The organism is Caulobacter sp. GW821-FHT12A07 (assembly GCF_058807655.1).
Genome location: NZ_JBXAQX010000008.1, coordinates 103,250 through 159,664 on the forward strand (window position 1 = coordinate 103,250; position 56,415 = coordinate 159,664).

General features: G+C 69.7%; 50 protein-coding genes and 1 tRNA gene (1 of these 51 running past the window's edge). 31 read left to right on the forward strand and 20 right to left on the reverse strand.

The window, feature by feature from the left end; all coding sequences use genetic code 11:
• Positions 1–261 precede the first annotated feature (261 nt).
• Both AC1RRS_RS17135 and AC1RRS_RS17140 read left to right on the forward strand, forming a co-directional pair.
• Positions 262–337, forward strand: a tRNA-Lys gene (locus AC1RRS_RS17135).
• 194 nt (positions 338–531) lie between these two features.
• Positions 532–1,860 (forward strand): MFS transporter, encoded by a 1,329-nt coding sequence (locus AC1RRS_RS17140; protein ID WP_492856162.1) that lies wholly within the window; start codon positions 532–534, stop codon positions 1,858–1,860.
• A 123-nt stretch (positions 1,861–1,983) separates the two neighbouring features.
• Here the strand turns inward: AC1RRS_RS17140 and AC1RRS_RS17145 are convergent, their stop codons facing one another.
• A complete protein-coding gene (locus AC1RRS_RS17145; protein ID WP_492856163.1) occupies positions 1,984–2,982 on the reverse strand; it encodes a zinc-binding dehydrogenase in 999 nt (332 codons plus the stop codon).
• A 113-nt stretch (positions 2,983–3,095) separates the two neighbouring features.
• Here AC1RRS_RS17145 and AC1RRS_RS17150 point away from each other — a divergent pair, with 113 nt between their 5' ends.
• The 3 genes from AC1RRS_RS17150 to AC1RRS_RS17160 are packed head-to-tail and all read left to right on the forward strand — an operon-like array spanning position 3,096 to position 6,409.
• Positions 3,096–4,706, forward strand: coding sequence for an FAD-binding oxidoreductase (locus tag AC1RRS_RS17150; protein WP_492856164.1), 1,611 nt, complete (start codon positions 3,096–3,098; stop codon positions 4,704–4,706).
• A complete protein-coding gene (locus tag AC1RRS_RS17155) occupies positions 4,703–5,701 on the forward strand; it encodes a zinc-binding dehydrogenase (RefSeq protein ID WP_492856165.1) in 999 nt (332 codons plus the stop codon). Before AC1RRS_RS17150 ends, AC1RRS_RS17155 begins: the two co-directional genes overlap by 4 nt.
• A 60-nt stretch (positions 5,702–5,761) precedes the next feature.
• Positions 5,762–6,409 (forward strand): glutathione S-transferase family protein, encoded by a 648-nt coding sequence (locus AC1RRS_RS17160; RefSeq protein ID WP_492856166.1) that lies wholly within the window; start codon positions 5,762–5,764, stop codon positions 6,407–6,409.
• A gap of 161 nt (positions 6,410–6,570) precedes the next feature.
• Here the strand turns inward: AC1RRS_RS17160 and AC1RRS_RS17165 are convergent, their stop codons facing one another.
• A complete protein-coding gene (locus AC1RRS_RS17165; protein ID WP_110120242.1) occupies positions 6,571–7,410 on the reverse strand; it encodes an SDR family NAD(P)-dependent oxidoreductase in 840 nt (279 codons plus the stop codon).
• A 2-nt stretch (positions 7,411–7,412) separates the two neighbouring features.
• Positions 7,413–7,727, reverse strand: coding sequence for a hypothetical protein (locus AC1RRS_RS17170; protein ID WP_492856167.1), 315 nt, complete (start codon positions 7,725–7,727; stop codon positions 7,413–7,415).
• 120 nt (positions 7,728–7,847) lie between these two features.
• Here AC1RRS_RS17170 and AC1RRS_RS17175 point away from each other — a divergent pair, with 120 nt between their 5' ends.
• The 10 genes from AC1RRS_RS17175 (at position 7,848) to AC1RRS_RS17220 (ending at position 18,962) form a co-directional block, all read left to right on the forward strand.
• Positions 7,848–8,732 carry a polysaccharide deacetylase family protein gene (locus tag AC1RRS_RS17175; RefSeq protein WP_492856168.1) on the forward strand — a complete coding sequence of 295 codons (885 nt, stop codon included), beginning with the start codon at positions 7,848–7,850 and terminating at the stop codon, positions 8,730–8,732.
• A 52-nt stretch (positions 8,733–8,784) separates the two neighbouring features.
• Entirely contained in the window at positions 8,785–9,588 is an 804-nt protein-coding gene (locus tag AC1RRS_RS17180) for an HpcH/HpaI aldolase/citrate lyase family protein (protein WP_492856169.1), read from the forward strand.
• Positions 9,589–9,686: 98 nt separating this feature from the next.
• The gene (locus AC1RRS_RS17185; protein WP_101715660.1) at positions 9,687–10,208 is read left to right on the forward strand and encodes a MaoC family dehydratase; all 522 of its coding nucleotides are present in this window, start codon (positions 9,687–9,689) and stop codon (positions 10,206–10,208) included.
• Position 10,209: 1 nt separating this feature from the next.
• The gene (locus AC1RRS_RS17190; RefSeq protein ID WP_492856170.1) at positions 10,210–11,391 is read left to right on the forward strand and encodes an acyl-CoA dehydrogenase family protein; all 1,182 of its coding nucleotides are present in this window, start codon (positions 10,210–10,212) and stop codon (positions 11,389–11,391) included.
• Positions 11,391–12,551 carry a CaiB/BaiF CoA transferase family protein gene (locus AC1RRS_RS17195; RefSeq protein WP_492856171.1) on the forward strand — a complete coding sequence of 387 codons (1,161 nt, stop codon included), beginning with the start codon at positions 11,391–11,393 and terminating at the stop codon, positions 12,549–12,551. The genes AC1RRS_RS17190 and AC1RRS_RS17195 overlap by 1 nt, the downstream gene beginning before the upstream one ends.
• Positions 12,548–13,657 (forward strand): CaiB/BaiF CoA transferase family protein, encoded by a 1,110-nt coding sequence (locus tag AC1RRS_RS17200; RefSeq protein WP_492856172.1) that lies wholly within the window; start codon positions 12,548–12,550, stop codon positions 13,655–13,657. Before AC1RRS_RS17195 ends, AC1RRS_RS17200 begins: the two co-directional genes overlap by 4 nt.
• 419 nt (positions 13,658–14,076) lie before the next feature.
• Positions 14,077–15,432 (forward strand): MmgE/PrpD family protein, encoded by a 1,356-nt coding sequence (locus AC1RRS_RS17205; RefSeq protein ID WP_492856173.1) that lies wholly within the window; start codon positions 14,077–14,079, stop codon positions 15,430–15,432.
• A gap of 20 nt (positions 15,433–15,452) precedes the next feature.
• Positions 15,453–16,850 carry a phenylacetate--CoA ligase family protein gene (locus tag AC1RRS_RS17210; RefSeq protein ID WP_492856174.1) on the forward strand — a complete coding sequence of 466 codons (1,398 nt, stop codon included), beginning with the start codon at positions 15,453–15,455 and terminating at the stop codon, positions 16,848–16,850.
• Position 16,851: 1 nt separating this feature from the next.
• Positions 16,852–18,183 carry an amidase gene (locus AC1RRS_RS17215; protein ID WP_492856175.1) on the forward strand — a complete coding sequence of 444 codons (1,332 nt, stop codon included), beginning with the start codon at positions 16,852–16,854 and terminating at the stop codon, positions 18,181–18,183.
• On the forward strand, positions 18,180–18,962 hold the full coding sequence (locus AC1RRS_RS17220; RefSeq protein WP_492856176.1) for an enoyl-CoA hydratase-related protein: 783 nt from the start codon (positions 18,180–18,182) through the stop codon (positions 18,960–18,962). Before AC1RRS_RS17215 ends, AC1RRS_RS17220 begins: the two co-directional genes overlap by 4 nt.
• 181 nt (positions 18,963–19,143) lie before the next feature.
• On the opposite strand, the gene AC1RRS_RS17225 is transcribed toward AC1RRS_RS17220, so the two are convergent.
• Positions 19,144–19,866 carry a hypothetical protein gene (locus AC1RRS_RS17225; protein WP_492856177.1) on the reverse strand — a complete coding sequence of 241 codons (723 nt, stop codon included), beginning with the start codon at positions 19,864–19,866 and terminating at the stop codon, positions 19,144–19,146.
• 11 nt (positions 19,867–19,877) lie between these two features.
• The gene (locus tag AC1RRS_RS17230) at positions 19,878–21,068 is read right to left on the reverse strand and encodes an acyl-CoA dehydrogenase (RefSeq protein WP_492856178.1); all 1,191 of its coding nucleotides are present in this window, start codon (positions 21,066–21,068) and stop codon (positions 19,878–19,880) included.
• Positions 21,069–21,186: 118 nt separating this feature from the next.
• Between AC1RRS_RS17230 and AC1RRS_RS17235 the strand changes: the two genes are divergently transcribed.
• From AC1RRS_RS17235 to AC1RRS_RS17255, 5 genes are read left to right on the forward strand one after another with little or no spacing between them, the layout of a single operon-like run.
• Positions 21,187–22,470: an aconitase/3-isopropylmalate dehydratase large subunit family protein gene (locus tag AC1RRS_RS17235; protein WP_492856179.1), complete on the forward strand. Its 1,284-nt coding sequence runs from the start codon at positions 21,187–21,189 to the stop codon at positions 22,468–22,470.
• On the forward strand, positions 22,470–22,958 hold the full coding sequence (locus tag AC1RRS_RS17240) for a LeuD/DmdB family oxidoreductase small subunit (protein WP_492856180.1): 489 nt from the start codon (positions 22,470–22,472) through the stop codon (positions 22,956–22,958). Before AC1RRS_RS17235 ends, AC1RRS_RS17240 begins: the two co-directional genes overlap by 1 nt.
• Positions 22,955–23,815, forward strand: a complete 861-nt coding sequence (locus tag AC1RRS_RS17245; protein WP_492856181.1) for an isocitrate lyase/PEP mutase family protein — start codon at positions 22,955–22,957, stop codon at positions 23,813–23,815. Before AC1RRS_RS17240 ends, AC1RRS_RS17245 begins: the two co-directional genes overlap by 4 nt.
• A 12-nt stretch (positions 23,816–23,827) precedes the next feature.
• Positions 23,828–24,772, forward strand: a complete 945-nt coding sequence (locus AC1RRS_RS17250) for a polysaccharide deacetylase family protein (protein WP_492856182.1) — start codon at positions 23,828–23,830, stop codon at positions 24,770–24,772.
• Entirely contained in the window at positions 24,759–25,661 is a 903-nt protein-coding gene (locus AC1RRS_RS17255; RefSeq protein ID WP_492856183.1) for a polysaccharide deacetylase family protein, read from the forward strand. The genes AC1RRS_RS17250 and AC1RRS_RS17255 overlap by 14 nt, the downstream gene beginning before the upstream one ends.
• 125 nt (positions 25,662–25,786) lie before the next feature.
• Here the strand turns inward: AC1RRS_RS17255 and AC1RRS_RS17260 are convergent, their stop codons facing one another.
• The 7 genes from AC1RRS_RS17260 to AC1RRS_RS17290 all read right to left on the reverse strand — a co-directional run bounded on the left by AC1RRS_RS17260 (position 25,787) and on the right by AC1RRS_RS17290 (position 37,387).
• A complete protein-coding gene (locus tag AC1RRS_RS17260) occupies positions 25,787–26,296 on the reverse strand; it encodes a GNAT family N-acetyltransferase (RefSeq protein ID WP_492856184.1) in 510 nt (169 codons plus the stop codon).
• Positions 26,293–27,630: an N-succinylarginine dihydrolase gene (locus tag AC1RRS_RS17265; protein ID WP_492856185.1), complete on the reverse strand. Its 1,338-nt coding sequence runs from the start codon at positions 27,628–27,630 to the stop codon at positions 26,293–26,295. Before AC1RRS_RS17265 ends, AC1RRS_RS17260 begins: the two co-directional genes overlap by 4 nt.
• Positions 27,627–29,075 carry a succinylglutamate-semialdehyde dehydrogenase gene (gene astD, locus AC1RRS_RS17270; protein WP_492856186.1) on the reverse strand — a complete coding sequence of 483 codons (1,449 nt, stop codon included), beginning with the start codon at positions 29,073–29,075 and terminating at the stop codon, positions 27,627–27,629. The genes AC1RRS_RS17265 and astD overlap by 4 nt, the downstream gene beginning before the upstream one ends.
• Positions 29,072–30,076 (reverse strand): arginine N-succinyltransferase, encoded by a 1,005-nt coding sequence (locus AC1RRS_RS17275; RefSeq protein ID WP_492856187.1) that lies wholly within the window; start codon positions 30,074–30,076, stop codon positions 29,072–29,074. The genes astD and AC1RRS_RS17275 overlap by 4 nt, the downstream gene beginning before the upstream one ends.
• Positions 30,077–31,336, reverse strand: coding sequence for a hydrolase (locus tag AC1RRS_RS17280; protein ID WP_492856188.1), 1,260 nt, complete (start codon positions 31,334–31,336; stop codon positions 30,077–30,079).
• A 100-nt stretch (positions 31,337–31,436) separates the two neighbouring features.
• Positions 31,437–35,609, reverse strand: a complete 4,173-nt coding sequence (locus AC1RRS_RS17285) for a translocation/assembly module TamB domain-containing protein (protein ID WP_492856189.1) — start codon at positions 35,607–35,609, stop codon at positions 31,437–31,439.
• Positions 35,606–37,387, reverse strand: a complete 1,782-nt coding sequence (locus AC1RRS_RS17290) for an autotransporter assembly complex protein TamA (RefSeq protein ID WP_492856190.1) — start codon at positions 37,385–37,387, stop codon at positions 35,606–35,608. Before AC1RRS_RS17290 ends, AC1RRS_RS17285 begins: the two co-directional genes overlap by 4 nt.
• Positions 37,388–37,648: 261 nt before the next feature.
• Here AC1RRS_RS17290 and AC1RRS_RS17295 point away from each other — a divergent pair, with 261 nt between their 5' ends.
• Genes AC1RRS_RS17295 through AC1RRS_RS17305 form a run of 3 tightly spaced genes read left to right on the forward strand, consistent with a single transcriptional unit; the run spans position 37,649 to position 41,119 of the window.
• Complete coding sequence (locus tag AC1RRS_RS17295) at positions 37,649–39,190, forward strand: circularly permuted type 2 ATP-grasp protein (protein WP_110122104.1); 1,542 nt, start codon at positions 37,649–37,651, stop codon at positions 39,188–39,190.
• Complete coding sequence (locus AC1RRS_RS17300; RefSeq protein ID WP_110122103.1) at positions 39,187–40,128, forward strand: alpha-E domain-containing protein; 942 nt, start codon at positions 39,187–39,189, stop codon at positions 40,126–40,128. The genes AC1RRS_RS17295 and AC1RRS_RS17300 overlap by 4 nt, the downstream gene beginning before the upstream one ends.
• A 4-nt stretch (positions 40,129–40,132) precedes the next feature.
• Complete coding sequence (locus AC1RRS_RS17305; protein WP_492856191.1) at positions 40,133–41,119, forward strand: transglutaminase family protein; 987 nt, start codon at positions 40,133–40,135, stop codon at positions 41,117–41,119.
• Positions 41,120–41,288: 169 nt separating this feature from the next.
• On the opposite strand, the gene AC1RRS_RS17310 is transcribed toward AC1RRS_RS17305, so the two are convergent.
• Genes AC1RRS_RS17310 through cysT form a run of 3 tightly spaced genes read right to left on the reverse strand, consistent with a single transcriptional unit; the run spans position 41,289 to position 44,032 of the window.
• Positions 41,289–42,308: a sulfate/molybdate ABC transporter ATP-binding protein gene (locus tag AC1RRS_RS17310; protein ID WP_492856192.1), complete on the reverse strand. Its 1,020-nt coding sequence runs from the start codon at positions 42,306–42,308 to the stop codon at positions 41,289–41,291.
• Positions 42,309–42,320: 12 nt separating this feature from the next.
• Positions 42,321–43,163 (reverse strand): sulfate ABC transporter permease subunit CysW, encoded by an 843-nt coding sequence (gene cysW, locus AC1RRS_RS17315; protein WP_487289560.1) that lies wholly within the window; start codon positions 43,161–43,163, stop codon positions 42,321–42,323.
• Entirely contained in the window at positions 43,163–44,032 is an 870-nt protein-coding gene (gene cysT / locus AC1RRS_RS17320) for a sulfate ABC transporter permease subunit CysT (protein WP_492856193.1), read from the reverse strand. Before cysT ends, cysW begins: the two co-directional genes overlap by 1 nt.
• Positions 44,033–44,380: 348 nt before the next feature.
• Between cysT and AC1RRS_RS17325 the strand changes: the two genes are divergently transcribed.
• Both AC1RRS_RS17325 and AC1RRS_RS17330 read left to right on the forward strand, forming a co-directional pair.
• On the forward strand, positions 44,381–46,345 hold the full coding sequence (locus AC1RRS_RS17325) for a rhamnogalacturonan lyase (protein WP_492856194.1): 1,965 nt from the start codon (positions 44,381–44,383) through the stop codon (positions 46,343–46,345).
• The gene (locus AC1RRS_RS17330; protein ID WP_492856195.1) at positions 46,342–47,664 is read left to right on the forward strand and encodes an oligogalacturonate lyase family protein; all 1,323 of its coding nucleotides are present in this window, start codon (positions 46,342–46,344) and stop codon (positions 47,662–47,664) included. The genes AC1RRS_RS17325 and AC1RRS_RS17330 overlap by 4 nt, the downstream gene beginning before the upstream one ends.
• 138 nt (positions 47,665–47,802) lie before the next feature.
• On the opposite strand, the gene AC1RRS_RS17335 is transcribed toward AC1RRS_RS17330, so the two are convergent.
• The gene (locus AC1RRS_RS17335; protein ID WP_492856196.1) at positions 47,803–48,732 is read right to left on the reverse strand and encodes a sterol desaturase family protein; all 930 of its coding nucleotides are present in this window, start codon (positions 48,730–48,732) and stop codon (positions 47,803–47,805) included.
• The gene (locus AC1RRS_RS17340; RefSeq protein WP_492856197.1) at positions 48,729–49,115 is read right to left on the reverse strand and encodes a hypothetical protein; all 387 of its coding nucleotides are present in this window, start codon (positions 49,113–49,115) and stop codon (positions 48,729–48,731) included. The genes AC1RRS_RS17335 and AC1RRS_RS17340 overlap by 4 nt, the downstream gene beginning before the upstream one ends.
• A gap of 160 nt (positions 49,116–49,275) precedes the next feature.
• Between AC1RRS_RS17340 and AC1RRS_RS17345 the strand changes: the two genes are divergently transcribed.
• The gene (locus AC1RRS_RS17345) at positions 49,276–49,758 is read left to right on the forward strand and encodes a DUF805 domain-containing protein (RefSeq protein ID WP_492856198.1); all 483 of its coding nucleotides are present in this window, start codon (positions 49,276–49,278) and stop codon (positions 49,756–49,758) included.
• 79 nt (positions 49,759–49,837) lie between these two features.
• Here the strand turns inward: AC1RRS_RS17345 and AC1RRS_RS17350 are convergent, their stop codons facing one another.
• Complete coding sequence (locus AC1RRS_RS17350) at positions 49,838–50,374, reverse strand: porin family protein (protein WP_487289568.1); 537 nt, start codon at positions 50,372–50,374, stop codon at positions 49,838–49,840.
• Positions 50,375–50,681: 307 nt separating this feature from the next.
• Here AC1RRS_RS17350 and AC1RRS_RS17355 point away from each other — a divergent pair, with 307 nt between their 5' ends.
• Complete coding sequence (locus AC1RRS_RS17355; RefSeq protein WP_492856199.1) at positions 50,682–51,797, forward strand: beta-ketoacyl-ACP synthase III; 1,116 nt, start codon at positions 50,682–50,684, stop codon at positions 51,795–51,797.
• Between the two features lie 19 nt (positions 51,798–51,816).
• On the opposite strand, the gene AC1RRS_RS17360 is transcribed toward AC1RRS_RS17355, so the two are convergent.
• On the reverse strand, positions 51,817–53,295 hold the full coding sequence (locus tag AC1RRS_RS17360) for a M48 family metallopeptidase (RefSeq protein WP_492856200.1): 1,479 nt from the start codon (positions 53,293–53,295) through the stop codon (positions 51,817–51,819).
• A gap of 169 nt (positions 53,296–53,464) precedes the next feature.
• Here AC1RRS_RS17360 and tcyJ point away from each other — a divergent pair, with 169 nt between their 5' ends.
• From tcyJ to AC1RRS_RS17380, 4 genes are read left to right on the forward strand one after another with little or no spacing between them, the layout of a single operon-like run.
• Complete coding sequence (gene tcyJ, locus AC1RRS_RS17365) at positions 53,465–54,262, forward strand: cystine ABC transporter substrate-binding protein (protein ID WP_492856201.1); 798 nt, start codon at positions 53,465–53,467, stop codon at positions 54,260–54,262.
• A gap of 3 nt (positions 54,263–54,265) precedes the next feature.
• On the forward strand, positions 54,266–54,919 hold the full coding sequence (tcyL, locus tag AC1RRS_RS17370; RefSeq protein WP_492856202.1) for a cystine ABC transporter permease: 654 nt from the start codon (positions 54,266–54,268) through the stop codon (positions 54,917–54,919).
• On the forward strand, positions 54,916–55,656 hold the full coding sequence (locus AC1RRS_RS17375; RefSeq protein ID WP_492856203.1) for an amino acid ABC transporter ATP-binding protein: 741 nt from the start codon (positions 54,916–54,918) through the stop codon (positions 55,654–55,656). Before tcyL ends, AC1RRS_RS17375 begins: the two co-directional genes overlap by 4 nt.
• A 60-nt stretch (positions 55,657–55,716) precedes the next feature.
• Entirely contained in the window at positions 55,717–56,040 is a 324-nt protein-coding gene (locus AC1RRS_RS17380; protein ID WP_492856204.1) for a hypothetical protein, read from the forward strand.
• Here the strand turns inward: AC1RRS_RS17380 and AC1RRS_RS17385 are convergent.
• Positions 56,037–56,415: the 3' portion of an alpha/beta fold hydrolase gene (locus AC1RRS_RS17385; RefSeq protein WP_492856205.1), read on the reverse strand. 356 nt of this gene lie beyond the right edge of the window; the window shows 379 of its 735 coding nt (coding positions 357–735); its start codon lies beyond the right edge, outside the window; the stop codon is at positions 56,037–56,039. The genes AC1RRS_RS17380 and AC1RRS_RS17385 overlap by 4 nt on opposite strands.

Sequence of the window (56,415 nt, forward strand, 5' to 3'; positions counted from 1 at the left end):
TGTATAGCTCAGTTGGTAGAGCAGCTGACTCTTAATCAGCGGGTCGTAGGTTCGAATCCTACTACACCCACCATTCTCCGCAAAACTTGATCCAGTAAAGAATTCCCCCTCCGGGGTTCCCTTGCTGCGCCCGTACGTCTGGCTTCAGATGCAACGAATATATCCACACCTAATGTTCTGAAGTGGATTGCACTTACCGCGCCTTGGCGTATGTATCGCGCCTCGCCGTCGGGGACGCGAAAGCGACTTCGAAACGCGAACGGGTGTATAGCTCAGTTGGTAGAGCAGCTGACTCTTAATCAGCGGGTCGTAGGTTCGAATCCTACTACACCCACCATTCTCTCTCAGAACTAATGATCTGAAACCGGATGGCCGCGCCAGACGGCCGCGAAAGCGGCTGGCGCCGAGCCTTCGCGCAGCCGCACGCTGTTTTGACCTGTCAGTGTCCGACAGTCGGGCGCCGGCTCTCGCGCCCCCTTGAACCTTCGTTTCGCGCCTAGCGTCGCCGATCCCTATCATCGGATCCGCGCCATGACCGCCGCCAAGCCGCCCTCGCCCCGCCTGCCCCTGCTCGTCCACGCCGGCTACGGCGCGGGCCAGATCGCCGGCCAGGTGTTCCGCGACGCTCCCTCGCTGCTGCTGCTGTTCTTCATGACCAACGCGCTGGGTGTCGAGCCGGCCCTGGCCGGGGCCGCGATCTTCTTTCCCAAGCTGTTCTGGGGCCTGATCTCGGACCTGACGGTGGGCCTGGTGTCGGACCGCTGGAAGGCCCGGGTTCCGCGCCGGCTGTGGCTGCTGGTCGGGGCGCTGCTGGCGCCGGCCGCGCTGATCCTGCTGTTCCACGTGCCGGAAGGGAGCCCCGCGTTGAAGGCCGGCTACGTGGCGGCCGCCTTCAGCGTCTACATGATCGTGTTCGGGGCCTTCTCGGTGCCCTACCTGGCGATCGGCACGGAACTGTCCGACGATCCCAAGGAACGCACCGTGGTCATGGCCTGGCGGATGGGCTTCTCGGCGATCGGCCTGCTGGTCGGCAACGCCCTGGCCCCCGTGCTGGTGCAGACCTGGGGCGGCGGACGGCCGGCCTATTCGCAGATGTCGCTGGTGCTGGCGGCGGTGTGCTCGGTCAGCCTGCTGATCGCCTTCCTGGCCTCGCCGCGCCCCGTGGTGCAGGCGGCCGGCGCCCCGGCCATGCGGCTGAAGGCGATTCTCAGCGCCGTGGCCGACCCGACCTTCCGCCCGCTGCTGGGCGCCTATGTGCTGCAACTGATCGGCTCGGGCCTGGGCTATGCGGCGATGGTCTACTTCCTCAGCTACAACATGGGCCGCGCGGACGCCCTGACTCAGATCGGCATGATCGTGCTGGTGATGAGCGCCGTGGTCATCGCCGCCCAGCCGCTGTGGATCAGGCTGTCGACCGCCTTCGGCCGCAAGCGCGTCTACATCGCCGCCGCTTTGGGCCATGCCGTGGTCCAGGCCGCCTGGGGCGTGATGGCCGGCGCGCCGCTGCCGGCGATCTACGCCGTGGTGGTGCTGTTCGCCCTGTTCAATTCGGGCTGGAGCCTGATGGGCTACAGCCTGCTGTCGGACGTCATCGCCAAGGACGAGGCCGAGCATGGCGAAAGCCGGGCCGGCGTGTTCTCGGCGCTGTGGACCGGGGCCGACAAGATCGGCTTCGCCTTGGGCGGCACCCTGCTGACGGGGCTCATCCTGTCGGCCTTCGGCTTCTCCAGCGCTCTCGCGGTGACCGGCGCGGCCCAGCCGGGCTCGGCGCTGATCGGCGTGGCCGTGGCCTTCGCCTATGCCCCGGCGGCGTTCAACCTGGCGGCGGCGGCGCTCTATGCGCGGTTCGGGAAGGCCTAATCCGACTAGCCTCGTCATCCCGGCCGGCAAACGAACAGGGGCCGACGCGGTGCGCCGGCCCCCAGGTCCCGGATAGCCGCTGCGCGGCTTCCGGGATGACGAGTTGTCTGGAAGGCGAGCGCCTCAGCCCACCTTCACCAGCGTCTTGCCGGCGTTGGCGCCCTTCATCAGGCGCTCGAACTGGGCCGGGGCGGACTCGATGCCCTCGCCCAGGTCTTCGACCTGCACCAGGCGGCCTTCCTTGAGCCAGGGCTCGGCGGTCTTCACCCACTCGTTCCAGCGCGGATAGAAGTCGTAGACCACCAGGCCCATGACGGCGGCGCGCTTGCCGACGATGGGGCCCAGGCCGAACTGCGGCGGCGGGCCGTCGGCGTGGTAGTGGGCCGACAGGCCGCAGATCACCACGCGGCCGTAGGTCTTCAGCAGACCGAACACCGGATTGAGGATCGGCAGGCCGACGTTCTCGAAGTGAACGGTGGGGCCGCCGTCGGTCAGGGCCTTCAGCTCGTCGACCCAGCCTTCGTTGCGATAGTCGACCGCGCCGTCGAAGCCGTAGCGCTCGACCACCTGGGCGACCTTGTCGGCCCCGCCGGCGATGCCGACGGCCTTGGCGCCGAGGATCCTGGCGATCTGGCCGGCGGTGCCGCCGACGCTGCCGGCGGCCGCATCGACCGTGAACACGTCGCCCGCGCCGACCTTGGCCAGCTGGGTGACGCCGGCCCAGGCGGTCAGGCCCGGCATGCCCAGCACGCCCAGGTGGTTGGAAACGCCCAGCGAGGCGTCGACCTTGCGGGCGAACTTGGCGTCCATCAGGCCGACCTGCGCCCAGCCGGCGTCGCCGACCACGTGGTCGCCCGGCGCGAAGTCCGGATGGCCCGAGGCGATGACCTGCGCGACCGACGAGCCCGGCAGGGTCTCGCCCGGGGCCGGACGCGGCTCGCCCATGTGCCGGCCGCGGAAGCGCGAGCCGAGATAGGGGTCGAGCGACAGGTAGAGCACCCGCACCAGCAGCTGGCCGGCCGGTGCCTCGGTCGGCGCGGCGCGCTCGATCACCTCGAAATCGGCGGCGACGGGCACGTCCTCGATCGTGCGCTTGAGGACGACTTCCAGGGTCTTGCTCATGGTCGGCTTTCGCTCCGGCGGGCGCCGCCTGTCGGAGAGAGCCTGCGCCCCCTGCCCGGCCGCCCCGCGGTTGGGACTATCGATGGGGCGACCCTAGCTTTCCGGACCTGCCCGTGGCCGCCGCCAAATCCGATCCATCCACCAGCCGAACTTCCGCGCTCGCCGCCCTGCGGGAGATCGTCGGCGAAACCGGCGTCCGCGACGACGAGGCCGTTCGCGTCCTCTACAGCCAGGACATCTTCGCCATCGCCGACGAGACCGTGCTGGCCGTGGTCGCCCCGACCAGCGTGGAGCAGTTGGCGGCCGTGGCCGCCCTGGCCGCGCGCGAAGGCCTGGCCCTGGCCCCGCGCGGCGGCGGCATGAGCTACACAAAGGGCTATATCCCCGCCCGCGCCGGCACGCTGAGCCTGGATCTCTCCAGGCTCGATCAGATCGTGCGCATCGACGCGGCCGACATGGCCGCAACCGTCCAGGCCGGCTGCACCTGGAAGACGCTGGACGACGCCCTGGCGCCGCTGGGCCTGCGCGCGCCGTTCTGGGGGCCGATGTCGGGCCTGACCTCGACTATCGGCGGGGGGCTGTCGCAGCAGAACGCCTTCTTCGGCGCCGGCCATTACGGCACGACCAGCGAGAGCGTCGTGGCCCTGACCGTAGTGACGGGCGAGGGCCGCATCCTGCGCACCGGCGCGCGCGGCAAGGACGGCGAGCATCCGTTCTGGCGCTTCTACGGGCCCGACCTGACGGGTCTGTTCGGCGGCGACTGCGGGGCGCTGGGCATCAAGGCCGAGGTCACGCTGCGCCTGATCCGCCGGCCGGCCAACGAGGCCTACGCCTCCTTCGCCTTCACCGACGCCGCCTCGATCATCGAGGCGATGGCCGAGATGACCCGGGCCGGGATCGCCAGCGAGCTGTGCGGCTTCGATCCGAACCTGACCAAGGTGCGCCTGCGCCGCTCGTCGCTGCTGAGCGACGTCAAGGTGCTGAAGGACGTGGCCGCCAAGCAAGGCTCGTTGCTGAAGGGCGCCGTCGCCGCCGCCAAGGTGGCCCTGGCCGGCCGCGATTTCGTCGGCGCCCACGACTATCCGCTGCACGTGATCTGCGAAGGCCGCAGCAAGGCCGGCGTCGAGGCCGATCTCGCGCAAGCCAAGGCCATCGCCGGGCGCTTCAATGGCCGCGAGATCGAGAACAGCATCCCGCGCATCATCCGCGCCCAGCCGTTCCCGGCCGCCAACTCCATCCTCGGTCCCGGCGGCGAGCGGTGGGCGACCCTGCAGTGCGTCGCGCCGCTGTCGCGCGCCGTCGCGATCCACGCGGCGATCGAGGCGGTCTATGCCGAGATGGCGCCCGCCTTCGCCGAGCATGGCATCGACACGGCCTTCATGTTCACGGCGCTGTCGACCAACGCCTTCGTCATCGAGCCTACCTTCTACTGGCCCGGCGCCCGCCACGCTCTGCACGAGGCGACGATCGAGCCGCACCTGCTGGCCAAGTTGCCGGCCCTGCCGCACGACCCGGCCGCCTTCGCCGTGGTCAGCCAGGCCCGCGCGCGGGTGATGGCGATCTTCCAGGCCGAAGGCGCCGGTCACCTGCAGATCGGCCGCGTCTATCCCTATGCCGACAGCCTCGACGAAGCCTCCCGGGCGCTGCTGGAGGCGGTGAAAGCCGCGCTGGATCCGCAGGGCCTGATCAATCCCGGCGTCCTCGGCCTCGGAGCCCCGCAATGACCTACCGCGCCCTCGAACTGCGCCGCTTCGCCCGCACCCTGCGCGAGGCCGCCGACGTGGTGGAGATCCCGATGCGCGCGCCCGGTCCCGGCGAGGTGGCGGTGCGCAACGCCTGGTGCGGGATCAACGGCCTGTTCGACGTGCAGATCGCCCGCAACGCCGTCAGCTACGTCAAGGTCTCCCCGCCGATGCCGATGGGCGTCGAGGCGGTCGGGATCGTCGAGGCGGTCGGCGATGGCGTGACCGAGCTGGCGGTCGGCGACGCGGTGGCCAGCGTGCGCTTCGGCGGCGGCTATCGCGAGATGAACATCGCGGCGGCCAGCACCTTCGTGAAGGTTCCGGCGGCCGACCAGGAGTCGCTGATCCTGGCCTCGACCGGCGCCTCGGCCCATGTCGCCTTCCACCAGATCGGCCAGGCCAGGCCCGGCGAGACCGTGGCGATCTCGGCGGCGGCCGGGGGCCTCGGCCACATCCTGGTGCAGATCGCCAAGGCCCACGGCTGCAAGGTCGTCGCCGTCTGCGGCGGGCCGAAGAAGGCGGCCTTCGTGCGGAGCCTGGGCGCCGACGCGGTGATCGACTACCGCGCCGAGCCGGTCGCCGCCGCCCTGGCCCGCGACTTCCCCGAGGCCCTGGACGTGGCCATCGACACCGTGGGCGGCGAGATCTTCGACGCCTTCGCCGACAACCTGGCCCGCCATGGCCGCCTTGTGGTGGCCGGCGTCGCCCAGGACATGGACGGCGGCGCCGAGATCGTCAGCGCCCCGCGCATCGCCCACAAGCTCTACTACAAGGCCGCCTCGATTCGCGGCTTCATGAACGGCCTGCTGACCGAGCACTGGCCGGCGGCCCGGGCCGACCTCGCGGCGCTGAAGGCGGCCGGCAAGCTGAAGGCCGTGGCCGACGACACGGCCTTCGAGGGCGTCGGCGCGATCTACGATGCGGTGGACTGGCTGAACTCGGGCAAGTCGATGGGCAAGGTGACGGTGAAGCTGTAGCGCGCCCGGCATTGCCAGCCCCGCGGTTCACACTCCTTGATGCTCGAGGGGGAGGACGACATGCTGACCATCTGGGGCCGCCGCAACTCGTTCAACGTGCAGAAGGTGCTGTGGCTGGCCGACGAGCTAGGGCTGACCTACGAGCACGTTCCGGCCGGCGGCGGCTTCGGCGGGCTGGACGATCCGGCCTTCCTGGCGCGCAATCCGCACGGCCGGGCGCCGGTGATCGACGACGGCGGCGTCGTGGTCTGGGAGTCGCACGCCATCCTGCGCTATCTCGCGGCCCGCCATGGCGGCGAGCGCTGGTGGCCGGACGATCCGGCGGCGCGGTCGCGGCAGGACCGCTGGATGGACTGGTCGCAGGCCAGCCTGCAGCCGGACTTCCTCAACGGCGTGTTCTGGGGCTTCTACCGCACGCCGCCGGCGCAGCGGGACCTGCCGCGCGTCGAGGCGGCGATCGCGCGGTGCGTGGGGTATTTCCGGCTGCTGGACCAGGTGTTGACCGAGCAGCCCTGGCTGGGTGGCGACGAGATCGGCCTGGCCGACATTCCGGCGGGCACGGCGCTCTATCGCTATTTCGGGCTGGAGATCGACCGGCCCGACGTGCCGAACGTCGTCGCCTGGTATGAGCGGCTACAGGCGCGGCTGGGGTTTCGGGCGAACGTGATGGTTCCGTTCGGGGAGTTGGAGGGGCGGCTGGCGTATTGAGAGACGTCACTCGGCGGCAGGGTCTCTGTTTGCTCGCGCCCCAAACCGTAACCCCCCCGCGAAAGCGGGGGCCCAGGTGTTTTATCGTCGAGCGCCCAGGGTTTCAGAAAAAGCCTGGGTCCCCGCTTTCGCGGGGATTTTACGGATGAGGGCAAAGCCCCTCAGTGCGGCTCCTCGCCCCCCGAGACGTTCAAACTCTCGGCGGTGATGTACTTGGCGTCGTCGGAGCAGAGGAAGGCCACCGCGTCGGCGGTGTCTTCCGCCTTGCCGGGGCGGCCGAGCGGGATGCGGGCGGCCATGGCGGCGAGGTAGGCCTCGACCGAGGCCGCGCCGGTGACCTTGGCGAAGTATTCGTTCTGCCAGGCGCCCAGCCCCGTGGTCACGTGGTTGGGGCAGACGTTGTTGACGGTGATCTGGTGCGCGCCCAGCTCGATGGCGGCCGAGCGGGTCAGGCCGACCAGGCCGTGCTTGGAGGCGGTGTAGGCCTGGGCGTGCGGGAAGCCCGACTTGGCCGCCTGGCTGGCGATGTTGACGATGCGCCCGCCCTTGCCCTGGCCGATCATCACCTCGGCGGCGGCCTTCAGGCCGAAGAAGGCGCCGGTCAGATTGACGTCGATGACCGCCGACCAGTCCTCGGGCCGCACGTCCATCAGCGGCTTCATGATGTAGCCGATGCCGGCGTTGTTGACCCATATGTCGAGCGAGCCGTGGGTTTCCTTGGCATGGTCGGCCAGCGCCCGGACCTCCTCCCAGCGACGCACGTCGCAGGGCTGGGTGCTGGCCGACCCGCCGTACTGGCGCAGATCGGCGGCGATCGCCTCCATCTCCTCGGTCCCGCCGATCATCCCGGCTGGCGTGGAAGGATCGACGGGGCGACCAAGATCGGAAACGACAACCGCCGCTCCCTCCTGCGCCAGGCGTCGTGCGATGGCCTCCCCCAGGCCTCCGCGCCGACCGGACCCGGTGACGACCGCCGTCTTGCCCGCGAAACGTCCCGTCATGCTCAGCCCACCTTGTCGGTGACGATGAAGATCGGGTCGGCCAGGGCCTGGAATTCGGCGGCGATCGCCTGCATCGTTTCGCTCGCCACGTCGCCTCCGAAGGCGTCCATGTCGGCGACGTCGATGATCTCGACATATTGGTAGGGCGGCGAGTCTTGCGTCCCCAGCAGGGCGGCCGAGCGGAAGACCTCGAACTTGTCGATCGAGGCCAGGCCGTTGACGGTGGGCAGGTCGCGTTCCTTGGCCCAGGCCTCGTAGTCGGCGGCGGTGACGCCGGGCTTCAGGTTGAACAGGGCGACAATCCGCGTGACGGCCATGAAGCGCTCCCTCCGTTGCGGCTCCAGCGCCGCCGTGAAGATTGAAGCCGCATGCTGGATCGCCGCCCCGATGGGCGCGAGCGCCGCGCTCAGACTGTTCGCCTCTTGGAGAAAGCCCCCATGCCCGCACCTGACGACTTCCGCTGGCCGGACGGTTCTCGCCTGGCCCTGTCGATCGTCGTCAATGTCGAGGAAGGCGCCGAGCACAACATCCGCGACGGCGACAAGGGCCCCGAGCCGGTCGACGAACTGGGCGCGGTACCCAAGAAGCCGATGCGCATGCACGGCAGCGAGAGCAACTATCTGTACGGCGTCAAGGCCGGCGCGCCGCGCATCCTGCGCATCCTCGACCAGCACGGCGTCGAGGCCACCTGGACGGCCGCGGCCCTGGCCCTGGAGCGCGCCCCGGACCTGGCCGCCGCCATCCGCGCCCGCGGCGACGAAGTGGCCGCCCACGGCTATCGCTGGACCCACCAGTTCTGGATGGACGAGGCCAAGGAGCGCGAGTTCATCACCAAGGCCGCCGACTCGATCGAACAGACGATCGGGACCCGTCCGTCGGGCTGGCTGTCACGCTACCTGCACACCGACCACACCCGCCGGCTGCTGGCCGAGGCCGGGTTCAGCTATCACATGGACGACTACTCCGACGACTTCCCCTTCTGGGACCGTGTCGAGACCTCGGACGGCCAGAGCAAGCCGATGGTCATCCTGCCCTACGCCATGGACTCCAACGACATGAAGTTCTGGCTGGCCCCGTCGCTGACCGCCAAGGACTGGCTGGACTACGCCGTGGCCACCTTCGACGAGCTGCACGCCGAGAGCCAGGAGGTCGGCGCGCGGATGATGAGCCTGGGGCTGCACCTGCGGATCATCGGCCGTCCGGGCCGCATCGGCGCCTTCCGCAAGTTCCTGGATCACGTCGCCGCCCACGACGGCGTTTGGATCGCCTGTCGGAGAAAGATCGCCGAGGCGTTCGCGCAAGGGGTCCCGATCGGCGATTGACGGCCAGGGCGATTGTCCTGACATTTCAACGACACGGGCGGCTCAGCCGATCATGACCTATCGCTCGCTGCTCTTCGTGCCCGGCACGCGCCCGGACCGCTTCGGCAAGGCGCTGGACGCCGGCGCCGACGCGGTCTGCATCGACCTGGAAGACGCCGTGCCGCCGGCCGGCAAGGCCGAAGCCCGCGCCGCCGCCCTCGCTTTCCTCAGCGCGCCGCGCACCACCATGGTCGGTCTGCGGATCAACGGCGTGCGCACGCTGGAGGGCCTGAAGGACCTCGTGGCCCTGGCCGAGAGCGGCGCCCGCCCCGACTTCCTGATGATCCCCAAGGTCGCAGCTCCCGAAGACCTGCTGACCGCCGGCGAGATCCTGCCGGGCCTGCCGCTGTGGCCTGTGGTCGAGTCGGCCGAGGGCTTGCGCCGCGCCTTCGAGATCTGCGCCGCGCCGGGCGTCGCCGGCGCCCTGTTCGGCGGAGCGGACCTGTCGGCCGACCTTGGCTCGACCATGGACTGGGACGCCCTGCTGCTGGGCCGGGGCACCCTGGTCGCCGCCTGCGCCCGCGCCGGCGTCGCCTCGCTGGACGTGCCGCACCTGAACCTTTCGGATCCCGACGACCTGACGGCCTCGACCCTGCGGGCCAAGGCCCTGGGCTTCACCGGCCGGTCCTGCATCCACCCGGCCCAGGTGGCCGCGGTGAACGCCGCCTACACCCCCTCGCCCGCCGAGATCGAGCGCGCCCGGCGCGTGGTCGAGGCCTTCGACGCCGCCGGCGGGGCCGCCGCCCTGCTGGACGGCAAGCTGATCGAACTGCCGGTCATCCGCGCCGCACGGCGCGTTCTGGAGCGTGGCAGCTGAAAGTGGATGCCGGTTTCAGCGTCCGCCACGCTCAATTTTTAGGTGGGAATTTCCCTTCGGGAAATTCCTGCCGCGCTTAGACCTTAGGAGACTCCCCCATGTCGCAGAACTGGAAAGAGGTCGGTCCGCAGCGCTACCGCGAGACCTTCGGCCGCTATTTCGAGGACTTCATCGTCGGCGACGTCTACGAGCACCGCCCCGGCAAGACGGTGACCGAGTACGACAACCACCTGTTCACGCTGCTGACGCTGAACACCCACCCGATGCACTTCGACGCCGAGTTCGCCAAGGCCTCGGAGTTCAAGAAGAACCTGGTGGTCAGCCCCTACACCCTGGCCCTGCTGATCGGCATGAGCGTGACCGACGTCTCGCAGAAGGCCATCGCGAACCTCGGCATGGACGAGGTGAAGTTCAGCGCCCCGGTGTTCGCTGGCGACACGATCTACGGTGAGAGCGAGGTGCTGGCCAAGCGCGAGAGCAAGTCGCGCCCCGGCCAGGGCATCGTCACGATCCTGACCACGGGCATCAACCAGGACGGCACGGTCGTCTGCACCTTCAAGCGCAACATGCTGATCCCGGCGCGCGGCCACGCCGTCGAGGACAAGGTCGGGAACTACTAGGATGAGCGAGATCTCGGAAGCCGACGAACGCGCCATCCTCGACGCCATCGACAAGTGGCTGGAGAAGAAGGTCGCCCCCGTGGCGATGCAGCTCGAGCACGACGACGAGTATCCCCATGCCCTGGTCGAGGACATGAAGGAACTGGGTCTGTTCGGGGCTCTGATCGACCCGGAATACGGCGGCCTGGGGCTATCGGCCCTGACCTATTCGCGGATCGTCACCAAGATCAGCGCCGAGTGGATGAGCCTGACGGGCGTCTTCAACTCGCACCTGATGATGGCCATGGTCGTCCAGAAGTTCGGCACGCAGAAGCAGAAGGACTTCTGGCTGCCTCGTTTCGCCAGCGGCGAGATGCGCGGGTGCCTGGGGCTGACCGAGCCCGACGCCGGCACCGACCTGCAGGGCATCCGCACCGTCGCCAGGCGCGACGGCGCCGACTACGTGGTCAACGGGACCAAGACCTGGATCACCAACGCCATCGAGGGCCATGTCTCGGCCCTGCTGGTGAAGACCGATCCGGAAGCCCAGCCCCGCCACAAGGGGATGAGCATGCTCATCACCCCGAAGATCAATCCCGAGACCCGCGCGCCCATCCCCGGCGTCACGAACGGCCGCAAGCTGGAGAAGCTCGGCTACAAGGGCATCGACAGCGGCGAGTTCATCTTCGAGGACTATCGCTGCGACGCCGAGCTTTGCCTCGTCGGCGGCGAAGAGGGCCAAGGCTTCGTCATGGCCACCGGCGGCCTGGAGATCGGCCGCATCAACGTCGCCGCCCGCTCGGTCGGCATCGCCAAGCGCGCGCTGCTGGAAAGCGTCAAGTACGCCCAGCTGCGCAAGACCATGGGCAAGCCGATCGCCCAGCATCAGGCCATCCAGCTGAAGCTCGGCGAGATGGGGGCCAAGACTCGCGCCTCGGAGCTGCTCGTCGAGGACGCCGCCAAGGCCTACGACCGCGGCGAGCGCGTCGACATGGAAGCCGGCATGGCCAAGTACTTCGCCTCGGAAACGGCGCTGTACGTGGCCACCGAGGCCATGCGCATCCACGGCGCCTACGGTTATTCGAAGGAATATCCGATCGAGCGGCTGTTCCGCGACGCCCCGCTGATGTGCATCGGCGAAGGCACCAACGAGATGCAGCGGATCATCATCGCCCGCCAGCTCGTGGCCCGGAACCCGGTCTGATGGCTGGTCAGGTGCGTCGCCCGCTGGCCGGGATCAAGGTGCTGGCCGTCGAGCAGTACGGCGCCGGCCCCTACGCCACCCAGTTGATGGCCGAACTGGGCGCCGAGGTCGTCAAGATCGAGGCCCCGGCCATGGGCGGCGACGTCAGCCGCGCCACCGGCCCGTTCTTTCTGGGAACGGCCGACAGCCAGTTCTTCCAGACCTTCTCGCGGTCGAAGAAGTCCATCGCCGTGGACATCAAGACAAGCGAGGGCCGCGCGGCCTTCGAGCGTCTGGTGGCGGCCGCCGACATGGTGGTCGACAACCTGCGCGGCGACCAGCCGGGCAAGATGAAGCTGACCTATGACGACCTGAAGGGCGTGAACCCCGCCATCGTCTGCGGCCACCTTTCCGCTTACGGGCGCGGCAACAGCCGGGCCGGCTGGCCGGGCTACGACTACCTGATGCAGGCCGAGGCCGGGCTCATGAGCCTGACCGGCGAGCCCGACGCGCCGCCGGCCCGGCTGGGCGTGTCGATGGTCGACTTCATGACCGGGACGATGCTGGCATTCGGCGTGGTCAGCGCCCTGCTGTCGGCGCGGACGACGGGGCAAGGCTGCGACGTCGACGTCTCGCTGTTCGACGTCGCTTTGCACCAGCTGTCCTATCCGGCCGTCTGGGCGATGAACGAGGGCTACAAGGTCCAACGCCTGCCACGCGGCGCCCACCCGTCGATCGCCCCGTCGCAGGCGGTGAAGACGGCCGACGGCTGGGGCCTGGTCATGTGCCAGACCCCGAAGTTCTGGGAGGCGCTGTGCGATCTCTCCGGCGCCGCCGAGCTGAAGGCCGACCCGCGCTTCGCCGACATCCCCAGCCGCCACGCCAACCGTCCGGCGCTGAGCGAGGCGATGGACGTCCTGTTCGGGACCAAGACCACGGCCGAGTGGACAACCCTGCTCGGCGGCAAGGTGCCGTTCGCGCCGATCCTCGAGATGATGGACGCGCTGGACAATCCCTTCGTGGCCGAGGTCGGCATGCGCGACGTCGTCGCCCATCCTGACCGCGCGGAAGGCTTGGCGATGCTGGCCTGCCCGGTGAAGATCGACGGCGAGCGGATGCCCGGTGCTCGCGCGCCAAAGCTCGGCGAACACACAGACGAAGTGCTGGGAGCGATCTCGTGAAGCTGGAAGGCGTCCGCGTCCTCGACCTGTCGTTCTTCCTGCCGGGGCCGATGCTGACCCTGATGATGGCCGACCACGGCGCCGACGTGCTGAAGATCGAGCCGCCCGGCGAAGGCGATCCGGCCCGCGAGATCGGCTATCGCAAGAACGGAACGAGCGTCTGGTTCCGCAACACCAGCCGCGGCAAGCGCAGCCTGCAGGTGGACTTGAAGTCCGCCGAGGGCCGCGCCCTGCTGCTCGACCTGGCCGCCGAGGCCGATGTCGTGGTCGAGGCCTTCCGGCCCGGCGTCATCCAGCGCCTGGGCTTCGACTACGAAGCGGTGAAGGCGCGCAATCCTGGCATCGTCTATGTGGCGATCTCGGCCTTCGGCCAGACCGGCCCCTATCGCGACAAGCCGGCCCACGACATCGCGGTGCAGGCCCTGGCCGGCATGGTGTCGTTGAGCGAAGGCTTCGACGGCAAGCCGACCCCGCCGAACATGCCGGCCGCCGACGCCCTGGCCTCGCTGACCGCGCTCTCGGGCGTGCTGATGGCCCTGCTGCGGCGGGAGAAGACGGGCCTCGGCGACTATGTCGACGTGGCCATGTACGACAGCGTGCTGGCATGGACGCCCAACGTCACCGGCAAGATCTTCGCCACGGGCGAGGCCCATGTTCCCAAGGACGAGCGCTCGTGGGGCGGCAACGCCATGTACGGCCTCTACGAATGCGCCGACGGCCAGTGGATCTGCCTGGGCGGCTCGGAAGTGAAGTTCGCCCGCAACCTCCTGGCCGGCTTCGATCGCCTGGACCTGCTGCCCTATGCCGAGCTTCAGCCTGGCCCCGGCCAGGAGCCGCTCCGGGCCTTCCTGCGCGAGGCCTTCAGCACCAAGACGCGGGCTGAATGGGAAGCCTGGTTCGAGGGCCGTGACGTCTGCTTCGCGCCGGTGCGAACGCTGAAGGAAGCCTTCGACGATCCGGCCCTGGCCGCGCGGGGCATGCTGTCGCGCGACGCCGACGGCAATGAGATCGTCGGCACGCCGATCCTGTTCAGCAACGAGCCGGCGGTGATCGACCCGGTCCCGCCCGCGCTGGGCGCGGGCCCTGCGGGGTGGCTGGCTCGCTAGAGCGTGGCAGCCGAAAGTGTCAGCGGTTTCGGCGTCCGCCACGCTCCCAAGAGGCGCTAGCCTCCCCCTTCCAAAAGCCCGCCGTCCCGACCAGAGCGCCGGGACGACGGGCAAGTTGGAAGAGGAAGACGTCAGGACTCCGTCCGCTCGCGTTCCATCTGGTCGAGCAGCATCGGTCCGGCTTCCATCAGCAGAAACGCGCTGGTCAGCAGCAACAGAACACGCATCAGCATGGCGGCTCTCCCGGCTTGCGGACGATCCCCCGATAGTCCGCACAGAGAAGGCTGAACCCGTCCCGCCCGCGCGGGACGGGGATTTCGCGTTTGGCCGACTGGCGGACAGCAGCGCCGTTGTCCGCTGTGCGCGCAAACCCGAACGCCGCGTCCGAAGGCGGCCGGCGCCGCTGCTAGCGTCGCCGCATGATCGCCGCCGAAGCCCTCGTCGACCACGCCCTTTCCCTGCGCTGGGACGCCCTGCCGGACGCCGTCCAGGCCGACGCCCGCCGGCTGCTGCACGACGCCGTGGCGGTGTGCGCGGCCGGGGCTGGGGCGGCCTATTCCGACGCCATCCTGGCGGCTTCGCGCGGCTGGGGCGGTGAAGGCGCGGGCCTCGTGCTCGGAAGGCCCGGCGTGCGCATCCCGCCGGCCCAGGCCGCCTTCGTCAACGCCTTCCAGCTGCACGGCCAGGAGTACGACTCCGTCCACGAGAAGGCCGTGCTGCATCCGCTGCCGACCATCGTGCCGGCCCTGATCGCCGAGCTCGACCGCTCGGGTCCCTATTCGGGCGAAGAGGTGCTGGCGGCCATGGTCGCGGGCGTCGACGTCGCCATCGCCCTGGGCGTGGCCGCCACGACCGCCCTGCGCTTCTTCCGGCCGGCGACGGCGGGGGTGTTCGGGGCGACGACGGCGCTGGCGCGGCTGAAGCGCCTGCCGCGCGAGACGGCGCTGGACGCCATGGGCTACGCCCTGGCCTTCAGCAGCGGCACCATGCAGGCCCACACCGAGGGCAAGCCCGCCCTGCCCGTCCAGATCGCCGCCGCCGCCCGCTCGGCCCTGCAAGCGATCGACATTGCGCAGGCCGGCCTACCCGGACCGCGCGACTGGCTGGAGGGACCGTTCGGCTACCTGCCGCTGTTCGAGGCCGGCTTCGACCTCGGGCCGGTGCTGGCTGACCTGCCGAGCCGCCGCCGCATCGCCGAGGTCTCCTGCAAGCCCTTCCCCACGGGGCGCGCCTGTCACGGGGGCCTCGTGGCCGTAAGCAAGCTCAAGACCGAGCACGGCGTCTCACCCGCCGATCTCGAAAGCCTGACCTATTCGGCCCCGCCGCTGATCCGCCACCTGGTGGGCCGCATCGCCAAGCCGGAGATGGACACGGCCTACGCCCGCCTCTGCCTGCCCTACCTCGCCGCCGTCATGCTGACCCGCGGCCGGGTGGGCCTGGACGACTACACGCCGCAGCGCCTGAACGAGCTGGACGTGCTGGCCCTGGCCGCCCGCATCGTCGTCGACAGCGACGGCAACCCCGATCCCGCCGCCTTCGTGCCGGCCCGCGCTGTCGCCAAGCTGAAGGACGGCCGCGAGATCGTGCTCGACGTCACCGCCCAGCTGGGCTCGCCCGACTTCCCGATGAGCCGCGACGAACACCTGGAAAAGGCCCGCTCGTGCCTGGCCTTCGTCGGCATGGAGGCCGTCCACGCCCCGCTGACCGACCTCTTCGACCGCTTCGACACCCTGGCCGACGCCCGCGAGGTCTTCCTCCTCGCCAGCGGCGGCTAGCTTTCTCCCCCAAGGTTCTCATGTCTCACCAGACCTACTGGCAGTCGCTCGACTACCCCGCCCTCGTCGCCGACCACCCGATCGGCGAGGCCTTCACCCAGTTCGCCACCACCACCAGCCGCGACGAGCTGCGCTGGCGGCAGAACCGCCTGTTCCTGCGCTGCGTCGATCGCGCCTGGAAGACGCCCTTCTACCAGCGCCTGTGGGGCGCGGCGGGCGTCCAGCCCGGCGACATCCGCTCGCTGGACGACCTGCCGGGCCTGCCCAGCTTCGACAAGTCCGACATCATGGACTCGCTGGAGCGCCAGCCCCCGTTCGGCGACTTCGCCGGCTTCGAGGGCTATCCGGAAGGCCAGCGGCCGCCGGTGATGCTGCACACCACCTCGGGCACCACGGGTTCGCCGCAAGTGCTGCTGTTCGGCCCTAAGAGCCGCGAGGTGCAGAACCTGATGCTGGCCCGCAACTACCAGTTCCAGGGCCTGCGGCCGGACGACGTGATCCACTCGGTCTACGGCCACGGCATGATCAACGGCGGCCACTATGTGCGCGAGGCCGTGACCCGCTGGACCAGCGCGACCTTCCTGTCGGCCGGCACCGGGGTCGAGACCCGCTCGGCCCAGCAGGTCGAGGTGATGAAGCGCTTCGGGGCCACCGTGCTGGTGGGTTTCGGCGACTATCTGAAGAAGCTGGCCGATACTGCGCTGGAAATGGGCATCGAGCCTGGCCGCGACATCCCCGTGCGGCTGATCTCGGCGCACCTGGGCCGCGAGGACCGGGCGGCGATGGAGAAGGCCTGGGGCGGCGCCAAGTGCTTCGACTGGTACGGCGTCGGCGACACCGGCCTGATCGCCGGCGAAGGCCCTGACCGCGACGGCCTCTACGTGCACGAGGACGCCCACTACCTGGAGATCTGCGACATCGACACCGGCGCGGCCGTGGCTCCCGGCGAACTGGGCGACATGGTGGTCACCTGCCTGTTCAAGGACGACCTCTATCCGCTGATCCGCTTCAACACCCACGACGTGACCCGGGCGATTCCGAAACCGTCGTCGATCGACGTGGTGTTCCAGCGCATCGAGGGGTTCCTGGGTCGCTCGGACAACATGGTCAAGATCCGCGGGATCAACATCTTCCCGCAGGGCGTGGGGGCGATGCTGGAGCACGCGCCGGCCTTCGCGGGCGAGTTCATCTGCCGCGCCCGCCGCGACGCTGCCGGCCGCGACAGCTTCGCCGTGACCGCCGAGACCACGGCCGACACGTCCGAATGGCGAGATATCGCAAGCTTCTACGGCGAGATCCTCAAGCGCAAGATCGGCATCGAGGTCGAGATCGAGCTGGCTCCCAAGGGCGCCACGGCCGGCCTGACCCAGATCGACGTGCGCCAGAAGCCGATCCGCCTGATCGACGAGCGCTACTGAGGTGGCGGGCTTCTCCGACCCCATCGTCGCGGCCGGCGTGGCGGGCCTGCCGGCGCTCTACGCGGCGGGCGTCAGCCCCGTCGACGTGACCGAGGCGTATCTGGCGCGGATCGAGCGGCTGAACCCGGCGATCAACGCCGTGGTCGAGCTGGACGCCGCAGGCGCCCGCGCCGAAGCCCGGGCAAGCGCCCTGCGCTGGGCTGCCGGAACGCCGCTGTCGCCGATCGACGGCGCGCCGATCGGCGTGAAGGCCAACATCGCCGTCGAGGGGCTGGTCCACAGCGCCGGGATCAAGGCCTACGCCCGCAATGTCGCGCCGACCGACGCCGCCTGCGTGGCCCAATTACGGGCGGCCGGGGCGGTGATCCTCGGCACGTTGAACATGCACGAGGCCGCGCTGGGCGCGACCAACGACAACGTTTTCCTGGGTCGTTGCGAGAACCCGCACCGTGCCGGCTTCACCCCCGGCGGCTCGTCGGGCGGCTCGGCGGCGGCCGTGGCGGCGGGGCTGTGCGCGGCGGCCCTGGGCACCGACACCATGGGCAGCGTGCGGCTGCCGTCGTCCTATTGCGGCGTCGTGGGCTACAAGCCGGCCCTGGGCGCGATCGCCACCGACGGGGTCACGGCCCTGTCCTGGACGCTGGACCACGTAGGCGTCCACGCCCGCTCGGCGGCCGACGCGGCCCTGATCGCCCAGGCCTGCGGCGTCGATGCGCCGACGACGTTGGACGAGCGGCCACTAGCTGTGCTCGACCTCGACGGCCTGGTGCAGCTGGAACCGGCGGTGGCCGACGGCTTCGCTAAGACGCTGGACGACCTGGCCCGCGCCGGCTGGCGGCTGGAGAAGCTGCGGATCGACGATCTGGACCTGGGCGCCCTGCGCCGCGCCGGCCTGCTGATCAGCGAGGTCGAGGGCGGCGTCGAGCATCGTCGCGCCCTGGCCCTGGATCCGGAAGGCTTCACGCCGGAGCTGCGATCACTGCTGGCCTGGGGCGCGCGCCAGACGCCGGCCAAGCTGGCCAAGGCCTATCGCCTGTTGACTGAAAGCAGACGGAAAATCCTCGCTGCGATAGCGCCCTATGCCGGATTTCTCACGCCGACCACGCCGCAGCAGGCTTTTGCCTTCGGCGGCGCGGTCCCGGCCAATCAGGCCGACCTGACGGCGCTGGGCAACGTGCTGGGCGCGCCGGCCTTCGCCCTGCCGGCCGGCGAAGCCGACGGCCTGCCGCCGTCGCTGCAGGTGATCGGTATGGCCGACGGCGCTACCCAAGCGCTGGCCGCACGGCTGTCCGAGACCCTGCCTTCAGCCGCCGTTCCGGAGGCCTTCCGATGACCGCTTTCGCCGACGGGGCGCTGACCCTGACCATCGATGGCGACGTCGCGACCCTGGCCTTCGACCGGCCGGCCAAGCGCAACGCCATCGCCCTGGCCATGTGGCGCGCCCTGCCCGACGCCTGCGCGGCCTTCGCCGCCTCGGACGCCAAGGTGCTGGTCGTGACCGGCCGTGGCGGACATTTCGCGGCCGGGGCCGACATCGGCGAGTTCGAGGCGGTCTACGCCACGCCGCAGAGCGCCGCTGACTACAACGCCGCCATCGCGGCCGGGATCGGAGCGATCGCGGGCCTGGAAAAGCCGGTGCTGGCCGCCATCGAAGGCGCCTGCGTCGGCGGCGGCCTGGCCGTGGCACTGGCCTGCGACCTGCGGATCGCCGCGTTGGACGCGCGGTTGGCGATCACCCCGGCCAAGCTCGGCCTGACCTACAGCCTGGAAGACACCAAGCGCCTGGTCGACGCCGTCGGCGCCTCGGCGGCCAAGGACATCCTGTTCACCGGACGCCTGCTCGGGGCCGAGGAGGCTCTGCGGCTGGGCCTGATCGATGCGATTGAAGCGGATGTTCCGGCCGCCGTCGCGACCAAGGCCGCAGAGATCGCGGCGGCGTCGCAGCGCTCCGTACGGGCGATCAAGGCGACCATCCGGGCGATCCTCGCCGGCGCCGTCGAGGACGATGCGGCGACCCGGGCGGCGTTCGTCGCCTCGGTGTCGGGCCCGGATTTCATCGAGGGCCGCTCGGCGTTCCTGGAGAAGCGCAAGCCGGTGTTTCCGGAGCGGTGAAAACCGCTTAGCGCCGTAAGTTCAGAATAGATCGCCTTCCTGGGCCTTGTGCCCAGGATCCATCGTTCAGCCGCTCAGACCTAGACCGGAAGGCCAAGGTCTGAGCGGTCGCCGACATGGGCCCTCGCCACAAGGGCGAGGGAAGCAAACTGTTATCGGCTCGGGCAGGCGCGCGAACGCCCTACCGCTCCAACTCCACCAGCTCGTACCAGGTCTGCATGTACCCCCCGACGCCGCCCTTCACGAACAGCGAGTCCTCGTCGGCCGTGACCCACATGTCGTAGGTCGGGTGCTCGCCGTCCTTGCTGACCATGCCGCCGTCCTCGCCGAGGAAGCGGAAGTGGCGGCAGGCGAAGGTGCCGGCGGGCGTCGTGGCCTCTTCGTCGCCGACATACTCCAGGGTGATGCCGCTCTCGACGATCTGTGGCGGGGTGGCGCCGCGGTGATCGACCGAGGGCAGGAAGACCCGCAGCTTGCGCTTGTGCGGCCCCTTGGCGACATCCATCACCTTGCACATGTAGGCGTCGCCGATGATCGGGTGGGTGCCGAAGCCGTCGAAATGGCCGTTCATTGGCACGCGCTGCGACAGGCGGCCGATCGACGGGCCGTAGCTTTCGCACTCGATGAAGTCCTCGCCGAAGCGGAACCAGCCCGAGCCCATGAACTTGTCACCGACCGTCAGGCGCAGGTGGAAGTCCATCGGCCGGTTGCGCTCGTCGAGGGAATAGACGGCGTCGCGCAGGACGGTGGGATCCGGCTCCTCGATCTCGCATTGGGCGCGGATGGTGACCTTGCCGTCGGTGTGGCGGGTCATGGAGAAGTGCTCGCGGCCCCGCTCCTGGCCTTCGCGGCCCGGCTTGCGCGAGGTGTAGAGGATCTTGCCGCGGATGGTCTGGTGCTTCATCGCCCCGCTCCTCAGAACGCCGCCAGGCCGGTGATCGCCCGACCCAGGATCAGGGCGTGGACATCGGCCGCGCCTTCGTAGGTGTTGACCGTTTCGAGGTTGGCCGCGTGGCGCATGACGTGGCTGGCGCCGGAAATGCCGGCCCCGCCGTGGATGTCGCGGGCCTCGCGGGCGATGATCAGGGCCTTGCCGCAGTTGTTGCGCTTCAGCAGGCTGATGGCTTCCGGCACCCAGTCGCCGGCGTCGAGGCGACGGCCCAGCGCCAGTGCGCCTTCGAAACCGAGGGCGATCTCGGTCTGCATGTCGGCCAGCTTCTTCTGGATCAGCTGGCGGGCGGCCAGCGGACGGCCGAACACGACGCGATCGGCCACATAGGCCGCGCTGGTCTCCAGGCAGAACCGCGCCGCGCCCATGGCGCCCCAGGCGATGCCGTAGCGGGCCTTGTTCAGGCACGAGAACGGACCGCGCAGGCCTTTGACGTTCGGCAGGATGGCGTCAGCCGGCACCAGCACGTCCTGCAGGACGATCTCGCCGGTGATCGAGGCGCGCAAGCTGAGCTTGTCGTCGATCTTCGGGGTGGTGAAGCCTTCGGTTCCGCGCTCGACCAGGAAGCCGCGAATCTCGCCGTCGAGCTTGGCCCAGACCAGGGCGACGTCGGAGATCGGGCTGTTGGTGATCCACATCTTGGCGCCGTTCAGCACGTAGCCGCCATCGACCTCGCGGGCCACGGTGCGCATCGAGCCGGGATCGGAACCGCCGTCGGCTTCGGTCAGGCCAAAGCAGCCGATCAGCTCGCCGCGCGCCATGCCCGGCAGCCACTTGCGCTTCTGCTCTTCCGAGCCAAAGGCGTAGATCGGGTACATGACCAGCGAGGACTGCACGCTCATGGCCGAGCGATAGCCGCTGTCGACGGCCTCGATCTCGGCGGCGGCCAGGCCGTAGGCCACGTGGCTGACGCCCGCGCCGCCGTATTCTTCCGGCAGGGTCGAACCGAGCAGGCCAAGCTCGCCCATCTCGGTCATGATCTGCCGATCGAAGCGGCCGTCGGCATAGGCCGAGACCACGCGCGGCAGCAGTTGCTCCTGCGCGTAGGCGCGGGCGGCGTCGCGGATCAGGCGCTCGTCCTCGGTCAGGCGGGCGTCGAGGGCGAGCGGGTCCTTCCAGTCGAAGGCGGGAATGGTACGAGCGGCGTCGAGGGGCATCGTAGTCCTCCGGCGGCCGGAAATGACCGCACAGCAATTGATCTGAACTTCCGCCTTTCTAGCCGGGGGCCCCGCGCCTACCCCGGTCGCCGCTGGATTTGACCGGGAGGCGATTAGGTTGGTTGGACGAACGCTCGTCGAGAAGGTGATCGCCAAGGCCGCGGGCCTGCCGAGCGTGCGCGCCGGCGACCTCGTCACGGCCAAGGTGGATCTGGCCTTCGCGCACGACAGCAGCGGCCCACGCCGCTGGCGTCCCCTGCTGGAAGAGCTGGGCGTGGGCCTGTGGGACCCGTCCAAGGTGGCCATCGTCTCCGACCACTACGTGCCGGCCGTCGATGCGGAATCGGCGGCGATCCTGAAAGGGACGCGCGACTTCGCCCGCGACTATGGAGTCTCAAGCTTCTTCGACATGGTCGGCATCTGCCACCTCGTCCTGCCCGAGCACGGCCTGATCCGTCCGGGCGCCTTCATCGCCGGCGGCGACAGCCATACGCCGACGGCCGGGGCCTTCGGGGCCTATGCCGCCGGTTATGGCGCCACCGACATGGCCGCCATCGCCGCCACGGGCGAGACCTGGCTGGCCGTGCCGGAAACCATTCGCGTCGAGTGGGCCGGCGCCTTCCAGCCAGGCGTGACCGCCAAGGACGTTATGCTGTTCCTGTGCCGGGAACTGGGCATGGACAACGCCTTCAAGGCGGTAGAATTCGCAGGTCCCCTGGTAGAGGCCATGCCGATGGCCGAGCGCATGGTGCTGGCCAACATGGCCGCCGAGCTGGGCGCTGAGACCGGGGTCGTGGCGCCGGACGCGACGACCTTCGCCTATCTGGCCGCGCGCGGCGCGCCGGTGACGGACGAGGCGGCGACCCTGGCCCTGCACTCGGATCCGGATGCGACCTACGCCGCCGTCCATCGCTTCGACGCCTCGGATCTGGCGCCGCAGATCGCCGCTCCGCACTCGCCGGCCAATACCCGCGACGCGAGCGAGTTCGCACAGGTCCGCATCGACCAGGCCTATATCGGCGCCTGCGTCGGGGCCAAGATCGAGGACCTGCGGATGGCCGCCGCCGTGCTGCGGGGTCGCCGCGTGGCGCAGGGCGTGCGCTTGCTGGTGGCCCCGGGCTCGGCCCGCACGGCGGAACTGGCCGCCCGCGAAGGCGTGATGGAGACCCTGCTGGCGGCCGGCGCGGTGCTGATGCCCTCGGGGTGCGGGGCCTGCGCCGGCATGGGCGCGGGGATCCTGGCCGAGGGCGAGACCTGCATCTCCTCGACCAACCGCAACTTCCAGGGCCGGATGGGCCATGCGGGGGCCAACGTCTATCTCGGCTCGCCCTACGCCGTTGCGGCCGCCGCGACGGCCGGCCGCATCGTCGATCCCCGCCCCTATCTGACGGGAGCCGCCTGATGTCCCGCGCCTTCGTCTTCGGCGACGCCATCGACACCGACCTGCTCGCCCCGGGCAACCTGATGAAGCTGCCGCCGGCCGAGCTGGCGCAGCATTGCCTGAAGGCCATCGCGCCAGACTTCGCCGCCAGTGTACGCCCCGGCGACGTGGTGTTCGCCGGCGCGAATTTCGGCCTCGGCTCGTCGCGCGAGCAGGCGGCCGTCTCCCTTCGACTCCTTGGCGTCTCTGCGGTGCTGGCGACCTCGTTCGCCCGCATCTTCTACCGCAACGCCATCAACCTCGGCTTGCCGGCCTTCGTGTTTCCCCAGGTCGGCGAGATGACGGACGGCGATCGGATCCTTCTGGATCCGGTCGCTGGACGCCTCGAGAACATCACCACGGGCAAGACCTACGCCCTGACGCCGATCCCGCCGCACCTGATGGCGATGATCGACGACGGCGGCCTGATCCCCCACCTGAAACGACGCCTGAAGGGAGCCGCCGCATGAGCCTGCGCGACCGCCTCGCCCAAGACACGCCGCTGCTGGCCCCCGGCGCCTACGACGCCCTCTCGGCCCTGCTGATCGAGCAGGCCGGCTTCGAGGCCATCTACCTCTCGGGCGCCTCAATCGCCTACACCCAGCTGGGCCGGCCCGACATCGGCCTGGTGTCGTTCGACCATGTCGCCGACGTGGTCGGTCGGGTGTCCGAGCGCGTCGGCCTGCCGCTGATCGTCGACGGCGACACCGGCTTCGGCAACGCCGTCAACGTGCAGCGCACGGTGCGGATCTTCGAGCGCATGGGGGCCTCGGCCATCCAGCTGGAGGACCAGACCTTCCCCAAGAAGTGCGGCCACCTGTCGGACAAGGGCCTGGTCTCGACCCAGGAGATGTCGGGCAAGATCCGCGCGGCGCTCGACGCCCGGGCCAGCGACCAGACCCTGATCATCGCCCGCACGGATGCGATCGGCGTCGAAGGCTTCGAGGCCGCGCTCGACCGCGCCCACGCCTATGTCGAGGCCGGCGCCGACGTGCTGTTCGTCGAGGCCCCGCGGTCCTTGGGCGAGATGAGCGCCATCGCCCATGCCTTCGCAGGCCGGGTTCCGCTGCTGGCCAACATGGTCGAGGGCGGCAAGACGCCGCTGCTCGACGTGACGGAGCTGGGCAATATCGGCTTCAAGCTGGTGATCTCGCCCGGGGCTCTGGTGCGCGCCTTGGTGCCGACGGCCGAGGCCTTCCTGGCCAGCCTGAAGGCCAATGGCGCGACCCGTCCGTTCGCAGAGCGGATGATCGACATGGGCGGGGTGAACGACCGCATCGGCCTTGCTGAAATGGTCGAGACCGGCGCGGCCTACGCCGCCGGCTGAGTGGAGCGTCAGATGCAGGCCGATCCCAACCTCTACGACCATTGGCCCTATCGCGACCGGCCCAAGATCGTCTGGCCGGGCGGCAAGAAGCTCGCCTTCTGGATCGCGCCCAACATCGAATACTACGAGTTCGATCCGCCGAAGAACCCGCAGCGTCCCGGCTGGCCCAAGCCGTCGCCGGACGTGGTCGGCTACTCGCAGCGCGACTGGGGCAACCGGGTCGGCCACTGGCGGCTGATGGAACTGCTCGACAAGTACGGCATGCGCGGCTCGATCTCGCTGTCGGTGGGCCTGCTCGACCACCATCCGGAAATCATCGAGGCCTGCGTGGCGCGGAACTGGGAGTTCTTCAGCCACGGCATCTACAACACCCGCTTCTCCTACGGCATGGACGAGGCCCAGGAGCGGGCGGTGATCGAGGATTCGATCCGTTCGGTCGAGGCCGCCACCGGCCAGCGGATCCGGGGCTACCTCGCCCCGGCTCTGACCCACACCGAAAAGACCTTCGACCTGCTGGCCGAAAACGACTTCTGGTACACCTGCGACCTCTTCCAGGACGACCAGCCCCAGCCGGTGAAGGCCAAGAGCGGCAAGCTGATCTCGATGCCCTATTCGCTCGAGGTCAACGACGTCATCACCTACGGCGCGCTGTCGATGAGCCCCTGGCGCTATGCCGACGTGCTCAAGCGTCACTTCGACCAGCTGCTGGAAGAGGGCGAAAAGTCGGGCACGGTGATGTGCATCCCGCTGCACGCCTATCTCGTCAGCCAGCCGCACCGCATCCGGCCGTTCGAGGACGCCCTGCGCCACATCGCCGGTCACGACGAGGTGTGGATCACCACGGCCCGCGAGATCGCTCAGCACTATCGCGACAACTACTTCGACCAGACCGTCGCCGACATCGCCGCGCGCGGCCTGGCCACGCCGGGAACGGGGTTTGCCCATGCCGCTGCCTGACGAGCACCTGATCTATCCCCACCGGTCCTACGGCATGGACCAGGACCGCTACGCCTGGCGCCCCTCGACCGCGCGCGCCCCGATCTCCTGGCCGGGCGGCGCGGCCGTGGCGGCGATGATCGTCGTGCCGATCGAGCACCATCCGCTCAATCCGCCGGGCAAGCCGTTCAAGCACCCCGGCGCCATGGTCACCCCCTATCCGGACCTGCGCCACTACACGACGCGCGATTACGGCAACCGGGTGGGCGTCTACCGCATCCTCGACGCCCTGAAGGCGGCGGGGCTGAAGGCGACCTTCCCGATCAACGCCGACCAGTTGGAGCGGCTGAAGCCGCTGATCGAGGCGATCCAGGCCGACGGCCACGAGATCGCGGCTTACGGTCTCTCGACCACCCACATCCACTGGGGCGGGCTGGATCGCGAGACCGAAGCCGCCTGGGTGGCCGAGGTGCGGGCGCGGTTCGACGCGGCGGGCTTGAAGCCGCGCGCCTGGCTCAGCCCAGCGCGGCAGCAGTCGTTCGCCACGCTGGACTTGATCCGCGCCGCCGGCTTCGACATCTGCCTCGACTGGGAGCAGGACGAGGTTCCGGTGGCGATGACTACCGACGCCGGCGAGGTGATCGGCCTGCCGCTGTCCAACGAACTCGACGACCGATCGCTGATGATCGACCGCCGCCAGACCGAGGACGAATGGGCGGGTCAGGTGCTCGAGGCCGCCAGCTATCTCGCCGACGACGCCGAGCGGTTCGGCGGGCGGGTGCTGGGCTTCACCCTGACGCCGTACGTGACGGGCCAGCCGTTCCGGATCTCGGCCCTGCGGCGTTTGCTGACGGGGCTTGGGGAGATCGGCGTCAAGGCGATGACGGCGAGTGAGTTGGCCGGGGCCTAGCCGCCTTCGGCGGCCCCCTCAGTCGCTCCGCGACAGCTCCCCCAGAGGGGGAGCATCTTGATCTGCTGACCAGATCCTCCCCCTCTGGGGGAGGTGGCCCGGAGGGCCGGAGGGGGTCCTCGACGTCAGTCGAGGATCAGCCCCATCGCGATGTCGTCCTCGAACGTCGCGTCTGGGAAGCGCCCACGCTTCTCCAGCCGCCCCTCTTCGCGAAACCCCAGTCGCTCATAGAGCCGGATCGCGCCCGCGTTGCCCGCGCCGGTCCCCAGCTCCACCCGCACGATCGGCGGGTCCATCGCCCGGGCGGCGGCGAACAGCGCCTGGAACAGGGCCGAGCCGACGCCCCTGCCCCGCCAGTCGGGATGCACCGCCACGGTCAGGTCCGACAGCACGTGCGAGAACAGCTTCACCGGGATGCGCACGGCGTGGATCTCGCCGATGACGACGCCGCCCTCGTCGACCGCCACCAGGCCCACGCCATCGGCCAGGGCCTCGTGCAGGATCCGGTCGATATAGCCGTCGGTGATCTCCTCCGGCTGGCGCGCGATGCCGCCCGGCATGGCGGCCGTGGCGCGATGGACGGCGGCGACCGGGATCGCGTCGTAGGCGCGGGTCGGGCGGATCGAGAAGCTCATGCGTCTCTCTGGAAGGGATAGAAGCCGCCGCCGAGAGCGAGGATCGCGGTCAGCTCGTCCAGGGCCTCGCGGCTTTCGACCAGCAGGGCCGGATCAGCCAGATCGGCCGGCGCCAGGCGGTCGCGATAGCGTCGAGCGCCCCAGTCGGCGAGACGCGCGTGTAGGGCGGCGTCGAAGCGCTGGGCGGGATTGGCGGCGGCCAGTTCGTCGTCGGTCAGCACCACCCGCAGCCGCAGGCAGGCCGGGCCGCCGCCGTTGCGCATGCTCTGGCGGACGTCGGCGTATTCGACGCGACCGATCGGGCCGTTGGAGGCCACCAGCCCCTCGGCCACGGCGCGGGCTCGGGCATTGTCGCGGGTCTCCCCGGGCGCCAGCAGCACCAGGCGGTCCTCACCGGGCAGGACCAGGAGTTGGGAGTTGAAGAGATAGCTCTTCACCAGGTCCTCGATGGGCAGGTCGGCCTCGGAGACCTCGACGAACACCGGCTCGAACAGGCCCTCGGCGGCACGGCGGACCTGCGCTTCCATGGCGGCGCGGTCCTCGAAGGCGGCTTCGTGGAAGAACAGGGTCTCGCGCGTGCCCACGCAGACCACGTCGTTGTGGAAGGCCCCGCCGGCGATGGCGCGACGGCCCTGGCGGGGGAAGACGGCGCGGGCGGCGGCGTGGCGACGCTGGATCGCCTCGAAGGCCTCGCGGGTCTGGCGGGCCGGATAGGCGCCGCTCCAGTGCTCCCAGGCTTCACGGCCCCAGACGAACAGGTTCACCCCGGGCTCGCCGTGTTCTACGCAGAGCCGCACGTGGTTGGCCGCGCCCTCGTCGGCGAAGTGCGGCTGGGTCGGCAGCGGGTCGTGGACGGCGAAGCGGGCCTCGTCCGGGAACAGCCGGCGCAGAGCCCTGGCGGTCTGCGGGCCTTCCAGGCTGCGGTGCAGGTTGGTCAGCAGGTTGGCGGGCGTGAAGTGCACGCGACCGTCGGCCGTATCGGCGCTGGACGTCACCGTGGCGGCGTTTGCGGCCCACATCGGCGAGGCCGAGCAGGCGGCGGCGGCCAGGGCGGGCGCGGTCTTCCAGGCGGTCTCGATGACGGCGGTGTCGGAGCCCGTGAACCCGATCGACTTCAGGAACCCCACGTCCGGCCGCTCGTGCGGCGGCAGCACGAACTGCGGCACGCCCCAGTCGGCTAGGCGGCGCATCTTGTCGAGGCCCTCCAGCACCGCCGCGCGCGGGTCGGAGACCTGGCCGGCGTTGACCTGGCTGGCGATGTTACCGGGCGACAGGCCGACATAAGAGTGGGTCGGGCCGACCAGGCCGTCGCAATTGGCCTCGACGGCCGTCACGGACGAAGACCCTTGATGTCGCCCGTCGTGTCGAGCACCGCCCCGGCCTCGAAACTGGCGACCGGATAGGCGCAGTAGTCGGCGGCGTAATAGGCGCTGGGCCGGTGATTGCCCGAGGCCCCGAGGCCGCCGAACGGCATGGTTCCGGCCGCGCCGGTGGTCGGGCGGTTGAGGTTGACGACCCCGGCCCGGATCCGCGCCAGAAAGCGGTCCCACAGCGCCGGGTTCTCGGTCACGAGCCCGGCCGACAGGCCGTAGCGGGTGGCGTTGGCGGCGGCGAGCGCCTCGTCGAACGAGGCCACGCGGCGCACCTGCAGGATCGGGGCGAAGATCTCGTCGTCGGGCACATCGACGCCGGTGACGTCGATCAGGCCCGGCGAGACGAAGGCGCCCGACAGGCCTTCGACGCGGCCCGGCGCCAGCAGGCGCTGGCCCTCGATACGGCCGGCGGCGGCCAGGGCGTGGCCGGCGGCGCGTTCGGAGATCAGCGGCCCCATGAAGGGCTCCTCGCCGTTCCACGGGCCGATCGACAGCTTCGGGACCAGGGCCAGCACGGCCTCGACGATCGCTTGGCCTTCCGAATCATCGGGCACGATCAGTCGGCGGGCGCAGGAGCAGCGCTGGCCGGTAGTGATGAAGGCCGACTGCGCCACCAGCGCCGCGACGGCGGCCGGGTCGCCGGCCTGCCAGGCGACCAGCGGATTGTTGCCGCCCAGCTCCAGGGCCAGGATCACGTCGGGCCGATCGGCGAAGTGGCGGCGGAAGAAGGTCCCCGCCTGGGCCGAGCCGGTGAACAGCAGGCCGTCGATCTCCTGGTCGATCAGCGCCTGGCCGACCTCGCGTCCGCCCTGCACCAGGTTGACGACGCCGGCCGGGACGCCGGCCGCCTCCAGGGCCTCGACCAGCAGCTGGCCGGCCAGGGGCGTCTCTTCGGAGGGCTTGAAGACCACGGTGTCGCCGGCCAGCAGGGCCGGCACGATGTGGCCGTTGGGCAGGTGGCCCGGGAAGTTGAACGGCCCCAGCACCGCCATCACGCCATGCGGGCGGTGACGCAGCACGGCGCGGCCGAAGGGCATGGCGTTTTCGGCGATGCCCGTGCGCTCGTCATAGGCCTTGATCGAGGCGTCGACCTTGCCGGCCATCGAGCCGATCTCGGCCTTGGTCTCCCACAGCGCCTTGCCGGTCTCGCGGCTCAGGGCCTCGGCGTAAGCCGCGGACCGTTCGACGAGCACCTCCTTGTAGCGACGCAGGATGGCGATCCGCGCCTCGCGCGGCAGATCGGCCCAGGGGTGGAAGGCCTTGCGGGCCGCCGCGACGGCCGCCTCGACATCGGCGGACGAGGCCGTGGCCTCGCGCCAGACCACCTCGCCGGTCGCCGGGTCGGTGGAGACGGCCTCGGGCCCCAGCCCGCTCTTCCAGACGCCGTCGATAAACACGCCGCTCATGCCTTCACCCGCACATGGTCGCCTTCACTGACCCCGAGAGCGTCGGCCGCCTCGCGATCCAGGATCGCCGCCTCGCCGTCGATCAGCACGGCGGCCCGCACCGCCCGGAAGCGGGCGACGTCGGTGGTCGAGATCAGGGCCTCCTCGCCGAACGCATCCTCGCCGATCTTCACCCGCAGGCGCCTGGCGTCCCGCACGGTACGAATGTCGTCGCGCGGCGCGGCCACGGTCGGGCCGGCGTCGAACAGGTCCACCAGCCCCTGGTAGCGGAAGCCTTCCCGCTCCAGCATGGCCCGCGCGGCCTCGCCGTCGCGGTGGACCTTGCCGATCACGTCGCGGGCGGCGGGAGCCAGCAGCTCGGTATAGATCGGGTGGCGCGGCGCCAGGTCGAGGATGAACTGGCCGTTGGTCGAGGCGCTCATCAGATCGGCCTGGTCGAAGTCCAGCCGGAAGAACTTGCTGGCCGCGTGCTCCCAGAACGGACACGAGCCGTCCTCGTCGAACCAGCCGCGCAGTTCGGCCAGCACCATCTCGGCGAAGCGCTGCGGCTCGATGCCGATCAGCATGTAGCGCGACTGAGCCAGCAACCGCCCGGCCCCGCCCTTGCGCTTTTCGGGGCGCAGGAACAGCGAGCCGACCTCCGACCAGCCCGCGCATTCGTTCACCAGCACCAGGGCCTTGTGGTCGAAGCGCATCTCCAGCACCGGCGACGACTGGGCCAGGGTGACGACGCGGAACGAGAAGAACGGCCGCTTGAGGCCGACGCTGGCCTTGACGCCTGCGACGCCGTCAATGACGCCGCTCTCCAGGTCTTCCAGCATCAGGGTGTACCAGGCCTCGGGCGGCGCGACGCCGGCCTGAAAGCTGGCTTCCGAAAGCGCCAAGCGTTCGCGCAGGGTCGGCTCGTCCTCGGGCAGGCTGGTGAAGCCCCGCCCCGACAGCACGGCCAGCTCCATCAGGGAGTCGAAATCCGCCGAACCGGCGGGACGGACGACGAGCATTCAGAGGATCTCCGGTACGGCGGCCATGGCTGCGCGGATCGCGTGGGCGTCGATATCGCCGCTGGCGAGCTTGATCAGGGTGAGGGCCGAGAGCTGGGCGCGCTCGACGAAGCTGGCCGGCCAGGCGTGCTCGGCCTCGCTGTGGATGTCGCCGCCGCGCACGCCCAGGCTGTCGATGTTGGGCAGGCCTGAGGCGAAGAGGTTGTTGCCCTCGCAGACCCCGCCGGACGGCTTCCAGGCGATGTCCTGGCCCAGCAGCGCGCCGACCTCCTTCACCGCGCCGAACAGGCGTTCCTGGGCGGCGTTGAACGGCTTGGCGCCGCGGGTGATGCGGCCATGCAGATGGGCGTGCAGGCCGTCGGCCTTTGTGGAAGCGACGATCTCGGCGATCTCGCCCTCCAGCCAGGCGGCGTCGGCGGCCGAGGGGAAGCGGACGTTGAAGCGCAGCACGGCGATGTCGGGCACCATGTTCAGCGGCGCGCCGCCGTCGATCTTGGCGATGTTGAGCGTGACCCCCTCGCGGCGGCCGTTGAGGGCGTGCAGCGCCTGGGCCAGACGCGCGGCCTCCATCACCGCGTTGCGGCCCGAGGCGAAGTCGCGGCCGGCGTGGGCGGCGCGGCCGTGGACCACGACGTGGAAATTGCCCGAGCCCTTGCGCACGCTGGCCAGCGCCCCGTCGGCCAGGGCCGGCTCGTAGGTCAGGCCCACATGACCCAGCCGCGCGAAGTCGGCCAGGACCGGAGCCGAGGCGATCGAGCCGATCTCCTCGTCGGGCGACAGCAGCACGCGGTAGCCCAGATTGGCCGCGTTGGGGTGGCGCTCGAAGGCCTCCAGCGCCGCCAGCATCACCGAGATCCCGCCTTTCATGTCGGCGATCCCAGGCCCGTGCAGCGCGCCGTCGGGACGGGTGGAGACGGTCTGGAAGGCCGAGGTCTCGGGATAGACGGTGTCGTAGTGGCCGGTCAGCACGACCTGGACCGCCGCCTCGGGACGCACCACGACGGCGATGGCCGGCGGGTGGGTCTGCGCGATCTCCCGCCCGTCGGCGGCGATCTCGGGCGAGGCGGTCAGCGGGATCTCGGTCGGGGCGGCGGGCAGCGCCGAGAAGGCTTCGGCAAGAACCTGCCGCTGCCGCTCCAGGCCCGCGATGTGACGGCTTCCCGAGTTGATGGCGCACCAGGCCACGGCCCGGTCGATGATCCGGGGGCCGTCGGCCGCCAAACTCCCCAGGACAGCCCGATCTTCGTCGTCGATCCGCATGGATTCGCTGTCTCCCTTGACCAGAGCCTAGTCCAAGGGCCGCGGGCAAAACGTTGTTTCCTTTGGCGAGGAAACCGCAGGCCCGCGCAACAGCCTTGCGCTACCTATAGTTCTTTCGCCATTTCACCGAAAGCTTGGCGTCGCCGTCGCCGCCCAGGCGCGAGACCAGCGACAGCGCCCGGCGGATGCGCCATTCGACCTGCGCCGCCGGCCCTTCGCGGCCGCCGCCGATGATCTCCACATAGACGTCGTCGGTGACGTACTTGCCGCCCGATACGGTCATGCCCGTGGTGCCCTCGGCGAAGGCCAGGCGGTCGAGGCGGGCGAAGCTGCGCAGGTTGCCGATGACGTCGAAGCCGCCGCCGCCGGCCAGCGACGCCAGGGCCGAGGCCAGTTGGGCAGCCTCGATCGGCGACAGCTGGGCGGCCGACGATCCGAACAGCACCTGCGACAGCACCTCGTCCTGCGGCAGTTCCGGCGTCGAGGTCAGGGTGATCTCGGGCTTGGCGGCCGAGCCCGAGATCTTGATGACGGCGGTCAGGGCGTCGTCCTCGCGGGTGGCGGTCAGGTCCAGCCGGATCCGCTCCAGCTGGGTGGCCAGGCGCACCACGCCGTCGTCGTCGAACTCGAAGCGCTTGCCGGCGAAGTCGTACTCGCCGCGCACCACGCGGGCCACGCCGTCGAGGCTGGGGCTGGCCGTGGTGCCGCCGACATGGGCGTCGAGCGACAGTTCGACGTCCAGGCCCCTGCCCTTCACGAAGATCCGCCGCGGCGCCTTCAGGGTGACGTCCAGCGCCATGCCGGAATCGGCCCGCCGCTGGCGGACCTCGACGCCCTGGACCAAGTCCTGCGGGCGATTGCGCTCGATGACGTCCATCGAGACGACGCCGGCCGGGGTCTTGGACTGGGCCGAGACGTCAGCGCGGTCGATGGTCAGGGCCCCGGTCAGCTTCACCTTGCCGGCGGAGTCGCGGTTGATCGTCGTCTGGCCGGTGGCGGACGCTTTCGCCAACTCGTTGTCGATGACCTGGAAGTTCTTCATGTCGAGGCGGAAGCTGCCGACGCCGTCGCGCGCCAGGCTGATCCGTCCCGCGCCCGAGACCGTGCCGCCGCGGCCGTCCGCGCCCTGGGCCTGGCTGACGTCGATGGCGTTGTCGGCCAGGGCCAGGGTGATGGCGACGTCCTGCAGGCGCAGGCCCGACTGGCCGTCCTCGAACTTGCCGCCGGTCAGGGCGGCGCGGCCGATCAGGCGCGGGTCAGCCAGGGTGCCGGCCAGAGAGCCCTCGGCGTCGATCTTGCCCGACAGGCCGCGCTCCGGACCGATCAGCAGGTCCCACAGCGGCTTGATCTCGCCCTGGGCCAGGAACCGGCCCTGCACCGCCCGGCGGCGGTCGATGGCCAGGCGGAACGGCTTGGCCGAGGCTTCGGTCGGCAGGGTCAGGTCGGCCTCGGCCTTGAGGCCCTGCGGATTGGAGCCGCTGGCCTTGACGGTCATCACCCGGTCGCGCAGGTCGCCATGGATCGTGGCGTCCAGCGACTGGTTCTCCTTGGCCCCGCGCTCGCGCGCGCCCGACAGGTTGGCGTCGAGCTCGCCATCCAGAGCCTCGCCCTGGCCCCGCATCGAAACCCGGGCGTCGATGCGGCCCGCCAGATCGGGATTGAGGGCCGTCAGGCTGACGCCCACCAGGTCGGCGCGCAGATTGGCCAGCTCGCCGCCGACGTCGAGATCGAGGTCGGCGCGGCCGTCGCCGAGGTTCAGGCGCAGGCTGCTGGTCGTGCGCGCGCCGCCGAAGCGGATCTGGGCGGACTCGCGGGTGGAGATGTCGGTCCGGGCCATGCGGCCCTTGGCGTCGAGGGTCAGCAGGTAGTCGTCGGTCTGCTGGGCCAGCACTCCGGTTCCGGCCAGGTTCCAGCGGCCGGCCGGCGCCTCGCCGCGAGCGTCCAGGGTCAGCGGCAGACGGCTCATCGGGCCGTTGGCCTTGATCGTGGCGGTGCGCAGCTTCCAGGCGCCGCCCGCGACGTCCTGGGCGACGAGATCCAGCGTGGCGTTCGGACCGCCGGGCGCGTCGACCAGCTTGACCGCGCCCTTGACCGAGCCCTGGGCAAGGAAGGCGCCGGGGCCGACGGCCACGCTCAGGTCGGCGCTCGCGGGACGGCCGTCGCGCAAGGAGGCGCCGCCCTGGGCCTTGAGGCCGCCGGCGTCGACGTCGAGATCGGAAAGCTCCAACCCGCCCGGCGCGAACCGGAACGCGGTCTTGCCGCGCGCGGGGCCGTACTGGCTGGTCGCCTGCAGCGACGCCGTCCCGTCGCCGCCGTCGGGCAGCTTGGCGAAGGTCAGGGCCAGCTTGGCGTCCTTCAGCGGCAGGCGCGGCAGGTCGATGCTGTCGAAGGCGGCCTTGAGGTCGGCGCGGGGCGCGGTCAGCGTCCCGGTGATCGCGCCATCGCCCGAGGCCTTGCCGCTGACCTCCACCGGCCCGGCGCCGAACGGCCCTTCGGCCGACCAGTCGAGCTTGAAGGCCAGGTTGTTGCCGGGCGTCATGACGCCCGAAACCTTGGCGCGGGCCGACGCGCCGTCGAGCTTGGCGTCGGCGACCGACAGCTTGCCGTTGTCCCAGGCCGCGCGGGCGCTGAGCTTGGGCGCGGCGCCTAGCAGCCGGTCGAGTTCGGAAAGACCCGTGGCGAAGCCGGCGCCCTTGGCGTCGGCGGTGAAGTTCCAGGGCTTGTCGCGGGCCTGGCTGGCCGACCACTTGATGTCGGCCGCGCCCTTCATGCCCGGCCGGATCGGGGCCAGGGAGGCGACCTTGGCCGAACCGTCGAACGACAGGCCGCCGAGCAGGCCGCGCTCGCCCTTGCCGTCGACCACGATGTTGGGGGCGACGATCTTGGCGTGCTTGATCAGGAAGCGGCCGTCCTTCAGGCGCGCGCCCTCGAACTCGGCCTTGGGCGAGCGGCCCAGCGGCGCCAGCAGGCCCTCGCCCGCCCCGCCCTCGGTGGTCGCCGAGGCGCGGATGGTCAGTTCGCCCTTCTTCCAGCCGACGAAGGCCGGGCCGCGAGCCCGCGCCAGGCGGTAGCCGAGCAGCTCCAGATTGGCGACATCGGCCGGCCCCTCTACCGAGAAGCCGTCGGCGCCCAGCTTGAAGACGCCCTGCGCCTTGGCAGCGCCCATCTTGGGGATCGGGGTGATCTTGGAGAGATCGCGAACAGAGGCAGAGAAGGTCACGCCTTCCGGCGCGGTGCGGCGCTGGCTGAGGTCGGCCAGGCCTTGGGCGTCCAGGCTGAGGTTCGGCGCGCGCAGCTTCAGGGAAAGATCGGTCGAGGACCCGGCCTTGCGGCCGACGAGGTCGACGTCCACCGCAGCGCCGAACATCCGCTCGTAGAGGTCGGTATGGGTGGAAGCCGAAAGGTCGACATGGCCGCTGGCCGAACCGCCCTGAGCGGTCCAGGCCCCGCCGGCGCGCAGGGGAACAGTGTCGCCGGTCTGGGCGCGGACGGTGAAGGCGCCGGCCTGGGTGGTGCCGTTGGCCTTGGCGTCGAGCTGGAACGGGCGGTCGGCGGGCAAACCGAGGCTGCCGGCCAGGGCGCCGCCCTTGGCCTCGCGCCCCGTGGCGGTCAGCAGCAGGGTCTGGTCGCGGCCCAGGTCGAAGACGAGATCGAGGTGGTCGCCCGGGTGCAGACGGCTGGCGGCCGACAGCCGGCCGGCCTGGCCGCCCGCCCGCGCCATCTCGAACGCCCCGGAGACATCGAAGTCGCCGGCCACGTTGCTGAACGCCGGTCGCGAGACCAGGCGCAGCTTGAAGGCGTCGAGATCGACCGAGACCGGCGCGGCGCTCGACTTTCCCTTGGGGCCGAGCGTGGGGCGGCGCACCAGCGTCACCTGGCGGGCCTCGATGTTGTCGGCGTGGAAGCGGCGCCACCACAGCTCGCGCGGCCGCCAGACGACGTGCAGGTCGGCGCCCTCCAGCCAGACGCCCTTCTCGTCGGAGATGGTCAGCCGGCGCACGCCGAAGTCACGCCAGATGTCGCCCGACAGGCCCTCGATCTTCAGCGTGCCGATGCGGCCCAGCTTCAGGCCGCTGGTGCGGGCCTCGAGGAACGCCCGCCCTTGCGGCGTGATCACGCCGTAGCGCACCACGCCCAGGAACAGGGCGACGATCGCCACCAGGGTCACCGAGACGATGATCAACCAGCCGGGTCCGCCGATACGGCGCGCGACCTTGACCGCCGCTTCTGCGACCTGCTCGACGGGTTCTGGCGGCGGTGCGGCGTCGGTCAAAAGCTCTGCCCGATGCTGAGATAGATCTGGAAGGCCGGGTCGCCCTTGCGCTTTTCGAGCGGCACGGCGAAGTCGGCGCGGATCGGGCCAAAGCCCAGGTCGTAGCGGACGCCGAAGCCGACGCCGGCGCTGAAGTCGTCGGCGCTGGGCGTGGGCTCGACGCCCACGGCGCCGGCGTCGAGGAAGAACACCCCGCCCCAACGCTCGGTGAAGCGATGGCGCACTTCGAGGGAGGCCTCGAACAGCGACAGGCCGCCCTGCGGGGTGTTGTCCGACAGGCGCGGGCCGATGGCCTGGTAGGAATAGCCGCGCACCGAGCCGCCGCCGCCGGAATAGAAGCGCCGCGAGGCCGGCACTTCGGGCATGGTGCCGCCCAGCATGGCGCCGAGCTTCAGCCGGCCGGCCAGCACCGTCTTGGCGTTCTCGCCGAACGGGATGTAGGCCGCGCCCTGCGCCTGGGTGCGGATGTAGACGAGGCTGGTGTCGCCGGTGATCGCGGTCGGCTCGGCCCGGGCCTCGATCCGCCAGCCCTGCTTGGGATCGAGGATGTTGTCCGAGTGATCCCAGGCGTAGGCGGCAAGGGTGGTGAAGGTCGCCAGGTTCAGCCGCTGACCCACCGTGCCGCCGCTGGCCGAGGTCAGTTCGGTGGTCTGCGACAGGTCCAGCGAGACGCCGTAGGTCTGGTAGCGCGTGGCCTGCAGCCGGCGCGTCAGGTCGGCGCTGATCGTGGCGCCGGTTTCGTCATAGGCGTCGGTCGTCTCGCCGAACACCTTGCTGGTCAGCTTCAGGGTCTGCTGCGGCCGGCCCCAGTGCGGCAGGGCGACCGAGCCCTCCAGGCTCTTTTCCAGCTTGGCGACCTGAGTGGTGATGGTCGTGGTGTCGGCCCGGCGCAGGCGGTTGTAGCGGATCCATTTGACGTCGACGCCGGGGCCTTCGCTGGTCGAATAGCCGGCGCCGAGTTCCAGCGTGCGCGAGGCCCGGTCGGCCAGGGTCACCTGGATCGGCCGCAGACCGTTCTCCAGGGCCTTGTCCTTGGGGGCCAGGGCCACCGAGACGGTGTCGTAGACGCCGGTGTCGCGCAGCCGGCGCTCCAGCTCGGCGACGTCCTCGGGATCGTAGACGTCGCCCTCCTTCCAGGGGGCGAGGCGACGCAGCCAGATGATGTTGGTGCGGCCCTTGGTCGAAAGCTCGACGCCGTCGACCTTCACCAGCTCGCCCGAGGCGATGACGAAGGTTGGGCGCACGGTGTGGTCGGCATGGTCGACGATCACCTGGCGCGGATCGGCCATGGCGTCGGCATAGCCCAGCTTCTGGACCTGGGCGACCGCGCGCCCCTCGGCCCCCAGCACCTCGGCGGCGCGGCCGGCAGAGCCCTCGGTCAGGCCCAGCACCGAGAAGGCCCGCTCGCGAACGCCCTCGTCCGGCGGCTCGCCCGACCAGTCGATGCGGGGATCGGCGAAGACGAACAGCGGGCCGGGCGTGACCTTGACCACGCCGCGCGGCGGATCGGCCTCGGTGACGTCGGGCTCGACGACATAGGCGTAGTAGCCCTCGGCGCGCAGCACGGCCACGGCGTCGTCGGCGGCGTCGCGGGCGCGGCGGCGGGCTTCGGAGCGGCTGCCGGGCGGGCCGTCGGATTCGGTCAAGGCGCGCTGAATCGCCTCGCGCAGGGCGCGATCCTCGACGCCCGTGATGGTCGCCGATGGTTCGTCCGCATGCGCCTGGGCCGCGAAGGCCGCCATGACGGCGGCCAGGCCCAGGACTGTCGTCTTACGCACCAAGCTTCGTCCCCGCGCGGAGCGCCCCCAGGCCTCGTGTAGTCGGGCGCTTCACGCCTGTCACGCCGCGAAATGCTGCGAGGGCGAACGATGGCGCCTTCTCAGGCCCGGCAATTGGCGCCCAAATGATGAGCAGTCGTGCGCATTGGCGCGGCGGAGCGCGAAATCCGCCGCGAACCTTTTCGAGGCGTTCTAGGTTTCCATCGACCAGCGCCGCTTCGGCGCGGGTCCAAGAGACGGACAACCAAGGTGGACACAGGCGTGGCGGCGAAAATACAGAGCCTGGACGAAGCACCCAACCTGCCGATGACGGGGGCGGCCTATCTGCCCGGCGTGGCTTACGACGAAATGTTCGCTCCGGGCGGCGAGGTGCGCGGCCACTACGCCCCGCTGCAGTCGCGGATGGCGACCCTGGGCGCCTCGGCCCTGGCCGATCGCCAGAAGACCCTCGAGCGCTCGTTCCTGCTGCAGGGCATCACCTTCACCGTCTACGGCGCGGGCAGCGCGACCGAGCGGATCATTCCCACCGACCTCTTTCCGCGAATCATCCCGGCGGCCGAATGGGCCAAGATCGAGTCGGGCCTGACGCAGCGCCTGCTGGCGCTGAACATGTTCCTCGCCGACATCTACGGCGAGCAGAAGATCCTGATGGACGGGGTGGTGCCCCGCGACCTGGTGCTGGGCGCGCCCTCTTACCGGCGCGAGATGCAGAACCTCTACGTACCGCACAAGTCGTACGCCAATGTCTGCGGCAGCGACCTGATCCGCGGCCAGGACGGCCAGTTCGCCGTGCTGGAGGACAATCTGCGCGTCCCGTCGGGCGTCTCCTACATGCTGGCCAACCGCGACGCGGCCAAGCGCACCTTCCCGGGCACCTATCGCGAGGCCGGGGTGCGGCCGGTCGAGCGCTATCCCGACCTGCTGCTGGCCACGCTGAAGAGCATGAGCGCCGACTGGCGGTCGGACCCGCAGGTCGTGGTGCTGACGCCCGGCGTCTACAACAGCGCCTATTACGAGCACGCCTATCTGGCCCGCCTGATGGGCGTGCCGCTGGTCGAGGGCCGCGACCTCGTGGTCCACGACAACATGGTCTACATGCGCACCACCACGGGCCTGCGCCGGGTGGACGTGATCTATCGCCGGGTCGATGACGACTTCATCGACCCCCTCACCTTCCGTCGGGATTCGTCGCTGGGCGCCGCGGGCCTGTTCAACGCCTATCGCGCCGGCAACGTGGTGATCTGCAACGCCCCGGGCACGGGCGTGGCCGACGACAAGGCGGTCTACGCCTTCGTGCCGGACATCATCCGCTACTACCTGGGCGAAGACCCGATCCTGCCTAATATCGAGACCTATCTCTGCCGCGAGAAGAGCCAGCTCAGCCATGTGCTGGCCAATCTCGACAAGCTGGTGGTCAAGGCCGTGGGGGCCTCGGGCGGCTACGGCATGTTGGTGGGGCCGCACGCCAGCGCCCAGGAACGCGCCGAGTTCGCGGAAGCCCTGAAGGCCGATCCCGGCAACTACATCGCCCAGCCGACCATCCAGCTGTCGACCGCGCCGTGCCTCGTGGACGGCCGCATCGAGCCCCGCCACGTCGACCTGCGGCCCTTCATCCTGTCGGGCGAGAAGACGATCGTCACCCCCGGCGCCCTCACCCGCGTGGCGCTGAAGCGCGGCTCGCTGGTGGTCAATTCCAGCCAGGGCGGCGGCAGCAAGGACACCTGGGTGCTGGCCGAGGAGAACGGCCACTCCAACGGCAACGGCAATGGCCACTCCAACGGTCACAAGGGGAACGGCCAATGATGCTCGCTCGGGTCGCCGACAGCCTCTACTGGCTGGGCCGCTATATCGAGCGCGCCGAACACCTGTCGCGGCTGTCCAGCGTGATGCTGAACGCCACGCTCGACCAGACCGATTCCGGCGTCCAGGCGGTGTGGATCGCCCTCTCGGCCGTCGGCGACAGCGAGACCGGCAAGGTGTCGCCCTATGACGCCGCCCTGGCCCTGGTGCTCGACCGGTCGGACCCCAATTCGGTGGTCTCGTCCCTGACCATGGCCCGCGAGAACGCCCGCCAGGTGCGCGACCAGATCACCACCGAGACCTGGGAGCGGCTGAACGTCCTCTATCTGCGGGTCACCGACCCCAACGCCGAGGCCGAGTTCGCCGACAATTCGGTGGCCTTCCTGCACGACGTCATCGCCGACGTGCACCTGTTCAAGGGCGCGGCCGACGCCACCATGAGCCACGGCGAAAGCTGGCGGTTCATGATGCTGGGCATGTACCTGGAGCGGGCGCAGCTGGTCTCCAGCCTGCTGGAGGTGTGCTTCGCCCCCGCCCCGGGCCGCGAGATCAACGACCACCTGGCGCTGGTCAGCCTGCTGCGTATGGCCTGCGCGCTGGAGCCCTACCTGCGGGTCTACACCGCCGAGATCGAGCCCCGGCACATCCTGGAGTTCCTGGTCTTCGACGAGGACTTCCCGCGCTCGATCCGGTTCGCCACCTCGCGCATCGAGGAGCACCTGGCGACGCTCGCCCGCCACGTCGAGGCCGCCGGCCGCGCCGCGCCCGAGCGCCTGGCCGGCAAGCTGAAGGCCCGCCTGCAGTTCGCCGACGTCGACGAGCTCGAGGCCGGCGGCGCCGGCTCGCTGCTGACCGCCGTGGTCAACGAGTGCGCCCGCATCCACGAAGCCATCTACGAAACCTTCGTCTCCTATCCCCTCGAACTGCGACTGCCGGCCTGATCCCATGCTGCTCGAAATCCGCCACGTCACCCAGTACCACTACGAGCGGCCGGTCCGCGAAAGCCTGATGGAGCTGTGGATGCAGCCCCAGAAGGGCGCGCGCCAGCGGCTGGTCAGCTTCGAGCTGGACATCGATCCGGCCGGCCAGCTGTTCTCCTACGCCGACAGCTTCGGCAACGCGGTCTATCACTTCGACGTGCCCCAGCCGCACGACCGCCTGACCATCATCGCCCGCTCGGCGGTGGAGACCGAACGCGCCGCCGACCTGCCCGACAGGCTCGACACCGGCGAGTGGGACCGCCTGCGCAGCGAGTTCGTGCGCGGCGAGTGCTTCGACTTCCTGCGGCCGCACGGCTTCGTGCAGACGACCGAGGCGCTACTGGCGTTCATCGCCAAGCACGACCTGGAAGACCTGCGCCGTCAGGACCCGCTGACGGCGCTGAAGCGGCTGAACGAGACCCTCTACCAGTCGTTCGGCTACCAACCCGGCGTCACCGACGCCGACAGCCCGATCGACCTGGCCCTGGAGGCCGGCAGCGGCGTCTGCCAGGACTTCGCCCACATCATGCTGGCCATCTGCCGCAGTTGGGGCCTGCCCGCGCGCTATGTCTCGGGCTACCTGTTCACCGACCGCGACGCCGGCGACCGCTCCGATCCCGACGCGACCCACGCCTGGATCGAGGTCTTCCTGCCCAGCCTGCGCTGGGTGGGCTTCGATCCGACCAACAACTGCCTGACGGGCGAGCGTCACGTGGCCGTGGCCGTCGGCCGCGACTATGCCGACGTCACGCCCTCGCGCGGGGTCTACAAGGGCGACGCCGAGAGCCATCTGGCCGTCGGCGTGACGGTGCGCCGAGCCCGCGCGGCCCTGGCCGAGCCGGAGTTCCTGCGCCTGGCCAAGCCCGCCGCCTTCGGCGGCCGCCGCCGCGGCGACGCCGCCGCGGTCCATCAGGACCAGCAACGCCAGCAGCAACAACAGCAGCAGCAGTAGGCTGCGCCGCAGCCCACTCAACTCCCGTCATTCCCGCCCTTGTGGCGGGAAACTCTCTGTCAGCCGCAGGTGATGGTGGGGCGGCGTGCCAAGCACGCCGCTTGCGCCGCCCGTGCGCGCGGAACCAGGGGTTCCCGCCACAAGGGCGGGAATGACGGGAGATATAGCTCTACGCCGCGTAGACGTGGCTCTTGGCCGCCGCGACCTTCACCGAGCCGACGAAGCGGTCGGCGTCGGCGCGCGAGGCGGCGATCTCGATCCGCCCGCCGCCGGCCAGGACGGCGTCGACGCGCACCAGGGCGCCCTGGACGTTGACCCGCTCGACCTTGGCCTCGACGCCGTCGTCGGCCAGCACGAAATCATGCGGACGCACAAAGCCCACGGCCGCGCCGTCGGCGACGCCGGGAGCCGGCAGGACCAGCGGGCCGGCCGTGAAGCGACCGCCCGAGACCTGGCCCTCGAAGCGGCTGGCCTCGCCGACGAAGCCGCAGACGAAGGCCGAGACCGGATTGTCGTGCACCTCGCGCGGGGTGCCGATCTGCTCGATCTTGCCCTTGTTTAGGATGGCGACGCGGTCGGCCAGTTCCAGGGCCTCTTCCTGGTCGTGGGTGACGAAGATGGTGGTGACGCCGGTGGCGTCGTGCACGCGGCGCAGTTCCTTGCGCAGCGACTTGCGGACCGTGGCGTCCAAGGCGCCGAACGGCTCGTCGAGCAGCAGCACGCTGGGCTGCACGGCGAGCGCCCGCGACAGGGCCACGCGCTGGCGCTGACCGCCAGACAGCTGCGAGGGATAGCGGCCGCCCAGGCCGTCCAGCTCGACCAGCTTCAGCAGCTCTTCGACGCGTCGGGCGATCTCGGCCTTCGGCGGCTTGTCCTTGCCCTTCCGCACATCGAGGCCGAACGCGATGTTCTTGGCCACGGTCATGTGCTTGAACAGCGCGTACTGCTGGAAGACGAAGCCCACCCGGCGCGCGGCGGCCGAGGCGTAGGTCACGTCGTTGTCGTGGAACAGCACCTGGCCGCTGTCGGGGAATTCCAGACCGGCGATGGCGCGCAGCAGCGTGGTCTTGCCCGAGCCCGACGGACCCAGCAGCGCCAGCAGTTCGCCGTCGGCGATCTCGAGGTCGACATTGTTCAGCGCCGGGTAGCGGCCGAACTGCTTCTGGACGGAACGGATGGAGATGGTCATGGCGGCGTTCCGTTAGTGGCCGCCCCGGCGCACGGCCGGTTGGGCGACTTCGAGGGCGGTCTTGAGCACGAGGGTGACGATGGCCAGCAGGCAGAGCAGCGCGGCGACCGCGAAGGCCCCGACGAAGTCGTACTCGTTGTAGAGGATCTCGACGTGCAGCGGCATGGTGTTGGTCAGGCCGCGGATGTGGCCGCTGACCACCGACACGGCGCCGAACTCGCCCATGGCGCGGGCGTTGCACAGCAGCACGCCGTACAGCAGGCCCCAGCGCACGTTGGGCGTGGTGATCCGCCAGAAGGTGTAGAGGCCCGAGGCGCCCATCGAGATGGCGGCCTCCTCCTCGCTGACGCCCTGCTCCTGCATCAGCGGGATCAGCTCGCGGGCGACGAACGGGAAGGTCACGAAGATCGTGGCCAGCACGATGCCGGGCACCGCGAAGATGACCTTCATGTCATGGTCCAGCAGCCATTCGCCAAACCAGCCCTGCAGGCCGAACACCAGCACGTAGATCAGGCCGGCCACGACGGGCGACACCGAGAACGGCAGGTCGATCAGGGTGATCAGGAACGCCTTGCCCGGAAAGTCATGCTTGGCCACGGCCCAGGCGGCGCAGAGGCCGAAGACGACGTTGAACGGCACGGTGATCGCCGCCGTGATCAGGGTCAGCTTGACCGCCGCCAGGGCGTCCGCGTGGGCGATGGCCTCGATGGCCACGGCCAGGCCCTTGCGCAGGGCCTCGGCGAAGACGGCGGCCAACGGCAGGATCAGGACGAGCGCCAGGAAGGCCGCGACAACGGCCAGGACCAGCGCCTTGACCCAGGTCGGATCCTCGGTGGGGTGACGGGCGCGGGCCATCAGACGAACCTCCGCGAGTAGGCCTGGATGGCGTTGATCACCAGCAGCATCAGGAACGAGACCACCAGCATGACCACGGCGATGGTGGCGGCCTGGGCGTACTGGAACTGCTCCAGCTGGATGATGATCAGCAGCGGCGCGATCTCGGACTTGTAGGGCATGTTGCCGGCGATGAAGATCACCGAGCCGTACTCGCCGACCCCGCGCGCGAAGGCCATGGCGAAGCCGGTCAGCCAGGCCGGACCGAGAGCCGGCAGGATCACCCGCCAGATGGTGGCCAGGCGCCCGGCGCCGAGGCTGGCGGCGGCTTCCTCGACGTCGGCCGACAGGTCGCGCATCACCGGCTCGATGGTGCGCACCACGAACGGCAGGCCGATGAACACCAGGGCGATGGTCACGCCGATCGGGTTGTAGGCGGCCTTGATGCCCAGCGGCGTCAGGAACTGCCCGACCCAGCCGTTGGGGGCGTAGAGGGTTGCCAGCGCGATGCCGGCCACGGCGGTCGGCAGGGCGAACGGCAGGTCGACCAGGGCGTTGAGGATGGTCTTGCCGGGAAACTCGTAGCGCACCATCGCCCAGGCGGTCAGCACGCCGAACACGCCGTTGACGACGGCCGCGACCAGGGCCGCGCCGAAGGTCAGGCGATAGGCGGCGAGCGCCCGCTGCGAGAAGGCGGCGGCCAGGAACTCGCTCGGCGACAGCTGCGCGGCCTTCAAGGCCACGGCCGACAGCGGAATCAGCACGATCAGCGACAGGACCGACAGGGTCACGCCCAGGGTCAGGCCGAAACCGGGAATGGCCGAACGACGGCGAAACAAGGGACGGCGCGCCGCGACGGGGCGTTGCGCGGCGGGGGAATCGGCGGTCATCGTCTGATCGTCGTCCTGGATCCGTCTGCGGCCGAAGGCCTTGGAAGATAAGAATGCGCCAGCCATCCTCCCGGCGCCGGCGCGGCGTCAAGCTGGACCGCTTAAATCCCCACCACCTCTGTGGGGTCAATTGAGATTTAGCGGGCGAACCCCGCAGAAAATCTGTCTCGCCGTCACCCTGCCCCCGCGCCTCGAAACCGAGAAGCGAAATCGGCGGCTCGCTCAACCGGCGCCAAGCGAGTTTCACAATGTGAAGTCACAACGCAATTTATGGGAAATGTGTTGCGCGTTCTGGCCGTCGTGCGAAGATCGCGGCAACAAAGTTCAAGATCCCTTTGGGGGGAAATCATGCCTCGTCGCTTCCGCAAGGCCGCCATGCTGGCGTCCGCCGCCGCCTCGCTGCTGGCGCTTCCCGTCCTCGCCGCGCCCCGCCAGGCCGAACGCCTCGACCGCGGCCTGGTCGCCGCCCCCGCCATCGACGGCGGCGTGCTGGTCTCCTGGCGCCTCAGCGGCGACGACGCCCTGGGCCTGGCGTTCAACCTCTATCGCGACGGCAAGAAGCTGAACGCCAAGCCGCTCGCCTTCGCCACCAACTTCGTCGACAAGACCGGCGTCGCCGGGGCGCGCTATAGCCTCAAGACCGTGATCAAGGGCAAGGAAGTCGCCCTGGCCGGCGAGACCGCCGCCCTGAAGGACGGCTTCCTGACCATCCCGCTGCAGAAGCCGCCCGGCGGCGTCACCCCGGACGGGCAGGCCTACGAGTACACCGCCAACGACGCCTCGGTCGGCGACCTCGACGGCGACGGCCGCTACGAGATCGTCCTCAAGTGGGACCCGACCAACTCCAAGGACAACGCCTTCGCCGGCTACACCGGCCCGGTGCTGCTGGACGCCTACACCCTGGACGGCAAGCGCCTGTGGCGCATCGACCTGGGCCGCAACATCCGCGCCGGCGCGCACTACACCCAGTTCCAGGTCTTCGACTATGACGGCGACGGCCGGGCCGAGATCGCCGTGCGCACCTCCGACGGCACGGTGGACGGGACCGGCAAGGTGCTGGGCGACCCGAACGCCGACTGGCGCGAAGGCCCCGAGGAGCGGCCGACCAACGACAAGACCGGCGCCGAGATCAAGCCGGACGGCACGAAGGTGGCCAAGCTCACCGGGCGCATCCTCAAGGGTCCCGAGTTCCTGACCGTGTTCGACGGCCGCACGGGCGCCGCGCTCGATTCGGTCCGCTTCGCCGCTCCGCGCGACCCGACCACCGACCAGCCGACCGCCGAGCAGATGACCAAGCTGTGGGGCGACGGCTACGCCAACCGCTCCGACCGGTTCCTGGCCGGCACCGCCTATCTCGACGGCCAGCGGCCCAGCATCGTCATGGGCCGCGGCTACTACGCCCGCACCACGGTCAGCGCCTGGGACTTCCGCGACGGCAAGATTGTCCAGCGCTGGGTGTTCGACAGCGCCGCCCCCGGCGTGCCGGAAGGCTTCGGCGGCCAGGGCAATCACCAGCTGGCGGTGGCCGATGTCGACGGCGACGGCCGCGACGAGGTCGTCTACGGCTCGATGGCGATCGACGACGACGGCAAGCCGCTGTGGACCGCCAAGCTCTATCACGGCGACACTCTGCACCTGGGCGACCTGGACCCGACCCGTCCGGGCCTGGAGCGCTTCGGCGTCAACGAGAGCCCGAAGATGAACGGCGGCATCGGCTCGGCCATGGTCGACGCCAGGACCGGCGAAGTGCTGTGGACCACGCCGACGCAAAGCGACACCGGCCGGGGCGTGGCCTTCGACATCGACCCGCGCTTCCCCGGCGCCGAAGTCTGGGCCAGCAATTCCGACGTGCTCTACACCGTGAAGGGCAAGCCGATCGAAGGCGTGAAGCATCCGCGCCAGACCAATTTCGGCATCTGGTGGGACGGCGACGAACTGCGCGAACTGCTCGACAAGAACCAGATCTCCAAGTGGGACTGGACCACGGGCCAGACCAAGGTGCTGTTCACCGCCGAGGGCATGCTGTCGAACAACGGCACCAAGGCCACCCCGACCCTGTCGGCCGACATCCTGGGCGACTGGCGCGAGGAGCTGATCCTGCGCTCGGAGGACAACACCTTCCTGCGGATCTACGTCACGCCCTATCCGACCGACCGCCGTCTGGTGACCCTGATGCACGACCCGGTCTATCGCGCCGGGATCGCCTGGCAGAACACCGCCTACAACCAGCCGCCGCACACCAGCTTCTTCCTGGGTAACGGCATGAAGAACCCGGAACGTCCGGACATCGCCATCGTGAAGGTGAAGCCGTGAAGAACGCCCTGATCGGCCTGGCGACCGCCTTCGCCATCGCCCTGCCCGCCTTCGCCCCCTCCGCGCTGGCCCAAACGCCGGCCGCCGAGCCGCCACGCGAGTGGATCGACAAGGACACCGGCCACCGCGTCGTGCGCCTGTCGGACGAGCCGGGCTCGAGCAGCCTCTATTTCAACTTCAACGGCTATACGCCCCAGGGCGACAAGCTGGTGATCTCCACGCCCAAGGGCCTGAGCACGGTCGATCTGGCCACCCGCAAGCTGGCGCCGCTGGTCGAGGAGAACGGCAAGTTCCTGTTCGTCGGCCGCAAGACGCGCTCGGCCTATTTCATCGTCACCGAGGGCGAGACCCGCGTGGTCAAGGCCGTCGATATCGACAGCAAGAAGGTCCGGATCGTCGCCACGTTCGACCGCGGCGACATCCAGACGATCAACGCCGACGAGACCCTGCTGGGCGGGGTGGTGGTCAGCGATCCCAAGATCGAGACCCGCCCCGACGGCGTGCTCAAGCGCGACAACCGCTATGACCAGGCCGCCTACGCCGCCAACGGTCCGGACGGCAAGCCCCTGCCCTTCGCCGAGGCCAAGGAGGTGCGGCTGAACGAGCGGCTCGACTCGAAGATCCCGATGGAGATGTTCGTCATCGACCTGCGCACCGGCCAAAAGCGCGTGGTGCACGCGGCGACCGACTGGCTGAACCACCTGCAGTTCTCGCCGACCGACCCGAACCTGCTGATGTTCTGCCACGAGGGTCCCTGGCACAAGGTCGACCGCCTGTGGCTGCTGCGCACCGACCAGGCGAACGCCAAGCCGGTGAAGATCCACACCCGCACCATGAACATGGAGATCGCCGGACACGAATGGTTCAGCGCCGACGGCAAGACCGTCTGGTACGACCTGCAGACCCCGCGCGGCGAGGACTTCTGGGTGGCCGGCTACGAGATCGCCACCGGCAAGCGCACCTGGTATCACGTCGAGCGCAACGCTTGGTCGGTGCACTTCAACTCCAGCCCCGACGGCAAGCTGTTCGCCGGCGACGGCGGCGACGCCGAGATGGTCGCCCACGCGCCGGACGGAAAGTGGCTGTACCTGATGCATCCGCGCGGCATCCCGGACGTCGCCGGCATCCACGCCCCGGATTCCGAGCACCTGATCCGCCCGGGCGTCATCGACGCCGAGCGCCTGGTCAACATGAGCGGCCACGACTACCGCCTGGAGCCCAACGTCAACTTCACGCCCGACGGCAAGTGGCTGGTGTTCCGCTCCAACATGCACGGCGGCCAGCAGGTCTATGCGGTGGAGGTGGCGAAGGCGAAGTAACGTCCTTCTCCGCATCCGGACGGATCAGATACCCGTAAAATCCCCGCGAAAGCGGGGACCCAGGTGTTTTATCGTCGAGCACGGCGGGTTGCAGAAAAAGCCTGGCTCCCCGCTTTCGCGGGGATTTTACGGATGGGTTCAGCCATCCACCTTCCCCTCCGGGAGAGGGGGTTTAAGAGCCTCCCGCGCCCGCCACCTCGCCTTCAGCGTATGCGAGGTCTCGCGCGACCCGTCCGGGCTCCAGCCCGGCGGGCCGAACAGATAGCCCGCCACCTCCCGCGGCGACCGCGCCCCCGCCAGGTCCTTGCCGATGCCGATCCACTCGTGGAAGACGTTGGTGAAGAGGTTGAAGTTCGGCAGGTTCCGCACGATCCCATACCGGCACGGCTCGGCGTCGTCCTCGGGGATGAAGGTGCCGAACAGGCGGTCCCAGATGATCAGGATCCCGGCGTAGTTGGCGTCGAGATAGCGGGCGTTGCGGGCGTGGTGCACGCGGTGGTGCGAGGGCGTGTTGAACACCGCCTCGAACCAGGCCGGCATGCGGCGCACGGCCTCGGTATGGATCCAGAACTGGTAGACGAGGCTGATCCCCTTCTGGATCGCCACCATGGCCGGCGGAAAGCCCAGGAACGACAGCGGCAGCCACAGCAGCCAGGTGCCGGCCACCCCGCCGGTCCAGGTCTGGCGAAGGGCCGTGGTCAGATTGTAGTGCGTCGAGCTGTGATGGTTGACGTGGCTGGCCCACCAGAACCGCCGCTCGTGGCTCAGGCGATGGAACCAGTAGTAGGTCAGGTCCTCGGCGAAGAAGAGCACGACCCAGGCCCAGACGGCGTTCATCGGGATCGTGAAGATCCGATGCTCGTAGACCCACAGGCTGGCGGCGAAGACCGCGCCGCCGGTCAGCAGGCCGACGATGCTGTTGCCCAGGCCCATCATCAGCGAGGTGGCCGCGTCGCGCGGCTCGTAATTGGCCTTGGCCTTGCCGAAGCGGGCCAGCAGCACCTCCAGCACGATGGCGACCACGAAGAACGGGATGGCTAGCTGGACGGGATCGAAGGCCGGCTTCACGCGGCCGTCTCCACCGGCGGCCAGGGCCGGTCGCCCAGGACCAGACGCGGCGCGCCGTCGACGCCGGGCAGCCTGATCCGGCCGTCCTTGGCCCCGCTGGCGACAACCCCGGCCCAGGGCGCGCTGCGGGCGACATAGCCGTCTCCGCGTCGCCACAGCACCAGCGCCTCGGCGCCCGAGCGGGCCACCAGCCCGGCGCCGTCGCCGGCCAGCCAGACGCTGTCGATGCGGTGATCCGGAAACTCCTCGGCCAGCAGGCGCATGGCCGCGTCTACATCGAGCGGCGGAGTCGGCCGGGCGAGTCGCGCCCAGGCGGCCAGCGCCACCAGTGTGGCGACAGCGACGGCCGAACCGACCAGCTGCATGATCATGAACGAACTCAAGCGTCTCCCCCGATACTCTTGTTTTCCAAGAACGTTCGGACGCGGGGACCGCCGGGTCAAGCCTCGGCGGCGGAGGCGGCTTTACGGCGAGGCTTGCCCCCCCCCTAGACTTGACGAAACCGAACCATGCGCGTTCCGCGCGAAATCCTGGACCTTTTCGATGCAGATGCTGGAGCCGTTGCGCAAGTACGCCGAGTTCGAGGGTCGGGCCACGCGCTCGGAATACTGGCTGTTCTTCCTGTTCCGCGTCCTGGTGTACCTGGCCCTGACGGTGGCGAGCGTCGTCGCCATCTTGCTCACCGGCCTGGGCGCCAACGGGTCGACGCAGCCGGACGCCGCCGCCGGCGTCGCCGCCGTGCTGCTGATCAGCCTCTTCGGCCTCGTCACTCTCGCCCTGTTCATTCCGAACCTGGCCGTCAGCGTGCGCCGCCTGCACGACAGCGACAAGTCCGGCTTCTGGCTGCTGCTGGGCTTCATCCCGTTCGGCGGCTTCGTGATCTTCATCTTCGACCTGGTCGACGGCACGCCCGGTCCGAACCGCTACGGGCCGGATCCGAAGGGTCGCGAGGGCTTCGGCGGTCCCGGGACCGTTCACCACCACTATCACTACCCGACGGCCGAACAGGCTCCGCCCGCGGTCTGACCGCGCGCTCGGAAGCCGGACACGAAAAGGCGCGCCGCCCGCGAGGGCGACGCGCCTTTCTTCGTTTCAGGCCTGGAGCTTAGAACTTCCGGGCGTAGCCGACCGAGACGACGTTGGCGTCGTCGGCGTCGTTGTCGCGGAACTGCTGGCGCGTGTAGTCGACGCGCACGCCGTTCTTGTCGTCGAACTTGTACTGAGCGCCGACGCCGTAGTTGACGCTGTCGGCGTCGTACTTGCTCTGCACGCCGGCCGTGGTCTGCTTGAACTGGGTGTTGCCGTAGCCGATGCGGCCGATCAGATCGATGTTCGGGGTCACCGGCAGGAAACCGACGCCATAGACGGCGGCCGAGTGGGTCTGCTCGAGGTTGGAGCGGACGCCGGCGCGGTCAATGTTGTCGTCCTTCACGCCGCCGGACAGTTCGCCCTCGACGCCGAAGTGCGGGGTCAGCTTCGCGCCCAGGCGACCTTGGATGGCGCCGGTATCGGCGCCTTCGGCGCGAGAGCTGTTGTAACCGAGGTTGCCGTAGATTTCCGGCGACGTCGATTGAGCATGGGCCAGAACCGGAACAGCAGCGACCGACGCGGCGGCCAGGGCCGCAGACATGAGAACCTTCATTTTTTTACTCCATGGTACTGGGATTTCTTGTGCTCCCTCAGCCTCCTCTGGGTATGGGGCCAACGCGGCCCGTATTTGACCGTCCGCGGACTTGTTTGGGGCCATTGCGTGTCGTTTCCGACATTTGCACCGGGGATTGTGGCCAGCCCCGGAAAGTTCCCCGACGGCAGGGCGAATAGCCGCGGCCGATGCGCCGGGGACACGGTCGCCAGCAGGTGACGCGGGCGCGGAGCGTGCTATTGATCCCGACCAAACAGTGATCAGATCGGCGCGCCCATGTCGCGCGCCGGCCATCGGGACAGTCGCCTTGCATCAAGCCGTCATCGCCGCCACGGGACTCTTCACCCCGCCGTTCAGCATCTCGAACACCGAACTGGTCGACGCCTTCAACGCCTATGTCGAGCGCTTCAACGCCGCCAACGCCGAGGCGATCGAAGCCGGCGAAGTCGTCGCCCTGGCCCCCTCCTCGCCCGAATTCATCGAGAAGGCCTCGGGCATCAAGTCCCGCTTCGTGATGAACAAGGACGGCATCATCGACCCCGAGGTCATGCGGCCGGTCCTGCCCGAGCGTCCCAACGATCAGATCTCGATCCTGGCCGAGATGGCGGTGAAGGCGGCGCAGCAGGCGATCGCCGCCTGGGGCAAGCCGGTGTCGGAGATCGGCGCGGTGATCTGCGCGGCCTCGAACATGCAGCGCGCCTATCCGGCCATGGCCATCGAGGTGCAGCAGGCCCTGGGCATCGAGGGCTTCGCCTTTGACATGAACGTCGCCTGTTCGTCGGCCACCTTCGGCATCAAGACCGCCGCCGACTTCATCGCCACCGGCAGCGCCAAGGCCGTGCTGATGGTCAATCCCGAAATCTGCTCGGGCCACCTGAACTTCAAGGACCGCGACAGCCACTTCATCTTCGGCGACGTGGCCACGGCCGTGATCATCGAAGAGGCCTCGCAGGCGACGGGCGGCTGGGAGATCCTGGGCACGCGCCTGAAGACCCAATTCTCCAACAACATCCGCAACAACTTCGGCTTCCTCAACAACGCCGCCCCGGAAGGGATCGGCGCCAAGGACAAGCTGTTCGTGCAGGAAGGCCGCAAGGTGTTCCGCGAGGTGGTGCCGATGGTCAGCGAGATGATCGTCGAGCACGCCGGCGACATCGGCCTGGACGCCACGGCCCTGAAGCGCCTCTGGCTGCACCAGGCCAACATCAACATGAACGACCTGATCGCCCGCAAGGTGCTGGGCCGCGATCCCGAGGCCGGCGAGAACGTCATCATCCTCGACGAATACGCCAACACCTCCTCGGCCGGCTCGATCATCGCCTTCCACACCGCCAACGACGACTTCGTCGCCGGCGATACGGGCCTGATCTGCAGCTTCGGCGCCGGCTATTCGGCCGGCACGGTGTTCGTCAGGAAGCGCTGACGCCTCGGCCGGGGCGCCGTCAGGCGATCGGCTGCAGCGTCACCGAAACCGGCGCTCCGCCCTCGGCGGCCAGGGTCCAGCCCTGGCCGTTGGGGCCCATCGCGTAGCAGGTGCGCGCGCCCTTCTCGGAAGTCAGGCACAGCCTGCCGCCGTCGATCGCATAGCGCCCCTGCTCCACACCGAAGTCGTGCCGCTGAAACCACGAACCGTCGGCGTTTAGAACGACGCCGCCCGTCCCCACGGGCATGGGCGGCGGGAACATCACCGTACGGCCCACGAAGGCCGCTCTGGCCGCCGCGTCGAGCGCCGCGGTCGGCGAAGCCTTCGGATGCGCGGCCTTCCACTCCATCGCCCTCTGGATGCGGCGGCCGACGGCGGGGTGGTCGTAGAAGATGATCTCCTCCAGCCGGCCCGGCGTGGCGGCGCGGTACTCGATGGTCTTGACCAGGGCCTTGGCCAGGCCGTCCGGCTCGTTGAAGTGCTCCAGGCTGAAGCGGTCGGCGTCGCTTTCGGCGATGCGGATCAGGCTGCTGGTCACCGGCGTCGCCAGCAGGAACAGCACGGTCAGCACGGCGCTCAGCACCGGCAGGCCGGCCGGATCGGCCACGCCCCTGACCTGGTCGGCGCCCAGCAGGCGCGCGGCCGGGGCGAACAGGCGGTCGACTAGGAAGAAGGCGGCGATCGCCAGCAGGCTCATCACCCCGGCGATCCAGATCGCGTGCTGGTGGGCGTAGTGGCCCATCTCGTGGCCGACCACGCCGCGCACCTCGGCGATGTCAGCACCCTTCTTGAACATGGTGTCGCTCATGGCGACGCGGGCCGAGCCGAACAGGCCCGAGACGTTGGCGGTGTAGGCGTTGGACTGCTTGGAGCCGTCGTAGACGAAGATCTTGTCGGACGGCACGCCGACGGTCTTGGCCATGGCCACGACCTCGTCGCGCACCGGACCGGCGGGCGCGGGCGTGTAGTGGTTGAAGATCGGCTCGATGTAGAGCGGCGCCAGCAGCAGGCTGGCGGCGATGAACACCGCCGTCAGGCCGCCGCTCCACACCCACCAGGTGCGCGGCGCCTTGCGGATCAGGGCGTAGAGCAGCGTGAAGAACAGGCCGCCGATCACGGCGGTGATGGCCAGCGAGATCGCCCCCTCGATCAGCCAGCCGCTGAAGGCCTGGCTGGTCAGGCCGTACTGCGTCTGCCGCCACCACTGGCTGTAGACCGCCCACGGCAGCGACAGCACGCTGTCGACGACCAGATAGACGACCCCGACCACGAAACTGGCCAGCACGGGCCGCGTGCGCCGCCCCTCGACCCTGCGCCGCAGCCCGGTCAGCAGGCCGCTGCGCACGATCAGGAACGAGACGAGCACGGCGACCAGCGCGCCCCACAGCAGCAGCCAGTGGCCGCCCTGGGTGTAGGCCGTCGCCTTGGCGTGCGCCTCCGGCGGCAGCTGCGCCAGATAGGCGGCGGTGGCCGCGGCCGGATCGAAGGTGTGGGCCATCTTTCAAGTCCCCCAACTGAAACTGGCGGCAGCAAGCCAGAGCCGATGCTCCGCGTCAGGTTAAATCGCCGTCAGGTCGCGCATCGACGGTCACACAAGCGTCTTCCCCCTGGCGGCGACCAAGCCTCGGTATAGAACTGCACGGATGACCTTTGCTTCGAGGCCCGCCATGCGATTCCTTGCCCGTCGTGACGTCCTGCTGGGCCTGGGCGCCGGAAGCGCCCTCACCTTGGCCGGCTGCGGCGGCAAGGAGGCTGGCGCGGGCCAGAGCGGCGCGGCGCGGGTCGAGGCGACCAAGACCCTGCGCATCGGCCTCGAAGGCACCTATCCGCCGTTCAACTTCCAGGGCGCCGACGGCCAGCTGACCGGCTTCGACGTCGACTTCGCCAGGGCCCTGGCCGAGCAGATGAAGGTGAAACCCGAGTTCTTCCCCGCGCCGTTCGCCGGCCTGCTGGGCGCGCTCGAGTCGGGCCGCACCGACGTCGTCATCAACCAGATCACCATCACGCCCGAGCGCGAGGCCAAGTACGACTTTTCCAAGCCCTACACGGTCTCGGGCATCCTGATCATCACGCCCAAGGGCAAGGGCGGCGTCGGCGGCCCCGCCGACCTGGCCGGCAAGAAGGTCGGCGTGGGCCTGGGCACCCACTACGAGCAGTGGCTGCGCGACAACCAGCCGAAAGCGCAGATCCGCACCTATGACGACGATCCGACCAAGTACCAGGATCTGCGGGCCGGCCGCATCGACGCGGTGCTGAACGACCGCCTGGTCGCCGCCGACTTCCTGAAGACCGCCCCCGACCTCGTGGCCGCCGGCCCGCCCTTCGCCCCGCAGAGCCAGGGCGTGGTCATGAAGCGCGATCCCGCCCTGAAGGTGCTGATCGACCAGGCCATCGACGCCCTGCGCGCCGACGGCCGCCTGGCCGCCATCTCGCGGAAATGGTTCGCCCAGGACGTGACGCTGTAGCCGATGACCGCCGCCGAGCTCATCGCCCAGTCGGCCCCGCTGCTGCTGAAGGGCGCGGTCTACACCGTGGCGCTCAGCCTGATCGGCATGGGCCTGGGCCTGGTGCTCGGCTTTGGCCTGGCCTTGATGCGGCTGTCGCGATCGCCGCTGCTGCGCTGGCCGGCGGCGATCTATGTCTCGGCCTTCCGGGGCACGCCGCTGCTGGTGCAGCTGTTCCTGATCTATTACGGCCTGCCGCAGCTGGGGCTGGAGCTGCCGCCGCTGGTCGCGGCCGGCATCGGCTTTTCGCTGAACGTCGCCGCCTATGCCGGCGAGATCCTGCGCAGCGCCATCGCCGCCGTCGACAAGGGCCAACGGGAAGCGGCCGCAGTCCTCGGGCTGTCGCCGAGCCAGGCCATGCGCCGCATCATCCTGCCCCAGGCCGCCCGCACCGCCGTGGCCCCGCTGTCCAACAGCTTCATCAGCCTGGTGAAGGACACCTCGCTGGCCGCCACCATCCAGGTGCCCGAACTGTTTCGCCAGGCCCAGCTGATCACCGCCCGCACCTACGAGATCTTCGCCATGTATCTCAGCGCCGCGGCCATCTACTGGATCGTCTCCAGCCTGCTCGCCCTGGGCCAGGGCTGGCTGGAACGCCGCGCGGAGGCCCGCCGATGAGCGCCATCCTGGCCCAGGGCCTCGTCAAGCGGTTCGGCGACACCACGGTGCTGGACGGCGTCGATCTGGACGTCGCCCCTGGCGAGGTGGTGGCCGTCATCGGCCCCAGCGGCTCGGGCAAGAGCACCCTGCTGCGGTGCCTGGCCGGACTGGAGGCGCTGGACGGCGGGACGCTGTCGATCGCCGGCGTCGCGGCCGGCGGCAAGGTTCCCCTGGCCCGGGCGCTGAAGGGCCGGGTCGGCTTCGTGTTCCAGAGCTTCAATCTCTTCCCGCACCGCACGGCGGCGCAGAACGTCGCCGAGGCGCCGATCGTGGTGCGCGGCGATCCGCCCGCCAAGGCCCGCGAGAAGGCCCTGGCCCTGCTGACCAAGGTCGGCCTCGTCCACCGCGCCGACGCCTATCCCCGCGCCCTCTCCGGCGGCCAGCAGCAGCGCTGCGCCATCGCCCGGGCCCTGGCCATGGACCCCGAGGTCATCCTGTTCGACGAGCCGACCTCGGCCCTCGATCCGGAGCTGGTGGGCGAGGTGCTGGCGGTGATCCGCGACCTCGCCGCGGAGAAGCGAACCATGGTCATCGTCACCCACCAGATGGAGTTCGCGCGCGATGTCGCCGACCGCACGATCTTCATGGACGAGGGCCGTATTCTCGAAGCGGGACCGTCGGCGGAGCTTTTCGCATCGCCCCGTCAGGAACGTACCCAAAGGTTTCTCAGTAAATTGCGAAGCTTGCAGCCATAATTTGGCCTCTGGCGCCCGGCACGCCTCCGGGCTACGCCGTGTGTCTAGAGGCGAGGATTCGTGAAACCCTATATCGACCTGAAAGGCGCCTCCGGCGCCGTGTATCGCTACAAGCTGGCCGAGGATCGCGACCCGCGGACCACGATCGCTGGCAATTACCTGTATCTCAACGCCGAAGGCGACGTGGTGTTCGCTGGTGAGGCCAACAATCTGCATGACTCCACGCGCGGCTTTTCCGAAGCCGCCGAGAAGCATGCGGCTGAATATCTCTATGTGCGCCTGAACGTCTCGGGCGCCGCCCGTGCCGACGAACTGGCCGATCTGCTGGCGGCGCTGTCGCCGGTCGGCAACCCCGAACCGTCCCCCGAAACGCCTAAAGACTAACCTCGAGCCTCGGCGAAGAACTCGCCGAGCCGCTCGACCACGTCAGAGGCCGGCGTGATGATCGCCCCCAGGTGATCGCCGGCCGTCGACACGAACGGCAGACCGTTCTCCGCCGCGAAGGTTTGGGACGGCCCGTGGTAGGGATCGGCGATCCCGTCCCACAACAGCACCGGAACGCCCGCCCCGAGCACCGCCTCGGGCGCGCCGTCCAATTGGCCCAGCGCCTCGAAGCAGGCCTGCATCGCCGGCACGATCTCCGGCGTGACCCAGGCCACCAGCGCCGGCGCGACCTGCTGGGAGAAGCCCCAGAAGATGTCGAAGCGGATCGGTCCGGCCGGCCCCTTGGGCACGCCATTGACCAGATCCCAGCCGCCG

Excerpts from the sequence above, each read along its gene's own strand:
- AC1RRS_RS17140 (WP_492856162.1), top strand. The coding sequence starts at position 532 with ATGACCGCCGCCAAGCCGCCCTCGCCCCGCCTGCCCCTGCTCGTCCAC.
- AC1RRS_RS17145 (WP_492856163.1), bottom strand. The coding sequence starts at position 2,982 with ATGAGCAAGACCCTGGAAGTCGTCCTCAAGCGCACGATCGAGGACGTG.
- AC1RRS_RS17155 (WP_492856165.1), top strand. The coding sequence starts at position 4,703 with ATGACCTACCGCGCCCTCGAACTGCGCCGCTTCGCCCGCACCCTGCGC.
- AC1RRS_RS17160 (WP_492856166.1), top strand. The coding sequence starts at position 5,762 with ATGCTGACCATCTGGGGCCGCCGCAACTCGTTCAACGTGCAGAAGGTG.
- AC1RRS_RS17165 (WP_110120242.1), bottom strand. The coding sequence starts at position 7,410 with ATGACGGGACGTTTCGCGGGCAAGACGGCGGTCGTCACCGGGTCCGGT.
- AC1RRS_RS17170 (WP_492856167.1), bottom strand. The coding sequence starts at position 7,727 with ATGGCCGTCACGCGGATTGTCGCCCTGTTCAACCTGAAGCCCGGCGTC.
- AC1RRS_RS17175 (WP_492856168.1), top strand. The coding sequence starts at position 7,848 with ATGCCCGCACCTGACGACTTCCGCTGGCCGGACGGTTCTCGCCTGGCC.
- AC1RRS_RS17180 (WP_492856169.1), top strand. The coding sequence starts at position 8,785 with ATGACCTATCGCTCGCTGCTCTTCGTGCCCGGCACGCGCCCGGACCGC.
- AC1RRS_RS17185 (WP_101715660.1), top strand. The coding sequence starts at position 9,687 with ATGTCGCAGAACTGGAAAGAGGTCGGTCCGCAGCGCTACCGCGAGACC.
- AC1RRS_RS17190 (WP_492856170.1), top strand. The coding sequence starts at position 10,210 with ATGAGCGAGATCTCGGAAGCCGACGAACGCGCCATCCTCGACGCCATC.
- AC1RRS_RS17195 (WP_492856171.1), top strand. The coding sequence starts at position 11,391 with ATGGCTGGTCAGGTGCGTCGCCCGCTGGCCGGGATCAAGGTGCTGGCC.
- AC1RRS_RS17205 (WP_492856173.1), top strand. The coding sequence starts at position 14,077 with ATGATCGCCGCCGAAGCCCTCGTCGACCACGCCCTTTCCCTGCGCTGG.
- AC1RRS_RS17210 (WP_492856174.1), top strand. The coding sequence starts at position 15,453 with ATGTCTCACCAGACCTACTGGCAGTCGCTCGACTACCCCGCCCTCGTC.
- AC1RRS_RS17220 (WP_492856176.1), top strand. The coding sequence starts at position 18,180 with ATGACCGCTTTCGCCGACGGGGCGCTGACCCTGACCATCGATGGCGAC.
- AC1RRS_RS17225 (WP_492856177.1), bottom strand. The coding sequence starts at position 19,866 with ATGAAGCACCAGACCATCCGCGGCAAGATCCTCTACACCTCGCGCAAG.
- AC1RRS_RS17230 (WP_492856178.1), bottom strand. The coding sequence starts at position 21,068 with ATGCCCCTCGACGCCGCTCGTACCATTCCCGCCTTCGACTGGAAGGAC.
- AC1RRS_RS17240 (WP_492856180.1), top strand. The coding sequence starts at position 22,470 with ATGTCCCGCGCCTTCGTCTTCGGCGACGCCATCGACACCGACCTGCTC.
- AC1RRS_RS17245 (WP_492856181.1), top strand. The coding sequence starts at position 22,955 with ATGAGCCTGCGCGACCGCCTCGCCCAAGACACGCCGCTGCTGGCCCCC.
- AC1RRS_RS17250 (WP_492856182.1), top strand. The coding sequence starts at position 23,828 with ATGCAGGCCGATCCCAACCTCTACGACCATTGGCCCTATCGCGACCGG.
- AC1RRS_RS17255 (WP_492856183.1), top strand. The coding sequence starts at position 24,759 with ATGCCGCTGCCTGACGAGCACCTGATCTATCCCCACCGGTCCTACGGC.
- AC1RRS_RS17260 (WP_492856184.1), bottom strand. The coding sequence starts at position 26,296 with ATGAGCTTCTCGATCCGCCCGACCCGCGCCTACGACGCGATCCCGGTC.
- astD (WP_492856186.1), bottom strand. The coding sequence starts at position 29,075 with ATGAGCGGCGTGTTTATCGACGGCGTCTGGAAGAGCGGGCTGGGGCCC.
- AC1RRS_RS17275 (WP_492856187.1), bottom strand. The coding sequence starts at position 30,076 with ATGCTCGTCGTCCGTCCCGCCGGTTCGGCGGATTTCGACTCCCTGATG.
- AC1RRS_RS17280 (WP_492856188.1), bottom strand. The coding sequence starts at position 31,336 with ATGCGGATCGACGACGAAGATCGGGCTGTCCTGGGGAGTTTGGCGGCC.
- AC1RRS_RS17300 (WP_110122103.1), top strand. The coding sequence starts at position 39,187 with ATGATGCTCGCTCGGGTCGCCGACAGCCTCTACTGGCTGGGCCGCTAT.
- AC1RRS_RS17305 (WP_492856191.1), top strand. The coding sequence starts at position 40,133 with ATGCTGCTCGAAATCCGCCACGTCACCCAGTACCACTACGAGCGGCCG.
- AC1RRS_RS17310 (WP_492856192.1), bottom strand. The coding sequence starts at position 42,308 with ATGACCATCTCCATCCGTTCCGTCCAGAAGCAGTTCGGCCGCTACCCG.
- cysW (WP_487289560.1), bottom strand. The coding sequence starts at position 43,163 with ATGGCCCGCGCCCGTCACCCCACCGAGGATCCGACCTGGGTCAAGGCG.
- cysT (WP_492856193.1), bottom strand. The coding sequence starts at position 44,032 with ATGACCGCCGATTCCCCCGCCGCGCAACGCCCCGTCGCGGCGCGCCGT.
- AC1RRS_RS17325 (WP_492856194.1), top strand. The coding sequence starts at position 44,381 with ATGCCTCGTCGCTTCCGCAAGGCCGCCATGCTGGCGTCCGCCGCCGCC.
- AC1RRS_RS17345 (WP_492856198.1), top strand. The coding sequence starts at position 49,276 with ATGCAGATGCTGGAGCCGTTGCGCAAGTACGCCGAGTTCGAGGGTCGG.
- AC1RRS_RS17350 (WP_487289568.1), bottom strand. The coding sequence starts at position 50,374 with ATGAAGGTTCTCATGTCTGCGGCCCTGGCCGCCGCGTCGGTCGCTGCT.
- AC1RRS_RS17360 (WP_492856200.1), bottom strand. The coding sequence starts at position 53,295 with ATGGCCCACACCTTCGATCCGGCCGCGGCCACCGCCGCCTATCTGGCG.
- tcyJ (WP_492856201.1), top strand. The coding sequence starts at position 53,465 with ATGCGATTCCTTGCCCGTCGTGACGTCCTGCTGGGCCTGGGCGCCGGA.
- tcyL (WP_492856202.1), top strand. The coding sequence starts at position 54,266 with ATGACCGCCGCCGAGCTCATCGCCCAGTCGGCCCCGCTGCTGCTGAAG.
- AC1RRS_RS17375 (WP_492856203.1), top strand. The coding sequence starts at position 54,916 with ATGAGCGCCATCCTGGCCCAGGGCCTCGTCAAGCGGTTCGGCGACACC.